The organism is Methylobacterium oryzihabitans (genome assembly GCF_004004555.2).
In the GTDB taxonomy this organism is placed as follows: domain Bacteria; phylum Pseudomonadota; class Alphaproteobacteria; order Rhizobiales; family Beijerinckiaceae; genus Methylobacterium; species Methylobacterium oryzihabitans.
In genome coordinates this window covers 1-55,572 of sequence record NZ_SACP01000019.1, presented here as the reverse complement: position 1 = coordinate 55,572, position 55,572 = coordinate 1, and the positions used below count along the sequence as shown (strand labels likewise).

Annotated in this window: 55 protein-coding genes and 1 pseudogene (1 of these 56 only partly in view); 28 read left to right on the top strand and 28 right to left on the bottom strand. The window is 74.1% G+C overall.

What is annotated here, in order from left to right; genetic code table 11:
* The 9 genes from EOE48_RS18630 to EOE48_RS18590 form a co-directional block, all read right to left on the bottom strand.
* On the bottom strand, positions 1 to 540 hold the beginning of the coding sequence (locus EOE48_RS18630; RefSeq protein ID WP_127731901.1) for a cytochrome c oxidase subunit I. 1,140 nt of this gene lie to the left of the window's left edge; 540 of the gene's 1,680 nt are visible here — the first part of the coding sequence; it begins with the start codon at positions 538 to 540; its stop codon lies beyond the left edge, outside the window.
* Positions 537 to 1,505 (bottom strand): cytochrome c oxidase subunit II, encoded by a 969-nt coding sequence (gene coxB, locus EOE48_RS18625; protein ID WP_127731899.1) that lies wholly within the window; start codon positions 1,503 to 1,505, stop codon positions 537 to 539. Before coxB ends, EOE48_RS18630 begins: the two co-directional genes overlap by 4 nt.
* Positions 1,502 to 1,990 (bottom strand): hypothetical protein, encoded by a 489-nt coding sequence (locus EOE48_RS18620; protein ID WP_127731897.1) that lies wholly within the window; start codon positions 1,988 to 1,990, stop codon positions 1,502 to 1,504. The genes coxB and EOE48_RS18620 overlap by 4 nt, the downstream gene beginning before the upstream one ends.
* Entirely contained in the window at positions 1,987 to 3,036 is a 1,050-nt protein-coding gene (locus EOE48_RS18615) for a hypothetical protein (RefSeq protein WP_127731895.1), read from the bottom strand. Before EOE48_RS18615 ends, EOE48_RS18620 begins: the two co-directional genes overlap by 4 nt.
* Positions 3,036 to 3,566 carry a c-type cytochrome gene (locus EOE48_RS18610; RefSeq protein ID WP_127731893.1) on the bottom strand — a complete coding sequence of 177 codons (531 nt, stop codon included), beginning with the start codon at positions 3,564 to 3,566 and terminating at the stop codon, positions 3,036 to 3,038. The genes EOE48_RS18615 and EOE48_RS18610 overlap by 1 nt, the downstream gene beginning before the upstream one ends.
* Positions 3,563 to 5,542, bottom strand: a complete 1,980-nt coding sequence (locus EOE48_RS18605) for a DUF3341 domain-containing protein (protein WP_127731891.1) — start codon at positions 5,540 to 5,542, stop codon at positions 3,563 to 3,565. Before EOE48_RS18605 ends, EOE48_RS18610 begins: the two co-directional genes overlap by 4 nt.
* A complete protein-coding gene (locus tag EOE48_RS18600) occupies positions 5,539 to 8,442 on the bottom strand; it encodes a TAT-variant-translocated molybdopterin oxidoreductase (RefSeq protein ID WP_127731889.1) in 2,904 nt (967 codons plus the stop codon). Before EOE48_RS18600 ends, EOE48_RS18605 begins: the two co-directional genes overlap by 4 nt.
* Positions 8,421 to 9,080 carry a cytochrome c3 family protein gene (locus EOE48_RS18595; protein ID WP_127731887.1) on the bottom strand — a complete coding sequence of 220 codons (660 nt, stop codon included), beginning with the start codon at positions 9,078 to 9,080 and terminating at the stop codon, positions 8,421 to 8,423. Before EOE48_RS18595 ends, EOE48_RS18600 begins: the two co-directional genes overlap by 22 nt.
* A 512-nt stretch (positions 9,081 to 9,592) precedes the next feature.
* Positions 9,593 to 11,224: a GMC family oxidoreductase gene (locus tag EOE48_RS18590; RefSeq protein WP_127731885.1), complete on the bottom strand. Its 1,632-nt coding sequence runs from the start codon at positions 11,222 to 11,224 to the stop codon at positions 9,593 to 9,595.
* Between the two features lie 375 nt (positions 11,225 to 11,599).
* Here EOE48_RS18590 and EOE48_RS18585 point away from each other — a divergent pair, with 375 nt between their 5' ends.
* The 8 genes from EOE48_RS18585 (at position 11,600) to EOE48_RS18550 (ending at position 20,730) form a co-directional block, all read left to right on the top strand.
* A complete protein-coding gene (locus EOE48_RS18585; protein WP_127731883.1) occupies positions 11,600 to 13,282 on the top strand; it encodes a methyl-accepting chemotaxis protein in 1,683 nt (560 codons plus the stop codon).
* A 74-nt stretch (positions 13,283 to 13,356) separates the two neighbouring features.
* Positions 13,357 to 14,928 (top strand): tannase/feruloyl esterase family alpha/beta hydrolase, encoded by a 1,572-nt coding sequence (locus EOE48_RS18580; protein ID WP_210249586.1) that lies wholly within the window; start codon positions 13,357 to 13,359, stop codon positions 14,926 to 14,928.
* Positions 14,929 to 14,942: 14 nt separating this feature from the next.
* Positions 14,943 to 16,064: a DUF2252 family protein gene (locus tag EOE48_RS18575; RefSeq protein ID WP_127731881.1), complete on the top strand. Its 1,122-nt coding sequence runs from the start codon at positions 14,943 to 14,945 to the stop codon at positions 16,062 to 16,064.
* Between the two features lie 150 nt (positions 16,065 to 16,214).
* On the top strand, positions 16,215 to 17,135 hold the full coding sequence (locus EOE48_RS18570) for a calcium-binding protein (protein ID WP_127731879.1): 921 nt from the start codon (positions 16,215 to 16,217) through the stop codon (positions 17,133 to 17,135).
* Between the two features lie 77 nt (positions 17,136 to 17,212).
* The gene (locus EOE48_RS18565) at positions 17,213 to 18,454 is read left to right on the top strand and encodes a threonine ammonia-lyase (RefSeq protein ID WP_127731877.1); all 1,242 of its coding nucleotides are present in this window, start codon (positions 17,213 to 17,215) and stop codon (positions 18,452 to 18,454) included.
* 139 nt (positions 18,455 to 18,593) lie between these two features.
* Complete coding sequence (locus EOE48_RS18560; protein WP_127731875.1) at positions 18,594 to 19,007, top strand: hypothetical protein; 414 nt, start codon at positions 18,594 to 18,596, stop codon at positions 19,005 to 19,007.
* Between the two features lie 338 nt (positions 19,008 to 19,345).
* Positions 19,346 to 19,861 (top strand): RDD family protein, encoded by a 516-nt coding sequence (locus tag EOE48_RS18555; protein ID WP_127731873.1) that lies wholly within the window; start codon positions 19,346 to 19,348, stop codon positions 19,859 to 19,861.
* A 113-nt stretch (positions 19,862 to 19,974) separates the two neighbouring features.
* On the top strand, positions 19,975 to 20,730 hold the full coding sequence (locus EOE48_RS18550; RefSeq protein WP_127731871.1) for an arginyltransferase: 756 nt from the start codon (positions 19,975 to 19,977) through the stop codon (positions 20,728 to 20,730).
* A gap of 10 nt (positions 20,731 to 20,740) precedes the next feature.
* On the opposite strand, the gene EOE48_RS18545 is transcribed toward EOE48_RS18550, so the two are convergent.
* On the bottom strand, positions 20,741 to 22,195 hold the full coding sequence (locus EOE48_RS18545) for a GGDEF domain-containing protein (protein WP_187371467.1): 1,455 nt from the start codon (positions 22,193 to 22,195) through the stop codon (positions 20,741 to 20,743).
* 342 nt (positions 22,196 to 22,537) lie between these two features.
* On the opposite strand from EOE48_RS18545, the gene EOE48_RS18540 reads away from it, so the two are divergent.
* From EOE48_RS18540 to EOE48_RS18515, 6 genes are all read left to right on the top strand, one after another.
* Complete coding sequence (locus tag EOE48_RS18540) at positions 22,538 to 23,005, top strand: DUF2948 family protein (RefSeq protein WP_127731866.1); 468 nt, start codon at positions 22,538 to 22,540, stop codon at positions 23,003 to 23,005.
* Between the two features lie 65 nt (positions 23,006 to 23,070).
* Positions 23,071 to 24,366, top strand: a complete 1,296-nt coding sequence (gene hisD / locus EOE48_RS18535; protein WP_127731864.1) for a histidinol dehydrogenase — start codon at positions 23,071 to 23,073, stop codon at positions 24,364 to 24,366.
* 103 nt (positions 24,367 to 24,469) lie between these two features.
* Positions 24,470 to 24,958, top strand: coding sequence for a UPF0262 family protein (locus EOE48_RS18530; RefSeq protein ID WP_127731862.1), 489 nt, complete (start codon positions 24,470 to 24,472; stop codon positions 24,956 to 24,958).
* An 8-nt stretch (positions 24,959 to 24,966) separates the two neighbouring features.
* Complete coding sequence (locus EOE48_RS18525) at positions 24,967 to 25,422, top strand: arsenate-mycothiol transferase ArsC (protein WP_127731860.1); 456 nt, start codon at positions 24,967 to 24,969, stop codon at positions 25,420 to 25,422.
* A 152-nt stretch (positions 25,423 to 25,574) separates the two neighbouring features.
* Complete coding sequence (locus EOE48_RS18520) at positions 25,575 to 25,844, top strand: hypothetical protein (RefSeq protein WP_127731858.1); 270 nt, start codon at positions 25,575 to 25,577, stop codon at positions 25,842 to 25,844.
* A gap of 65 nt (positions 25,845 to 25,909) precedes the next feature.
* Positions 25,910 to 26,206, top strand: a complete 297-nt coding sequence (locus EOE48_RS18515; protein ID WP_127731856.1) for a DUF1330 domain-containing protein — start codon at positions 25,910 to 25,912, stop codon at positions 26,204 to 26,206.
* Positions 26,207 to 26,270: 64 nt separating this feature from the next.
* Here the strand turns inward: EOE48_RS18515 and EOE48_RS18510 are convergent, their stop codons facing one another.
* From EOE48_RS18510 to EOE48_RS18500, 3 genes are all read right to left on the bottom strand, one after another.
* Complete coding sequence (locus tag EOE48_RS18510) at positions 26,271 to 26,591, bottom strand: AzlD family protein (protein WP_127731854.1); 321 nt, start codon at positions 26,589 to 26,591, stop codon at positions 26,271 to 26,273.
* Positions 26,588 to 27,313, bottom strand: coding sequence for an AzlC family ABC transporter permease (locus tag EOE48_RS18505; protein WP_127731852.1), 726 nt, complete (start codon positions 27,311 to 27,313; stop codon positions 26,588 to 26,590). Before EOE48_RS18505 ends, EOE48_RS18510 begins: the two co-directional genes overlap by 4 nt.
* A 334-nt stretch (positions 27,314 to 27,647) precedes the next feature.
* Positions 27,648 to 28,523, bottom strand: a complete 876-nt coding sequence (locus EOE48_RS18500; RefSeq protein ID WP_127731850.1) for a C40 family peptidase — start codon at positions 28,521 to 28,523, stop codon at positions 27,648 to 27,650.
* A gap of 262 nt (positions 28,524 to 28,785) precedes the next feature.
* Between EOE48_RS18500 and EOE48_RS18495 the strand changes: the two genes are divergently transcribed.
* Positions 28,786 to 29,127 carry a hypothetical protein gene (locus EOE48_RS18495; RefSeq protein WP_127731848.1) on the top strand — a complete coding sequence of 114 codons (342 nt, stop codon included), beginning with the start codon at positions 28,786 to 28,788 and terminating at the stop codon, positions 29,125 to 29,127.
* An 18-nt stretch (positions 29,128 to 29,145) separates the two neighbouring features.
* On the opposite strand, the gene atzD is transcribed toward EOE48_RS18495, so the two are convergent.
* Positions 29,146 to 30,246: a cyanuric acid amidohydrolase gene (gene atzD, locus EOE48_RS18490; protein ID WP_127731846.1), complete on the bottom strand. Its 1,101-nt coding sequence runs from the start codon at positions 30,244 to 30,246 to the stop codon at positions 29,146 to 29,148.
* 116 nt (positions 30,247 to 30,362) lie between these two features.
* On the opposite strand from atzD, the gene EOE48_RS18485 reads away from it, so the two are divergent.
* The 4 genes from EOE48_RS18485 to EOE48_RS18470 are packed head-to-tail and all read left to right on the top strand — an operon-like array spanning position 30,363 to position 33,719.
* The gene (locus tag EOE48_RS18485; protein WP_127731844.1) at positions 30,363 to 30,563 is read left to right on the top strand and encodes a DUF4089 domain-containing protein; all 201 of its coding nucleotides are present in this window, start codon (positions 30,363 to 30,365) and stop codon (positions 30,561 to 30,563) included.
* On the top strand, positions 30,560 to 31,963 hold the full coding sequence (locus EOE48_RS18480) for an AtzE family amidohydrolase (RefSeq protein WP_127731842.1): 1,404 nt from the start codon (positions 30,560 to 30,562) through the stop codon (positions 31,961 to 31,963). The genes EOE48_RS18485 and EOE48_RS18480 overlap by 4 nt, the downstream gene beginning before the upstream one ends.
* Positions 31,960 to 32,364: an oxalurate catabolism protein HpxZ gene (gene hpxZ / locus EOE48_RS18475; protein WP_127731840.1), complete on the top strand. Its 405-nt coding sequence runs from the start codon at positions 31,960 to 31,962 to the stop codon at positions 32,362 to 32,364. The genes EOE48_RS18480 and hpxZ overlap by 4 nt, the downstream gene beginning before the upstream one ends.
* Positions 32,361 to 33,719: an 8-oxoguanine deaminase gene (locus EOE48_RS18470; RefSeq protein WP_127731838.1), complete on the top strand. Its 1,359-nt coding sequence runs from the start codon at positions 32,361 to 32,363 to the stop codon at positions 33,717 to 33,719. Before hpxZ ends, EOE48_RS18470 begins: the two co-directional genes overlap by 4 nt.
* 3 nt (positions 33,720 to 33,722) lie before the next feature.
* On the opposite strand, the gene EOE48_RS18465 is transcribed toward EOE48_RS18470, so the two are convergent.
* From EOE48_RS18465 to EOE48_RS29265, 11 genes are all read right to left on the bottom strand, one after another.
* Positions 33,723 to 34,214: an NUDIX hydrolase gene (locus EOE48_RS18465; protein WP_127731836.1), complete on the bottom strand. Its 492-nt coding sequence runs from the start codon at positions 34,212 to 34,214 to the stop codon at positions 33,723 to 33,725.
* A 210-nt stretch (positions 34,215 to 34,424) separates the two neighbouring features.
* Positions 34,425 to 34,886, bottom strand: coding sequence for a MarR family winged helix-turn-helix transcriptional regulator (locus EOE48_RS18460; RefSeq protein ID WP_127731834.1), 462 nt, complete (start codon positions 34,884 to 34,886; stop codon positions 34,425 to 34,427).
* Positions 34,887 to 35,060: 174 nt separating this feature from the next.
* Positions 35,061 to 36,440, bottom strand: coding sequence for an L-seryl-tRNA(Sec) selenium transferase (selA, locus tag EOE48_RS18455; protein ID WP_127731832.1), 1,380 nt, complete (start codon positions 36,438 to 36,440; stop codon positions 35,061 to 35,063).
* 61 nt (positions 36,441 to 36,501) lie between these two features.
* Positions 36,502 to 38,628 (bottom strand): S9 family peptidase, encoded by a 2,127-nt coding sequence (locus tag EOE48_RS18450; RefSeq protein WP_127731829.1) that lies wholly within the window; start codon positions 38,626 to 38,628, stop codon positions 36,502 to 36,504.
* A 67-nt stretch (positions 38,629 to 38,695) separates the two neighbouring features.
* A complete protein-coding gene (locus EOE48_RS18445) occupies positions 38,696 to 39,124 on the bottom strand; it encodes a SufE family protein (protein WP_127731827.1) in 429 nt (142 codons plus the stop codon).
* Positions 39,125 to 39,200: 76 nt separating this feature from the next.
* On the bottom strand, positions 39,201 to 40,238 hold the full coding sequence (locus tag EOE48_RS18440) for a sensor histidine kinase (protein WP_127731825.1): 1,038 nt from the start codon (positions 40,236 to 40,238) through the stop codon (positions 39,201 to 39,203).
* Positions 40,239 to 40,337: 99 nt separating this feature from the next.
* Positions 40,338 to 40,727, bottom strand: a complete 390-nt coding sequence (locus tag EOE48_RS18435; protein ID WP_127731823.1) for a DoxX family protein — start codon at positions 40,725 to 40,727, stop codon at positions 40,338 to 40,340.
* A gap of 68 nt (positions 40,728 to 40,795) precedes the next feature.
* Positions 40,796 to 41,662, bottom strand: a complete 867-nt coding sequence (locus tag EOE48_RS18430; RefSeq protein ID WP_127731821.1) for a S1 family peptidase — start codon at positions 41,660 to 41,662, stop codon at positions 40,796 to 40,798.
* Between the two features lie 95 nt (positions 41,663 to 41,757).
* Positions 41,758 to 42,489: a trypsin-like serine protease gene (locus EOE48_RS18425; RefSeq protein WP_127731819.1), complete on the bottom strand. Its 732-nt coding sequence runs from the start codon at positions 42,487 to 42,489 to the stop codon at positions 41,758 to 41,760.
* Positions 42,490 to 42,517: 28 nt separating this feature from the next.
* The gene (locus tag EOE48_RS18420; RefSeq protein ID WP_127731817.1) at positions 42,518 to 42,802 is read right to left on the bottom strand and encodes a hypothetical protein; all 285 of its coding nucleotides are present in this window, start codon (positions 42,800 to 42,802) and stop codon (positions 42,518 to 42,520) included.
* 107 nt (positions 42,803 to 42,909) lie between these two features.
* The gene (locus EOE48_RS29265) at positions 42,910 to 43,077 is read right to left on the bottom strand and encodes a hypothetical protein (RefSeq protein WP_187371465.1); all 168 of its coding nucleotides are present in this window, start codon (positions 43,075 to 43,077) and stop codon (positions 42,910 to 42,912) included.
* 149 nt (positions 43,078 to 43,226) lie between these two features.
* Between EOE48_RS29265 and EOE48_RS18415 the strand changes: the two genes are divergently transcribed.
* The 3 genes from EOE48_RS18415 to EOE48_RS18405 all read left to right on the top strand — a co-directional run bounded on the left by EOE48_RS18415 (position 43,227) and on the right by EOE48_RS18405 (position 45,819).
* Entirely contained in the window at positions 43,227 to 43,613 is a 387-nt protein-coding gene (locus EOE48_RS18415) for a PepSY domain-containing protein (protein ID WP_127731815.1), read from the top strand.
* 41 nt (positions 43,614 to 43,654) lie between these two features.
* On the top strand, positions 43,655 to 44,332 hold the full coding sequence (locus EOE48_RS18410) for a response regulator transcription factor (RefSeq protein ID WP_127731813.1): 678 nt from the start codon (positions 43,655 to 43,657) through the stop codon (positions 44,330 to 44,332).
* A 110-nt stretch (positions 44,333 to 44,442) separates the two neighbouring features.
* A complete protein-coding gene (locus EOE48_RS18405; RefSeq protein ID WP_246154596.1) occupies positions 44,443 to 45,819 on the top strand; it encodes a sensor histidine kinase in 1,377 nt (458 codons plus the stop codon).
* Positions 45,820 to 45,933: 114 nt separating this feature from the next.
* Here the strand turns inward: EOE48_RS18405 and EOE48_RS18400 are convergent, their stop codons facing one another.
* Positions 45,934 to 46,239, bottom strand: coding sequence for a DUF1244 domain-containing protein (locus tag EOE48_RS18400; protein WP_127731809.1), 306 nt, complete (start codon positions 46,237 to 46,239; stop codon positions 45,934 to 45,936).
* A 29-nt stretch (positions 46,240 to 46,268) separates the two neighbouring features.
* A complete protein-coding gene (locus EOE48_RS18395) occupies positions 46,269 to 47,045 on the bottom strand; it encodes an N-formylglutamate amidohydrolase (protein WP_127731807.1) in 777 nt (258 codons plus the stop codon).
* Positions 47,046 to 47,244: 199 nt separating this feature from the next.
* Here EOE48_RS18395 and EOE48_RS18390 point away from each other — a divergent pair, with 199 nt between their 5' ends.
* The 4 genes from EOE48_RS18390 to pyk are packed head-to-tail and all read left to right on the top strand — an operon-like array spanning position 47,245 to position 51,382.
* Positions 47,245 to 48,180: a DMT family transporter gene (locus EOE48_RS18390; RefSeq protein ID WP_127731805.1), complete on the top strand. Its 936-nt coding sequence runs from the start codon at positions 47,245 to 47,247 to the stop codon at positions 48,178 to 48,180.
* A gap of 23 nt (positions 48,181 to 48,203) precedes the next feature.
* Positions 48,204 to 49,499 carry a glycerate kinase type-2 family protein gene (locus EOE48_RS18385; protein ID WP_127731803.1) on the top strand — a complete coding sequence of 432 codons (1,296 nt, stop codon included), beginning with the start codon at positions 48,204 to 48,206 and terminating at the stop codon, positions 49,497 to 49,499.
* Entirely contained in the window at positions 49,471 to 49,920 is a 450-nt protein-coding gene (locus EOE48_RS18380; RefSeq protein ID WP_127731801.1) for a DUF1036 domain-containing protein, read from the top strand. Before EOE48_RS18385 ends, EOE48_RS18380 begins: the two co-directional genes overlap by 29 nt.
* 25 nt (positions 49,921 to 49,945) lie before the next feature.
* Entirely contained in the window at positions 49,946 to 51,382 is a 1,437-nt protein-coding gene (gene pyk, locus EOE48_RS18375; protein WP_127731799.1) for a pyruvate kinase, read from the top strand.
* Positions 51,383 to 51,457: 75 nt separating this feature from the next.
* On the opposite strand, the gene EOE48_RS18370 is transcribed toward pyk, so the two are convergent.
* Positions 51,458 to 53,323: a M3 family oligoendopeptidase gene (locus EOE48_RS18370; protein WP_127731797.1), complete on the bottom strand. Its 1,866-nt coding sequence runs from the start codon at positions 53,321 to 53,323 to the stop codon at positions 51,458 to 51,460.
* A 302-nt stretch (positions 53,324 to 53,625) separates the two neighbouring features.
* On the opposite strand from EOE48_RS18370, the gene EOE48_RS18365 reads away from it, so the two are divergent.
* Together EOE48_RS18365 and EOE48_RS18360 are read left to right on the top strand one after the other, a co-directional pair.
* Positions 53,626 to 55,110: a sigma-54-dependent transcriptional regulator gene (locus EOE48_RS18365; RefSeq protein ID WP_127731795.1), complete on the top strand. Its 1,485-nt coding sequence runs from the start codon at positions 53,626 to 53,628 to the stop codon at positions 55,108 to 55,110.
* A gap of 267 nt (positions 55,111 to 55,377) precedes the next feature.
* Positions 55,378 to 55,572, top strand: a pseudogene (locus EOE48_RS18360) (c-type cytochrome); the annotation flags it as partial.

Genomic DNA, 55,572 nt, shown 5'->3' with positions numbered 1-55,572 from the left:
GACGCCGATCAGCGCCGGCACGACCCAGGTGTTGGAGAACGCGGTCGAGAGCGGGGTGTAGAAGGTCCAGCCGGTATCGACCCCGCCGAGCACGACGCTGACCAGGGTGAAGAACGCCCCGGTCATGAACACGTACCACGAGGCGAGGTTGAGCTTCGGAAAGGCGAGGTCCCGGGCGCCGATCATCAGCGGGATCAGGAAGTTGCCGAAGGTCGCCGGGATGCTCGGGATCAGGAAGAACCACACCATCACGACGCCGTGGATGGTGAACAGCTTGTTGTAGGTGTCGTTGGAGAACACCTGCCCGTCGGGCACGACGAGGGCGAGGCGCACGAGGCCGGCGGTGACCGCGCCGAGGACGAAGAACGCCGTGATGCTGGCAAGGTAGAGCAGCGCGATGCGCTTGTGGTCGGTGGTGAAGAACCACGAGCGCAGGGTGTGCTCGGCGTGGAGGTAGTCGGCCTCGCGGTCGAGGGTGGCGTCGGGGGTCTGCGGGTCGCGGAAGGCGTGGGCGTCGCCGGTGGTCGCGCTGCCGCTCATCGCGGGTCCTCCTGCTCTGCCCGCGGACCCGTCGCCTTGATGTAGGCCACGAGCCGGTCGAGGTCGTCGTTGGCGATCACGCCCTGGAACGCCGGCATCACCTGCCGGCCGCCGCCCGCGAGCCTGTCGCGGTTCGGGTTCAGGATCTTCTGCCGCAGGTAGCTCTCGTCGGCGACGACCGTGCGGCCGTCGGCGAGCGCCACCGGCCGGCCGTAGAGCCCGGCGAGGGACGGCGCGCGCACCCGGGCGCCGGGATCGTGGCAGTTGCCGCAGCCATAGGCCTCGTAGACCGCCCGGCCGGCGCCGGCCTGCCCGCCCTGCTGCGCCCCCGAATCCTGGAGCCACGCGGCGTACTCGGCCTGGGTCATGATGACGAGGCGGCCGTCCATCCGCGAGTGGTCGGTGCCGCAATATTCCGAGCAGTACATCCGGTAGGTGCCGGTGCGGTCGGCCTTGAACCACATCTCGGTGGTCCGGTCGGGCAGCACCGCCATCTGCATCCGCAGGACCGGGAAGTAGAGCGCGTGAATCACGTCCTGGCTGGTCATGCGGATCCGGATCGCCTGACCGACCGGGATGTGGAGGTCGTTGATCTCGGACTGGCCGGTCGGGTGCTGGAACTTCCACATCCACTGCCGGCCGATCGCCTCGACGACCATCGCGTCGGCGGGCGGGCTCTTCGAGATGAAGAACAGCCGCGCGCCCCAGGCGAAGAAGATCAGGGTGAGCAGGAACGGGATCAGCATCCAGCTGATCTCGATCGGCATGCTGCGCACCCCCGACGACGAGCGGTCGGCGCGCACGCCCTCGCGGTAGCGGATGGCGAACCACGTGATCGCGACGAAGACCGGCACGGTGAGCAGCAGGGTCAGGACCGTGAAGGCGAGGATCAGCCAGTCGGTCTCGACGGCGGTGGCCGAGGCGGCGGGCGGCCAGAGCTGAAGGGCGAGGTCGGAGGTCGTCACCGGCCCGCGCCCTCGACCGGGCCGAGGGAGCGCCCCTCGATCAGGGTCATCGCCCGCTCGACCGGGATGCGGGCGCGGCGGCGCTCCGCGTCGGTGTAGGCGTAGCCCGCCAGAGCGGCGCGGTCGCGCGCCTCCTGCCGGGCGAGGTCGGCATAGGGGTCGCCCTGGAGGTTCGGCGGCGGCGGGCGGAGGGTCGCGGTCTGCTGGGGCGTGAAGCGCGGGGTCTCGGCCAGGGTCCAGGCTCCGAACAGGTGCATCAGGAACGCGACGGCGCCGATCGCCGCCGCCACCGAGACGGCGAGCGCCAGCACCATCCAGGCGGTGCGGCCGACATCGACGTCCTCGCTCTCGAACCCGGCCGGGTGGCCGTGCCCCTCCGCGCCGGCGGAGTCCGGCGTCGTCCGGCCGGGGACGGCGCCCGCCGCCCGCAGGGCCAAGGCCGCGACGATCGCCGCGACGAGACCGGGCCCGCGCTCCGCGCTCACGAGGTGCCTCCCCGCAGGCGCCGCTCGACCGGCGCGTAGAGGCCGGCGGCGACCCCGACGACGCCGATCAGGGCGAGGCCGTCGGCGAGCGTGAACCGGAAGCCGCCGCGGAAGGCCGGGGTGACGAGCCAGAACAGCTCGCCGCCGTGCAGGGCGAAGATCATCCCGGCCACCGCCGCGAGGATCGCCGGCCGCCCGGCCGAGCGGCGGGGGGCGAGCGCGAGGGCGGCGATCACCACCACCGCCACGGCGGTCCAGGCGGCGAAGCGGCCGAGCGGGCCGCCGCGGGCGAGGTACCAGCGCGCCTCGTCCGGCAGGTTGGCCGACCACACCACGAGGTACTGCACCGCGTGCAGGAAGCTCCAGATCGCGAGCAGGACCAGCATCGGGTCGGCGAAGGCGGCCGCGGTCCGCCCGTCGCGGCCGGGCCGGCCGGACGAGTCGCGGGCGGCGATCAGCGCGGCGGCCGAGAGCGCGAGGCTGGCCTGGATCGTCATCATCAGGAGGCCGAACGCGGTCGAGCCGAGACCCGGATCGACCGACTGCACCCAGTCCTCCGCCGCCAGGGTGGCGACGAGGGCGTGGAGCCCGAGGCCGAGCATCGCGCGCGAGCGCCGGCGCGGGTCCGGCGGGTCGCCGGGCGGGCGCCGGAAGGTCCCGGCGAGCCACAGCCAGACCGCCAGATAGGCGAGGCTGCGCAGCCAGAAGAAGACCGGGGTGAACCAGGATCCGGCCAACGGCGTCGCCGGCGCCTCGCCCCGGCTCCAGCCGTAGAGCGGCTCGAGGTTGGCCAGGACCGGCAGCAGCAGCAGCCCGGCCACCGGCAGCAGGCCGAGCAGCCGGCGCAGGCTCGCCGCCATCGGGCCGGCGCCGAGCCCGGCGATCTCCAGCCCCATCAGCAGCGGCAGGGCGCCGGCCGGCAGCGCGATCAGCACCAGCCACGCCGCGAGGTAGGACGGCATCACCGGCCAGCCCCAGGCGGCGAACAGGGCGCACAGCCCGAGGGCGCCGAGGCCGGCCGCGAGGGAGATCGGGCGGCGGCGCATCACCGGGCTCCGTCGAGGGCGGCGCGGTCGGCCGCCGGCAGGGACGCCACCGCGGCGTCACGGCTGAGCTGGAGCGCCCGGACATAGGCGGTGATCGCCCAGCGGTCGGCCGGCGGCACCTGGGCGGCGTAGCTCGCCATCGTGCCCTTGCCGGCGGACACGACCTCGTAGAAGTGCCGCGCCGGCGCGGCGCGCAGGCGGGGATCGTGCAGCGAGGGCGGGCGCGGGAAGCCGCGGCCGACGATCAGCCCGTCGCCGTCGCCGCCCGCTCCGTGGCAGGGGGTGCAGAACACGCCGTAGCGCTCCCGGCCGCGCTCCAGCATCGCCGCATCGATGATCGCGGGCTCGGGGACCGGGCGGCCGGGCTCGGCCCGCGGCACGGTGCCGGGCACCGGCGGGCGCATCGTCTGCCCCTGCGGGAAGAAGGCGTTGGCGTCCCAGGTCTTCGCCTTGGGCTGGCTCGCCATGTCGGCGCCGTCGCAGGCGGCGAGGAGCGGCAGGACCAGAAGCGGCAGCAGGCGGGCGCTCATCGCGGCACCCGGCGGATCGAGAGCGGGCGCATCTCCGGCAGGGTCGCGAGCACCCGCTCGACCCGGGCCGGGTCGAAGCGGTCCGGATCGCGGATCTCGACCGCGAGGAAGAAGCGGTCGCTGGAGGCGCGAGGGAAGTCGGGGATGTTGAAGGCCGGGTGGTTGAGCCGCGGCAGGCGGCTGGCGACCAGCAGGGTGGCGAGCACCGCGAGCGTCCCGCCGAGCATCGCGAGCGAGGCGGAGGGCACCAGGAAGGCCGGCCAGCTGAAGCGCGGCCGGCCGCCGACGTCGAACACGTAGTCGATCCCCGAGGCGTAGAGGCACAGGCCCATGAAGCCCGCCCCGGCGGCGACGGCGGCGCCGAGCCCGATCAGCGGGATGTGGCTCGCCGGCAGGTCGAGGGCGCGGGCGGTCTCCGGCATCGGCACCGGCCCGTAGGCGTCGAGCCGGGCGCCGAGGTCGCGGCGGCCGAAGGCCCTCAGAGCCGCCGCGAGGCTGCGGTCGCTGTCGAACTCGGCGCTGATGCCCCAGAGCGGCGCGTCGCGGGTCTCGGCCTCGGTCGCGTCGCGTCCGCGGTTCGGCGGCGGGGCGGACCGGGTCGCGGCCGCCTGCCGGGCCTCGACCAGCGACACCATCGGCAGCAGGCGCAGCGCGACCAGCAGCAGGGCGAGGAACAGGCCGGCGGAGCCGGCGAAGGTCGCGAGGCCCCAGAACCCCATCCGGTAGGCGTGGGCCGAGGAGGGCAGGAAGTCGTGGCCGAGGGTCACGACCAACAGCATGAAGTGGTCGGCGAAGCTCGCCACCGCGACCGCGAGGCCGACGAGCGCGAGGACGCGCCCCGACCGCCGGGCCCGCCGCCACCAGAACACCTGCACCGGCAGCAGCCCGAGGGCCACGATGGTCCAGAACGCCCAGGCATGGTCGCCGGCGATCCGCCGCAGGATCACCGCCCGGTCGAAGGCGTCGCCGTGAAGCGCGGCCGACAGCAGTTCGGCGCCGTAGCAATAGGCGGAGGCGAGGCCGAGCAGCAGCAGCAGTCGCGCCAGCACTGCGAGGTGGCGCACGGTGACGACCGCGTCGAGGCCGAGCGCCCGGCGCAGCAGAACCGCGAGCGCCGCGGTGACGCCGACGCCCGACAGCAGCGCGTTGACCAGGAAGGTGACCGGCAGGAGGGTGTCGTGCCAGCCCGGCAGCAGCGAGCCGGCGAGCATCACCGAGGCCCCGGTCTGGAGCGCCAGGACCAGCCCGACCGCCAGGAGCGCGATCACCCGGCAGGCCTGCGCCCAGCGCGCCCAGTGCACGGCCGAGCCGCGCCAGCCGAGGGCGGCGATGCCGTAGAGCTGGGCCCGCAGCAGGCTGAGGCGGCGCGGGCGCCCGCGGCGCTCGATCTCGGCCAGCACGGCCTCGAAGGCGCGGTCGCGCAGGTAGGCGAGGTCCGGCAGCAGGCCGAGGCCCCACAGGGTGAGGCTCACCCCGAGGAAGCCGATGATGTCGACGGCGTCCCAGACCAGCGGCGAACGGAATTGCGGCCACAGCCCGAGGGTGTTGGGGGTGGGCAGCGTCCAGTAGAACTTCCACGGCCGGCCGAGATGGGCGATCGGGTAGAGCGCGGCGGCGGCCGCCGCCAGCACCGCCACGGTCTCGGCGATGCGGCTCACGCCCGAGCGCCACTCCGTCCCGAGCAGCGTCAGCACGGCGGCGGCGAGCAGCGCCCCCGAGGCGATGCCGATCCACCAGTCGTACGAGACGATGTCGAGGGCCCAGACGACCGGGTTGTTGTTGTCCCAGATCCCGACGCCGCGGATCAGCAGCCACGCCAGCGCGGCGGCGAACAGCCCGACCAGGGCAGCGGCGCCGGCGAGGACGAGCCACCAGCGCCGCGGCGCGCGGCCGTCGAGCGCCGGCCCGGCGGCGTCGCGGCCGAGGGCGCCGAGCCCCGCCGGGGCGGGGCGCGCGAGGCTGGAGAGGCCGCTCATCCGCGCCCGCCTTCCTCCGGCCGCAGCCGCGCGAGGTAGGTGGTGCGCGGCCGGGTGTTCAGCTCGGCGAGCAGGCCGTAGTTGCGCGGGTCGCGCGCCGCCGCGGCGACCCGGGACCCTTCGTCGCGCAGGTCGCCGAAGGTGATGGCGCGGGTCGGGCAGGCGCCCTGGCAGGCGGTCTCGACGGCGCCGTCCGGAATGGGCGCGTGGTCGGCCTTGGTCGAATCGATCCGCGCGGCGGCGATGCGCTGGACGCAGTAGGTGCATTTCTCCATCACGCCGCGGGCCCGCACGGTCACCTCGGGATTGCGCTGCTGCTGCTGCACCGGGGCGGTGTCGCCGGCATAGTCGAGGTAGTTGAAGCGCCGGACCTTGTAGGGGCAATAGCTCGAACAGGCGCGGGTGCCGACGCAGCGGTTGTAGACCATCAGGTTGAGGCCCTCGCGGTCGTGGACCGTCGCCTCGACCGGGCAGCCGACCTCGCACGGCGCCTGCTCGCAATGCATGCACGGCACCGGCATGAAGTGGGTCGCCGGCGCGTCGAGCCCGCCCTCGTAGTAGCGGTCGATGCGCAGCCAGTGCAGCCAGCGGCCGAGCGCCGCCTCCTCGCGCCCGACCACCGGGATGTTGTTCTCCGACTGGCAGGCGGTGACGCAGGCGTTGCAGCCGATGCAGGCGTCGAGGTCGATCACCATGCCCCAGGCGCGCTCGTCGCGGAACCGCCCCTCCGGCGAGGTCGCGGCCGGCGGGTAGAGCGAGGCCGGGGTCGCGGCCTCGGGCTGGCGCGCGCCGGGAGCCTGGACCCGCACGAAGGCGTGCCCCTCCATCGTGCCGTGGTTCTGGGTCGTGGCGAGAGTCGCGTCGCGCCGCCCGGTCCGGGCCAGGGTCGCGGGGCCGGCGGCCCCGAGGAGGGGGGCGGCGTCGTAGCCGAGCCCGTCCGGCAACTGCTCGGGCAGGCGCCGGCCGTAGCCGAGCGAGACCCCGACGGTGCCGTCCGCCTGCCCCGGCAGGATCCAGGCCGGCCCCTCGACCCGGCGCCCGCCCGCCGCCACCGCGACGACGTCGCCCTGCGCGATGCCCTCGCGGGCGGCGAGGGCCGGAGCGATCGTCACCGCGTTGCCCCAGACCAGCTTGGTCAGGGGCTTGGGCAGTTCCTGCAGCCACGCGAGATGGGCGAATCGCCCGTCGCGGATCGTCGGGTCGGGCCGCACCACCAGTTCGAGCCCCTCCCCGGCCGGGCCCGACGCCACCGTCGGCACAGCCGGCTCCGGCACCGGCTCGGGCGCGAAGGCGGTGTCGGCGACGAAGCCGGCGCGAAGGGCCTCGTCGAAGCGGGCGCGAAAGACCGCGTCGTCCTCGCCCTCCCGGCGCCACTGCGCCTCCAGCAGGCCGCGCCCGTCCTTGACCGGGGCGTCGGCGAGGATCGCCAGGATCTCCGGGACCGAGCGGCCGTCGTAGAGCGGCGCCACGGTCGGCTGGATCAGGGTCGCGGTGCCGTCGAGGGAGCGGGCGTCGCCCCAGGCTTCGAGGGGATGGGCGAGGGGCAGGTTCCAGTCGCAGTGGAACGCGGTCTCGTCCTGGTAGAGGCCGGCATGGATCTTGAGGCCGACCCGGGCCAGCCCGGCGGCGAAGTCGAGGGCGCCGGGCGCGTCGTAGACCGGGTTGCAGTCGAGCATGACGAGGATCGCGACCTCGCCCCGCGCCATCGCCTCGGCGAGGGCGGCGAGCGGCTCGGGGTCGAGGACCGGCACCGGCGCGGTGTGGAACACCGCCTCGCTGCGGGTCGCGACGTTGAGGCGATGCACCAGCGCGTGCAGGGCCGGCCCCTGCCCGGCCCCGGTCACCGCGACGGCGCCGTCGCGCAAGGCCGCCAGCGCCGCTTCGCGCCACGCCGCGAGCGGCCCCTCGGTCACCGCGGCCGTGCCGCCGCCGATCTCGGCGAGGAGGTCGCGGGCGAGGCGGTCGAGGTCGGCGGAGGTCGCCGGCACCGCGCGGTCGGCCTTGGCGGCGGTGAGGCCCGGCACCGGGCCGGCATGGAGCAGGGGCAGTCGCCCGCCGGCGGCCCGGCGGGCCTCGATCCAGTCGCGCGACAGCCCGACCTGACCCGGGCCGGGATCGAGGAGGTCGCCGTCGAGGGAGACGATTCCGCGCGCGCTCCGCAAGCGCCAACGGGTCTCCAGCGGCCGGTCGAAGGCGAGGCGGGTGCCCGCGTACAAAGCCGCGCGCCCGGCCGGGTCGTCGACGTGCCAGCGCATCGCCGGGAAATCCCGGCGCATCGCGGCGACCTGCGCGGCGAGGGAGGGCGAGGTCACCGGCCCGGTGAGGAGGTGCAGGCCGCGCCCGCCCTCCCTGGCGCGCAACGCCGCGAAGCGCGCCATCATCGCGGCGCGAAAACCCTGCCAGGAACTCGGCCGGCCGAGATGCTGCGGCGTCTGGAGCCGGAACGGATCGTAGAGGCCGAGCACCGAGGCTTGCCCGAAGGCGTCGGTGCCGCCGCGGCTCCACGGATGCTCGGGATTGCCCTCGATCTTCAGCGGGCGGCCGTCGCGGGTGGTGACCAGGATGCCGTTGGCGAAGCCGTCGACCAGGGCCGCCGAGGCGTAGGCGAGAGGCGCGCCCGGAACGATCCGCTCGGGCTGGCGGACGTAGGGCACCTCCCGGTCGCGCCCGTCCGCCCCGCAGGCGGTCAGCCCGGCCATGGCGAAGGAGGCCGCCATCGCCTTGAGGAAGCCGCGCCGGTCGGGCGCGGCGGCGAGCCGGCTCGCCGCCGGGAACTCGCCGTCGAGGAAGGCGCGGAACTCGGCCGAATCCGCCACCGCGTCGAGGCTGCGCCAGAAGGCGGGCCCGTCGCCGGAATCGAGCCGCGCGCGCAGGACGCTCAGCGGTGGCAGATCGCGCATTCGGTCAGCCTCTCGCCGCCACGGATATGGTACTGGCGCACCAGCTCGGGCCCGATCTCGGCCTGGTTGGCCGGCGGGGTCCAGGTCATGTCGAGGATCCTGTCCTTCGGCCGGACGTACTTCTCCGGGTTGCGGTGGCAATCGAGGCAGAAGCTCATCTCGAAGGCGTTGGCCCGGTAGGTGAGCTGCATGTCGGTGACGGCGCCGTGACAGGTCGAGCAGCCGATCCCGTTCCCGACATGGACGGCGTGGTTGTAGTAGACGTAGCCCGGCAGCTTGTTCAGGCGCTGCCAGCGCAGGGGCTCGTCCCTGGCGAGGCTCGCCCGCACCGGCTCCAGCATCGCGGAGCCGGACCAGATCTGCGAATGGCAGGTCATGCAGGTGTGGGTCGGCGGCAGGCCGGCGGTAGCCTGGGTCTCGACGGTGGTGTGGCAGTAGCGGCAATCGATGCCGAGTTCGCCCGAATGGTGCTTGTGGCTGAACGGCACCGGCTGTTCGAGCGCGACGCCGACCCCGGTGACGTAGGACGAGCGCACCAGCCCGGCCCCGACCACCGGCAGGGCCGCGAGGCAGAACACGCCGGTGGCGATGGCGAGGCGGAACAGGGCGTCGGCCCCGGGCGCGAAGAGCTGGCGCACGGGATCAGGCCGGGTGGGATCGCATGGATTCTCCGCTCCGCCGGGCTGTCGCGTCCGTCACGCCGCCGACCCCCAATCGAGAATGGTGCGAGGGTATCTGGCGCGGTGGCGGCCGGGGGCCAGGGGCGGGTGGGGGATCGTCTCCGCGGCGCCGGTTGCGTTCTGCAGTGTCGCTTGCGTATTGACGGTGTCCCCGGGTGCGCAGACGATCTGGCCATGGCGCAGCCTACATCCTGTCCTCCGGCGCAGTTCGGCTCCGTCGTCGTGAAGTCGCCTGCCGGCGATGCCGGGAGCGGTGTCGCCCATGACGATGGGAATCAGCTCAGCGGGTCCGCCGACGAAGTCGACGGGTCGCAGCAACCGTATCGGCTCGTGCTCGACCCTGAACTCTATGCCTCATTCGTCGGAATGCTCGACACCCCCCCGGCACCAGGACCGAGACTGCGCGCCCTGGCGCAGCGAGTTCCGACCTGGAAGACCTGACGCACGGGCCTCGTCGAGGACAGGCGCGCCTACCGACCATCCTCCAGGATCATCGCCGCGCCCTTCTCCGCCAGCATCACGGTCGGCGAGTTGGTGTTGCCCGAGGTGATCCGCGGCATCGCCGAGGCGTCGACGACCCGCAGACCCCGCACGCCGCGCACCCGCAGGCGGGCGTCCAGCACCGCGCCGGTCTCGTGGTCCGGGCCCATCCGGGCGGTGCCGACCGGATGGAAGATCGTGGTGCCGAGGTCGCCCGCCGCCTTGAGCAGGTCGGCGTCGCTGGCGAGGTGCGGCCCCGGCGAGTGCTCCTCCGGCCGGTAGCGGGCGAGCGGGGCCTGGGCGACGATGCGGCGGGTGAGCTTCAGGGCGTCGACCGCGACCCGGCGGTCCTCCTCGGTCGCGAGGTAGTTCGGCCGGATCGCCGGCGGCGCCAGCGGATCGGGACTCGCCGCGTGGATGCTGCCGCGGCTCGACGGGCGCAGGTTGCACACGCTCGCCGTGAAGGCGCCGAACCGGTGCAGCCCCTCGCCCCACTTGTCGAGGGAGAGCGGCTGGAAGTGGTATTGCAGGTTGGCCGTCGCGTAGTCGGGCGACGACCGGGTGAACAGCCCGACTTGGCTCGGCGCCATGGTCAGGGGCCCGGTGCGGAACAGCGCGTACTCCACCCCCATCCAGCCGCGCTTGATGAGGTTGGCGTAGGTGAGGTTCAGCGTCGGCACCCCCGTCACCTTGTAGACCGGGCGGATCTGGAGGTGGTCCTGCAGGTTCTCGCCGACGCCGGGCGCGTGGTGCGCCACCGCGATCCCGAGGGCGCGCAGGCGCTCGCCGTCGCCGATGCCCGACAGTTCGAGGATCTTCGGGGACGCCACCGCCCCGGACGACAGCACCACCTCCGCGTCCGCCCGGGCGACGTAGCGACGCGCGCCGCGGGAGAACACCACCCCGGCGGCGCGCCCGTCCTCGATCAGGACCCGCTCGACGTGGATCCCGGTCTCCAGCCGCAGGTTCGGGCGGTCGAGGGCGGGCCTGAGGAAGCCGCGGGCCGCGCTCCAGCGCCGGCCCCGGCGCTGGTTGACCTGGAAGTACGACGAGCCCTCGTTGTCGCCGGTGTTGAAGTCCGGGATCTTGCGGATGCCGAGCGCCTCGGCGGCGTCGCGGATGGCGTCGAGGATCGCCCAGCGGATCCGCGGCGGCTCGACCCGCCACTCGCCGCCGGAGCGGTGGAAGGCGTTCGGCGGCGCGATGTGGTCCTCGTGCTTGAGGAAGTAGGGCAGCACGTCGTCCCAGCCCCAGCCGTCGAGGCCGAGCTGGCGCCAGCCGTCGTAGTCGGCCGCCTGCCCTCGCATGTAGATCATCGCGTTGATCGCCGAGGAGCCGCCGACCACCCGGCCGCGGGGATAGGCGAGGGAGCGCCCGTTCAGCCCGGCCTCGGCCTCGGTGGTGAACAGCCAGTCGGCGCGCTTGTTGCCGATGGCGAACAGGTAGCCGGCCGGGATGTGGAACCAGATCCAGTTGTCGCGCCCGCCCGCCTCCAGCACCAGCACCTTGCGGCGCGGATCGGCCGAGAGGCGGTTGGCCAGCACGCAGCCGGCGGAGCCCGCCCCCACCACGATGTAGTCGTAGCTCCCGAACGCTTCCGCTGCCTCGGCCTCGACCGCCATGGATCCTCCCTGCCGCGTCGCGGCTCCTTCGTTGTGTGCCGGTGTAGCGCATGCGGTGGCCACCGATGCAACCCTCCCGGGCGCCGGCTCAGGGGCCCCCTGCCGGAGGGACCCGGGCGAGGCCCTTCTTCACGACCGTCGGCACCGCGCGCGACGAGCGTTTCGCCCTCATGACGCTGGTGCGATGCGAGCGTGATCCGGTCATCGCGCGCCGGACGCCCGTCGAGAGGACCTGAAATTGCTTTCAACCGGCGCCTCAATCGAGAATTGCCTCTCCCGGCACGCACATTCATTTTAAAGAAGCGATCCGATCGAACCATTCATTTAGGGAAGGAAGCGTATTCAGTCCCCGGGGCAGCGATAGGACGACCAGAAATGAAGATCAGGATCGGCGGCAAGCTCGCGGCGACTTCTCTGCTGACGGCTTCGCTCGTGGCAGGCATCGTCTGGAACCAATGGTCGGCCAACCGGCGCATCCTGGAGGCGACGGGAGCCGTCGGACGCGAGCAGACCATCCTCGACGGCATCACCTTCGCGCAGATCGCGCTCGGGCAGATGCAGTCCAACGTCAAGACCGTCACCTACACGCAGAATGCCCAGGAGGCGGCCGCGGCCGTCGAGGCGATCCGGAAGGCCGCCGCCGAGGCCGGCGCGGCGCTCAAGCAGCCGATCGCGATCGCCCTCAAGCCCGACGTTCTCGTCCAGACGCGCGACGCCCTCGACCGGTATGCCAGGACCGCCGAGACGTTCTCCCGGACCGGCCGCGCCGACCTGCGCGGCGAGCGGGTCGACGTCGCCCAGGCCGCGGCCCTGCGCCAGGACCTCGGTGCCATCGCCACCGCCGCCGACCAGGTCATCGGCGAATCGGTCAAGAACGCGAAGTTCTTCACCGGCCAGGCGGTCGAGGCCGTGCGCGGCGAGATCGCATCGGCCTCGGCGTTCGGTCTCGCCAGCGGCGCGGCGACGCTGCTCGTCCTCCTGGGCACGGCCCTGTTCCTGATGCTCAACATCGCCAGGCCGGTGCGGCGGATCGGCCAGGTCCTGTACGCCCTCGCCGAGGGACGGACCGAGATCGAGATTCCCTATGCCGACCGCGGCGACGAGATCGGCGACAACGCCCGGGCCGCACAGACCTTCAGGACCAACCTGCTGCAGATGCGAGACCTCGAGGCCAGCACCGCCGAGACCCGGGCCGCGGCCGAGGTCCAGCGCAGGGAAGCGATGCGCGATCTGGCAGACCGCTTCGAGGCCGCCATCGGCGGAATCGTGGGTCAGGTCTCGTCGGCCGCCACCGAGCTGCAGGCGACGTCGGAGACCATGACCGCGACGGCGACCGAGGCGGCGAGCCAGTCGACCACGGTGTCGGCGGCGGCGGATCAGGCCGCCTCGAACGTCGGCACCGTCGCGGCGGCCGCCGAGCAGCTCGGGACCTCGGTGCAGGAGATCGGCCGGCAGGTCGACGGATCGGCCGGCCTCGCCAAGGCCGCCGTCGGCGAGGCGGCGCAGACCGCCGCCCTGGTGCAGCACCTGAGCACCGCCGCCGGCCGGATCGGCGACGTGGTCGGCATGATCAACACGCTGGCCAGCCAGACCAACCTGCTCGCGCTGAACGCGACGATCGAGGCGGCCCGCGCCGGCGAGGCGGGCCGCGGCTTCGCCGTCGTCGCCGCCGAGGTCAAGGAGCTCGCGACCCAGACCGCCAAGGCCACCGACGAGATCGGGTCGCAGATCGGCCAGATCCAGGGGGCCACCCACGAGGCCGTGAAGGCGATCAGCGGGATCACCGGCCGCATCAACGAGATCAGCGAGGTGTCGGCCTCGATCGCGGCGGCGGTGGAGCAGCAGGGCGCGGCGACGCGGGAGATCGTGCGCAACGTCGCCCAGGCGGCGACCGGCGCCAACGAGGTGACGAGCAACATCGCCGGCGTGGCCCGCGCCTCCGAGGAGACCGGCGCCGCCGCCAGCCAGGTGCTCTCGTCCGCCTCGGAACTGTCGCGGCAGTCGGAGCGCCTCAGCGCCGAGGTCACCCGCTTCCTCACCACGGTGCGGGCGGCCTGAGCTCCCCCGTGGACACCCCGCCGAGCCTGCGGCTATGCTTCCCCCCGGCCCACGGGCCGGGGGAGACCGACCGCATGAGAACGCCGTTCCTCGCGAGCGTGGTCGTGCCGCTCCTCCTGGCCGCTCCGGCTGCCGTCGCCGCAACGCCCTGCGCCGAGCTGACCCGGATCCGGATCGAGGCGACGAACCTCCTCTCCGCCGCGGAGGTGCCGGCCTCCGGCGACCTGCCGGCCCATTGCCGGGTGCTCGGCACCGTCCGCCCGGCGATCAGCTTCGAGCTGCGCCTGCCGCTGGAAGACTGGAACGGCAAGCTCTACGCCACCGGCTGCGGCGGCTTCTGCGGCACCCTCGACTCGGACCGGCCCGGCTTCACCAACGCGATGAATTACGGCCTGCGCCGCCGCTACGCCGCGGTGACGATGGATTCCGGCCATTGGGGCACGAGTTCGGTCGACGGGCGCTGGGCGGCGAGCGACCTCGTCGCCCGGATGGATTGGGGCCAGCGCGCCGTCACCGAGACCGCGCGGGTCGCGAAGGTGCTGGTGAAGGGCTTCTACGGCCGGCCCGAGGGCAAGGCGTACTTCGCCGGCTGCTCCACCGGCGGCCGGATGGCCGCGATGGAGGCGCTGAAGTATCCGGGCGACTTCGACGGCATCGTCGCGGGGGCGCCGGCCCTCGACTATACCGGCCTCGTCGCCACCGCCTTCGCCTGGACCGCCAAGGCGAATCTCGCGCCCGACGGGCAGCCGATCCTGTCGAGCGCGAAGGTCAAGCGCGTCGCCGAGGCGGTCGCCGCCGCCTGCGCCCGGCCGGAGGACAAGCCGTTCGGCCTCGTCGCCGACCCGGCCCGGTGCGGGTTCAAGCCCGCCTCCCTGCGCTGCACCGGGCCCGACGGACCGGACTGCCTGACCGAGGCGCAGGCCGGCGTCCTCGACAAGTGGTATGCCGGGCCGAGCGACAGGACGGGCCGGCCGCTCTATCCCGGTGGCATACCGCTCGGCTCCGAGGTGCACTGGCCGCGCTGGCTCACCGGCCTCGGCAACGCGCCGCCGGTGCTGCCGCTCTTCGCCCGCGACTTCCTGCGCTACATGGCGTTCTGGCCCGCCGCCGGCCCGGCCTACCGGGTCGCCGACTACGACCTCGATGCCGACCCGCCGCGGCTCGCGCCCCAGGCCGAGACCTACAACGCCGCGACCTACGACCCGGCCGCCGGGACCGTGCGGCTCGCCGGCGACCTCGGGGCGTTCCGCCGGGCCGGCGGCAAGCTCGTCCTGTATCATGGGCTCGCCGACCCCCTCGTCACGCCCGGCATGACGGTGGCGTTCCACGACGCCCTCGCCCGGCAGGCCGGCGGACAGGCCGCGCTCGCCGGGACCGCGCGGCTGTTCCTGGTGCCGGGGATGGACCATTGCGGCATCGGCACCGACGGCCCGGGCATCGCCGACACCGGCATCGACCCGCTGACCGCGCTGGAGCGCTGGGTCGAGGCCGGCGAGGCGCCCGAGCGGCTGGTCGCCACCAAGACCGGCGGACCGAACGGCCCGGTGCTGTGGTCGCGGCCGGTCTGCGCCCACCCGCAGGTCGCCCGCTACGACGGCAGCGGCGACCCGGCGAAGGCCGAGAGCTTCGCCTGCGCGGCGCCGTGAGATCCGGGACAGCCATGCCGCACCACGACGAGCCGTCGTTCAGGAAGGACACCCGCGCCTACCTGCGCTTCGCCAAGGGCTACTGTCCGCTCGCCAAGGCGGACCTGAAGCTCAAGGCGCACAAGATGGCGCTGGCGCCGTTCCCGTTCCTGCGCGGCAGCTTCTACCGCTGGCCGCACCAGTTCGCCGTGGTGGCCGACGAGGTGCGGAGGGCACCGCGGCTGCTCTGTGTCGGCGACATCCACCTGGAGAACTTCGGGACCTGGCGCGACGCCGACGGGCGGCTGGCCTGGGGCGTCAACGACTTCGACGAGGCGACGACGCTGCCCTTCACCAGCGACCTCGTCCGCCTCGCGGTCAGCGCCGCCCTGGAGGTCCACCGGGCGCCGGGCTTCCGTCTCGGCGCCGCCGAATGCGCCGACACCCTGCTCGAAGGCTACGTCGCCCACCTCAAGTTCGGGCCCGACCCGTTCATCCTGGAGGATCGCCACGGCTGGCTGCGCGACCTCGCCACCGCGGACGGCGCCGAGGCGCGGGCGTTCTGGCGCAAGCTGCTCGCCCAGGAGGCGGTCGCCGAGACCGAGCTGCCGGAGGAGCCCCGCACCCTGCTGCGCGGCGCCCTGCCGGAGGGAACCCGCGGCGTGCGGTTCTTCCGCCGGGTCGCCGGGCTCGGCAGCCTCGGGCGCCCGCGCTTCGTCGCGGTCGGCGAATGGTGCGGCGGGCTCACCGCCCGGGAGGTCAAGGCGGCGGTGCCGTCCGCGGTGCACATGCATGAGGACGGCCGGCGCGACCCCACCGCCGAGGGCCGCCGCCTCGTCGCCGCCGCCTGTCGCGCCCCCGACCCGGCCCTGGTGCTGCGCGGCGACTGGGTGCTGCGCCGGCTGTCGCCGGAGGCGCGCAAGGTCGAGATCGAGGAGATCGAGCACGCTCCCGACCAGCGCCACCTGCTCCACGCCATGGGCCGGGAACTCGCCAACGTGCATCTCGGCTCGGCCGGCGGCGCCGGCCCGCTGCGCGGCTTCCTCGATACCCTGCCCGACCACTGGCTGCGCCACGCCGCCGCCCTCGCGGCCGAGCGCGTGCGGGAGGATCACGACGCCCTGCGCCGGCACCTGGCGAAGAAGGCGCAGGCGTAGCCGCCGGCCGCGCCGCGCCCGCGAAAACGACGGGGTCCGGACAATTTTAGCGTCCGGCGTATCCTCCGGGACAGGCCGAAGCTCCTAGCCTCCGGACGCTCGCCCTGCGAGCACGGCCGGTGGCGGCCACGAGGCGAGGCGCAGCGCACGATGTCGGACATCCTCTTCACCCTGCAGGATCCGGACGACGACGAGGCGGCCGACCGGCTCGCCAAATTCTCGCGCCTGCAGACCCGGATGCAGGCCAGCGGCGCCGTCGCCGGCGACGCCGACCGGATGACCGTGCTCGTCGCCCAGTTGCTGCGGGCCGACATCGCCATCGCGCCTCGGGATTCCGACCAGCCGGTGCCGCTCGATCCCCGGGCGCTGCTGACCGGGCAGCTCACGATCGAGTCCGGCTCCGCCCCCGCCTACCGCCTCACCGGTGCCGTCACCGAGGGCACCGCCACCGGCACGGAGGCCGGCGACACGCTGCTCGGGGCGCCCGGCGACGACCGCCTCGTGGCCGGCGCCGGGGACGACCGGGCGTTCGGCCGCGACGGCAACGACGAGATCCTCGGCGGCGACGGCGCCGACCTGCTGTTCGGCGAGGCCGGGGACGACACCCTTTCGGGCGGTGCGGGCAACGACTTCCTGTCCGGCGGCGACGGTCACGACCGCCTCGCAGGCGACGGCGGCGACGACATCCTCGACGGCCGCGAGGGCAACGACACCCTCTCGGGCGGCGAGGGCGGCGACGACCTCTCGGGCGGGGCCGGCGACGACATCCTGGACGGCGGCGCCGGGACCGACCTGCTGTTCGGCAATGCCGGCGACGACATCATCACCGGGGGCGGCGGCGCGGACATCTTCGGATTCGGGGCCGGCGACGGCGCCGACTGGATCCTCGACTTCGAGGCCGACGACGTGATCGCGTTCAACAACGGCGCCTTCGCGGATTTCGCCGGCGTGATGGCGGCGAGCCGGCAGGACGGTGCCGACGTGGTGATCGCCTACGGCGACGGCGACACGCTGCATCTCCTCAACGTCACGCTGTCGTCCCTCACCGCGGCGCAGTTCAGCTTCACCTGAGCGGCCGGAGCGCCGGCCACGGGGCCTTGCCGGGGCCGGCCCGGCCCGCGACGATGCGGGGCACCCGGAGGCCTCCCTTGAGCGAACCCCACGCCATCACCCCCGACGACGTGGCCCGCGCCGCCGGGCGCATCCGCGGCCACGTCCTGCGCACGCCGCTGGTGCCGGCGCCGCGGCTGTCGGAACTCACCGGCGCCCGGGTGCTGGTGAAGCACGAGAACATGCAGGCCACCGGCGCCTTCAAGGAGCGCGGGGCCGTCAACCGCCTGAGCCAGCTCGCGCCCGACGAGCGCCGCCGCGGCGTGGTGGCGATGTCGGCGGGCAACCACGCCCAGGGCGTCGCCTACCACGCCGGCCGGATGGGCATTCCGGCCACCATCGTGATGCCGGCGACGACGCCGCTGGTGAAGGTCGAGAACACCCGCGCCCACGGCGCCACCGTGCTGCTCGAGGGCGATACCCTGGTCGAGGCCGCCGCCCTCGTCGCCGCGCTGGTCGAGCGCGACGGCCTCGTCCTCGTCCATCCCTACGACGACCCTGCCGTGATGGCCGGCCAGGGCACGATCGCCCTGGAGATGCTGGCCGACGCCCCCGACCTCGACGCCGTGGTGGTGCCGATCGGCGGCGGCGGCCTGATGGCCGGCATCGCCACCGCGGCCTCGGTCCGGCCGGACCTCGACCTCTACGGCGTCCAGGCGGCGCTCTACCCGTCCTTCCTCAACGCCCTCGACGGCGGCGACCGGCCGATCGGCGGACCGACCCTGGCCGAGGGCATCGCGGTCAAGACGGTCGGACGGCTGACGCTGCCGATCATCCGCGACCGGGTGCGCGAGATCGTCCTGGTCGACGAGCCTCAGATCGAGCGGGCGGTGCACGACTACGCGACGCTCCAGCGCAGCCTCGCCGAGGGGGCGGGCGCCGCCGGCCTCGCGGCGCTCCTCGCCCGGCCGGACCTGTTCGCCGGGCGCACGGTCGGGCTGGTCCTGTGCGGCGGCAACATCGACGCGCGGCTCCTCGCCTCGGTGATGGTGCGCGAACTGGAGCGGGCCGACCGCATCGTCTCGTTCCGGATGACCGCGAGCGACCGCCCGGGGGTGCTCGGCCGCGTCGCCGGCCGGCTCGGCGAACTCGGCGCCAACATCCTCGAAGTGTCGCACGGGCGGCTCCACCTCGACGTGCCGGCCAAGAGCGTGTCGATCGACGTCACCATCGAGACCCGCGGCCCCGGCCACACCGCCGAGATCCTGGACACGCTCGCCGCGGAGGGCCTGCATCCGCGGCGGATCGGACCGCTCGGGGCGGGGGCGACGCAAGGGTGAGCGGAGCGCCCAAGGCCTTTACTTACTTTAGGTCAAGGATTGACCTTGCAGCCGGAGCCGTGCTGGGTTGGCGGGATCTACGACCGGGCATCCCGCAGGCAGGTCGAAGCCGGGTTCGGGGGGTGGGACCGCCACGCGAATGCCGCCGACCTGGATAGCCGCCCCCGATGAGACTTACAGGTTCGGCACGATCCCACCGATCTCACACCGTTTCGATCCGCTTCTATGCTGTCCCGGCGGCGAGATCCGTCTGGAGGTAGGCAACATCGCATGGGGGTTCGCCCACCTGTCCACGGAGGAAAGGCGAGCCCGCACGGGCGGCCAGGACATCGTCCGCTACGTCTACGGCATCACCAGCAGCTACCACGAGATCTGGGTCCAGTCGGGTCGGGGATCGCTGCTGCTGAAGCAGTTGCAGGGGGGCCAGCGTGCCGCGGTCGTCTCATTGACGCTCCGTGACGGCTACTACTCGGTCCTCACGGCGTTCCCGACGCCCCGAGCCCTGAATCACCGCCGCCGCCGTGAGGTCCGCATCTGGTCACGTGAGGCGTGAGATGGTGGCAGCCGACCGGGGTGGGCGGGAACGGACCCCGCCGCCGACCTGCGCTGCCGGCCATCTTTCCTCCACCGGATGATCCCGCAAGGGGAGCGCAGCATCCGATGTTGAGCGATCGTGCAGCACCCGACGGTGGCTGCCACCATGTCAAGAATACCATGCACGTGAAGTCCTGCAAACGGCGACGAGCGAAGTCTCGCGACGCGTCCGTGACCCGGCCGGGGCAGCCGTGCGGAGGGCCGGGGCGCGTCCCGTCCTCGAACCGTTCCGCTCGCCCTTGGAACCCCCGGCCCCAGGGGCCACCTACGGTCCGGATACCGATGGCGGAGCGAGCGATGGCCGAATCCTGGCAGGGCAATTCCCGGTGGCAGAACCCGTCCTGGCAGGGGGCGGCCCCTCCGCCGATGGCCGGAGGGTGGCCGCCGCCGGTGCTGGTGCGCCACGGCGGGCTGAACCGGCGCTTCCTCGCCTATCTCCTCGACATCGTGTTCATCTTCGGGTTCTCGTGCCTGCTCGGGCTCGCGATCTCGCTGCTCGGCGTCATCACCTTCGGCCTCGGCTGGGCGCTCTACGCGATCCTGCCGGCGAGCGGCATCCTGTACAGCGCCGTCACGCTGGGCGGGTCGCGCCAGAGCACGATCGGCATGCGGATGCTCGGGATGCGGGGCGTCCGGGCGGAGGACGGCGGCCCGGTCGACTGGATCACCGCCGGGGTGCACGCCCTGCTGTTCTACGTCGCGGTCTCGACCTTCCTGCTGTGGCTGCTCGACATCGGCATCGGCGCCGTGCGGGCCGACCGGCGCATGGGCCACGACCTGCTGGTCGGGCTGGCGATCGTCCACGACGCGTGAGCGGCGGTTGAGGACTCGCCGCGCCGGCTCGCGTCCCCGTTGAGCCGGCAGGCGGGGGTGCTATCTTCGTCTTCCCGCGGTGCGTGCAGCCGCGTTTGCGAGCGACCCCGGACGTGACCAGCCACCCGCGCGACGCACCCCAGTTCTACCTCACGGCGCCCTCCGCCTGCCCCTACCTGCCGGGCGAGCAGGAGCGGAAGGTGTTCACCCACCTCGTCGGACGCCGGGCCCGCGACCTCAACGAGATCCTGACCCAGGGCGGCTTCCGCCGCTCGCAGACCATCGCCTATCGGCCGGCCTGCGAGACCTGCCGCGCCTGCATCTCGATCCGCGTCGTCGTCGACGACTTCGGGCCCGGCTCGGGCCAGCGGCGGGTGGTGCGGCGCAACCGCGACCTCGTCGGGCAGGTGCAGCCGAACCGCCCCTCGGCCGAGCAGTACTCGCTGTTCCGCCGCTACCTCGACGCCCGCCACGGCGACGGCGGCATGGTCGACATGACGGTGCTCGACTACGCGATGATGGTCGAGGACAGCCACGTCGAGACCCATCTCGTCACCTATCGCCGGCGCGGGCCCGACACCGCGATCAACGGCCGCGGCGTCGGCACGCCGGTCGCGGTCTGCCTCACCGACGTGCTCTCGGACGGGCTGTCGATGGTCTACTCGTTCTACGAGCCGGCGGAGGCGGAGCGGTCGCTCGGCACCTACATGATCCTCGACCACATCGAGCGCGCCCGCTCGCTGGGCCTGCCCTACCTCTATCTCGGCTACTGGGTCGAGGGCTCGCGCAAGATGGACTACAAGGCGAAGTTCATGCCCCAGGAGCGCCTGATGTCCCAGGGCTGGGTCCGGGTCGAGCCGGCGGCCTGACCCGCCTGGCTCAGCCGGCCCGCCGCGCGAACCCGGCGAGCGAGGGCGCGAGGGCGACCCGGTCGCGGCCCTCGCGCTTGGCCCGGTAGAGCGCCGCGTCGGCCGCCGCCACCAGGAGGGCGGGCGCGCTGGCGGGCCCGGGCAGAGCCGCGGCCACGCCGACGCTGACCGAGACCCGGCCCGAGGCCGGCCCGTGGGCGTGGGGCCGGTCGAGCCGTGCCACCGCCTCGCGCGCCGCCTCCGCGACGCGCCGCGCCTCCTCGGCCGTGGCGCCGGGCAGCAGCAGGGCGAACTCCTCGCCGCCGTACCGGGCCGCGAGGTCGCCCCCACGCCGCACCGCGCCCGCCAGGGCGCCCGCGACCGCGGCGAGGCAGGCGTCGCCCTCGGGATGGCCGTAGGCGTCGTTGAACGCCTTGAAGTGGTCGATGTCGACGAGCAGCAGCGAGACCGGGGCGCCCGAGCGGGCGGCGCGGCGCCATTCCCGTTCCAGCGCGGCGTCGAGGCTGCGGCGGTTGGCGAGGCCGGTGAGGCCGTCGGTCGTCGCCATCGCCTGCAACCGCGCCTCGACCGCCTCCTGGCGCCGGATCAGGCGGACGAGCCAGGCACCGAGCCCGCCGACGAGCAGGGAGCCGAGCCCCGCCGCGCCGAGGCGGGCCAGGGTGTCGCGGCGCCACGGCGCCAGCGCTTCCTCCCGCGCCGCCGCCACGACGACCACCAGCGGCGCGTGCGCGGCCCCCGCGTAGCCGCCCAGCCGCTCGACGCCGTCGAGAGTCGAGACGAAGGCGTAGGTGCCGGTCGGTGCCTCGGGCAGGTGCCGGTGCAGGATGGCGCCGAGGCCGGAATCGCCGCCGATCCGGCTCTCGTCGACGGGCTGCCGCGACAGCAGGGTGGCGTCCTCGCCGAGAAGGGTGATCGACCCCTTCGCACCGATCTGGAACGGGGCGTAGGTGTCCGAGAAGTAGCTCGCGGCCAGCGTCACCAGCGCGACCCCGGCGAAGCTGCCGTCCGGGGCGTCGATCCGGCGGGAGACCGGGATGATCCAGTGGCCGCGCGACCGGCTGCGCACCGGCTGGCCGACCGCGACCGCGGGGCTCGGATCGGCCTTGTGGCGCCGGAAGTAGTCGCGGTCGCCGTTGTTGGCGTTGGCCGGCGAGGCCGGTGCCGAGCTGGCCATCCAGCGGCCCTCGGCGTCGAACAGGAACAGGCCGCCGAGGCGCGGCATGGTCGCGACCGCGGAGACCATCAGCCGGGTCAGGCGCTCGCGGTCGCCCATGCCGTCGGCCTCGACGCGCTCGACGAGGTCGCCGAGGGCGAGCCCGGCGATCCCGACGGTGTCGTCGGCGTGCTGGGCGAGGGAGCGCGCGAGCGTCAGCGTCGTCTCCTCGATCCGCCGGATCTCGGTGTCGCGCTCGCTCCAGGCCCGCCAGACCTCGAGTCCGAAGAAGCTGCAGCAGAGCGCACACACGAAGATGGCCGCCCAGAGTGCGAGCGAACGCCGCAACCGTCTGTCCCCCACCACTCCGCGATCCGACGCCGTTCCGTCGATCGCCGCGCCTCCGGAACCGGAATGTCGCGGCCAGAGATGAATTTCTCGCCAAGACCACGCCGAGAAGGCCACCGATCGTCTGTCCGGCCGGAGCCGGCGGCACGACGGGCTGTCCGTCGCCGGTTGTCGCCAGAGGGGGGCGTCGCTACCTAACCCCTTGCGCGACCGGCCGGGCCGGCGCGCAGGCGCCCGGGCGCGCACGGATTTCCCACCGCCGGCGCGGCCTGCGCCCCGGCGGGCCAATGCTGAGGGGTATCGACGGTGAAGGACGCGGAGACCGACCTCCTGAAGCTCGCGGCCCTCGATGCGGACGACCTCGCGGTCATCTCGGCGCACCTGCAGGACGCGCTGCTGCGGGCCGGCGACCTCGCCTACCTGCCGAAGGAACGCCGCTTCGCCCTGGTGGCGCGCCGCTTCGACTGGGCGGCGCCCGACGGCGTGCCGCCGCGGCGCCGGCTGACCGGGCTGCATTTCGAGCGCGTGCTCGGCGTGCGCGCCCGGGGCGTGCCGCGCGACGCGCACGACACCGTGCTGTCGCTGCTCGCCGTCACCTTCGAGCCCGGCGAGGCGCCGTCGGGCAGCGCGACCCTCGTCTTCGCCGGCGGCGCCGCGATCCGCCTCGACCTCGAATGCATCGAGGCGGCGATGCGCGACCTCGGCCCGGTCTGGCAGGCCGAGAGCCGGCCGAGCCACGCCGCCGGGGACGCGCTCCCCCTCGACGCCGCCTGAAATCTCTGCCAGTGGCGGCCCGGCCGACCGCCAGGACCGCGCCGAGACCCTTCCAGGACCCCCCGATGCTGCGCCTCGATTCCCGCGATCCCGATTTCGGGCCGAGTTTTGCCCGCCTGCTCGCGGTCAAGCGCGAGGTGGCCGAGGACGTCGACGAGGCGGTCCGGGCGATCATCGCCGAGGTGGTGGCGCGCGGCGACGACGCTCTGGTCGACTACAGCCGCCGCTTCGACGGCCACGGCCCGGACTTCTCCGCCGCCTCCCTGCGGGTGAGCGAGGCGGAGATCGAGGCGGCTTTGCGCGAGGCTCCCCCCGAGGCCCTCGACGCCCTGCGGCTCGCCCGCGCGCGCATCGAGAGCTTCCACCGCGCCCAGGTGCCCGGCGACCGCCGCGAGACCGACGCGCTGGGCGTCACGCTGGGATGGCGCTGGACCGCCCTCGAATCGGTCGGCCTCTACGTGCCCGGCGGCACCGCGAGCTACCCGTCCTCGGTGCTGATGAACGCGGTGCCGGCCAAGGTCGCGGGCGTGCCGCGGATCGCCATGGTGGTGCCCACCCCCGGCGGCGTCACCAACCCGCTGGTGCTCGCCGCCGCCCGCCTCGCCGGGGTCGACGAGATCTTCCGGGTCGGCGGGGCGCAGGCGGTGGCGGCGCTCGCCTACGGCACCGCCACGGTCGCGCCGGTGGCCAAGATCGTCGGGCCGGGCAACGCCTACGTGGCGGCGGCCAAGCGCCGGGTGTTCGGGCAGGTCGGCATCGACATGATCGCCGGCCCGTCCGAGGTGCTGATCCTCGCCGACGGACACGCCAACCCGGACTGGGTCGCCGCCGACCTGCTCGCCCAGGCCGAGCACGACGCCGCCGCCCAGGCGATCCTCGTCACCGACAGCGACGCGCTGGCCGACGCGGTGGCGCGGGCGGTCGAGGGCCAGCTCGCGACCCTGCCGCGGGCCGACATCGCCCGGGCGAGCTGGCGCGACTACGGCGCGATCGTGCGGGTCGAGCGCCTCGCCGACGCGATCCCGCTGGTCGACCGGCTGGCGCCGGAGCACCTCGAGATCGAGGCCGCCGACGCCGAGGCCCTGGCGGCGCGGGTGCGCAATGCCGGCGCGATCTTCCTCGGCGCGCACACGCCCGAGGCGATCGGCGACTACGTCGGCGGCCCCAACCACGTCCTGCCGACCGCGCGCTCGGCCCGGTTCTCCTCGGGCCTCGGCGTCCTCGACTTCATGAAGCGCACGACGCTCCTGTCCTGCACTCCCGAGGCCCTGCGGGCCCTCGGCCCGGCGGCGGTCGCCCTCGGGCGGGCCGAGGGGCTCGACGGCCACGCCCGCTCGGTCGCGATCCGGCTGAATCTCTGACCTGACCCACCGTCCAGCTTGCGCTGCGGCCCGGTCTCGCTTCTCTTGGGGCGGATCTTGGGGAAGACCGGGCGCCGGCGGCCCCGCGGGAGAGTGTGACCTGATGACGAGCGACGCGCCCGATCCGCGCCAGCGGCTCGCCGCCGTGACCCTCGACGAGGAGTCGATCGGCCGCGGCAACCCGGACCAGGAGCACGAGCGCGCCATCGCGATCTACGACATCCTGGAATCCAACCGCTTCGCGGTCGCCAACCACGACGGCGGCCCCTACGCGCTCCGCCTCGGCCTCGTCGAGAACAAGCTCGCGTTCCAGATCGCCACCGAGTCCGGCGAGCCGGTGATGACGCATCTCCTGTCGCTGACGCCGTTCCGCGGCGTGATCCGCGACTACGACATGATCTGCGACAGCTACTTCAAGGCGATCCGCACCGCCTCCCCGACCCAGATCGAGGCGATCGACATGGGCCGGCGCGGCGTCCACAACGAGGCGTCGGACCTGTTGCGCCAGCGGCTCGAGGGCAAGGTCGAGATCGACCACAATACCGCCCGGCGCCTGTTCACGCTGATCTTCGCCCTGCACTGGAAAGGCTGAGGCCGGCCATGGCGGGGCCCGGCGGCGAGGCGGGGCGGCGCGTGCAGTCGGTGCTGTTCGTCTGCAACTTCAACGCCGTGCGCTCCGCCGCGGCGGAGGCGCTGGCGCGGCACTATTTCGGCCGCTCGGTCTACGTGCAGTCGGCCGGCGTCCGCGGCGGCGAGCCGGCCGACCCGTTCATGGTCGCGGCCCTCGACGAGATCGGCATCGACGGCAGCCGCCACCGCCCCCGCACCCTGGAGGAGCTGGAGGAGTGGGAGGGGCTGAACTTCGACCTGATCGTCTCGCTGTCGCCCGAGGCCCACCACGCCGCCCTCGAACTGACCCGCACCGCGGCGGCGGAGGTCGAGTACTGGCCGACCCCGGACCCGACGATCGTCCAGGGCTCGCGCGAGCAGCGCCTCGATGCCTATCGCGACGTGCGCGACGGGCTGAGCTTCCGCATCCGCCAGCGGCTGCGCTGACGCGCCGCCTCCGCGGCTGACGCAGCACCCCGCAGCAACGCGATGACGTTCCGGCTGGACGGCAACGGCGGAATCGGAAATTCTCTACTGCCCCGCTTCGCCGAATCACGATCCTGTCCGCGGAAGCGGTGGCCAAAGCAGGAGGGGACGTCATGGTTGCTCGCACTCTGCTCACCCTCGCGGCGGTCCTGACCGCCACGGTCCTGGCCGCCACGACCGCGGCCGTCGCGCAGGAGAAGGCCTGCGGCCAGTTCTGTCAGCACTGCGTGGACGAGCTCGGCATCCCGCGCGACGCGGCGGGCGCGCCCCAGTTCAAGAAGTCGCCGGTCAGCAAGGCGTCGTTCCGGGAATGCATCGCGCGCTCGGCCCCCAACGGCGGCGTTCATCACGGCGGCAACGGGAAGCGGGCGGGAGCGCGGTAGGCCGCGGAGCCGGCGAACCCAAGATCCACGAGTGCAGGATCCACGAGTTGCAGAAGGGGCGAGCGATGGCCAAAGCCTACTGGGTCGCGACGTATCGATCGGTCAGCGATCCCGACGCGCTGGCGGCCTATGCCGCGTTGAGCGGACCGGCGATCGTCGCGGCCGGCGGACGCATTCTCGTGCGCGGCTTGCCGGTGCACGTCTACGAGGAAGGGCTGACGCAGCGCACCGTCGTCATCGAGTTCGACAGCGTGGAACAGGCGAAGGCGGCGCATGACAGCGAGGCCTACCAGGAAGCGCTCGCCGCCCTGGCCGGCGGCGCCCAGCGCGACATCCGGATCGTCGAGGCCGTCCCGACCTGACCGCCGTTGTCGGAGCGTGCCGCGGGTGGCGACCGATCCGCGTCGCGCGGGAACCGACCCGTGCCTACAACCCCAGCGCCCGCCCCGCCATCACCGCGGCGAGCCCGGCCACGATCGCCGCCAGCTCGAACCGGGTCAGCGCCATCACGGCGGCGGCCGCGACGAGGCCGGCGAGGCCCGGGATGCCGGCCGAGAGACCGGTCGGCAGGGCGGTCGCGATCACGATCGAGCCCGGCAGGGCGCGCAGGCCGCGCTCGACCCGGGGCGTGAGCCGCACCCGGCTCATCAGCACCACGCCGGAGGCCCGGCACAGATAGGTGACGAGGGCGAGCATCAGGATCGCCAGCGGCGTGCCGAACGGGCCGGCGAGGAGCGCGTCGATCACCGCGGCGCCCCGTCGTCGAGGAGGAGGCCGGTGACGAGGCCGGCCACCGCGCCCGCGGCGATGAAGCCGTAGCCCGGCACCAGCCGCTGCACGATCAGGGCGGTCACCCCGGAGACGAGCCAGGGCAGGGCCGGCCGGGCGCCGCGCCACAGCGGCGCCAGCATCGCGGCGAAGAACACCGGCAGGATCATGTCGAGGCCGTAGGTCCGCGGCTGCGTCACCAGCGCCCCGGCGAAGTGGCCGGCGACCGTCGACAGGACCCAGAGCGGCCACAGGCCGAAGCCCGCCCCGAACAGCACCCCGAGGTCGCGCCCGCCCTCGGCGCGGTGGCGCACGCCGATGAGCCAGCTCGCATCGACCAGCACGAACAGGGTGAGCGCCGTGCGCCACACCGGTGCCCCGCGCATCCACGGCTGGATCGTCGCGCCCATCAGGATCATCCGGGCGTTGATGAGCGCGGTGACGGTCATCGCCGAGAGTAGCAGGCCGAGGTTCCAGGGCCGGCCCCAGACCTCGAGCGTCACCATCTGGGCGGCGCCGGCATAGACCAGCGCGCTGGTCGCGGCGGCCTCGCCGGCGGTGAGGCCGCGCTGGGCCGCCGCCGCCCCGAAGGCGGCGCCGAACACCGCGATGCTCGGCCACAGCGGCAGGCTGGCGCGCAGCCCGATCATCAGGCCGGCGCGCGTGAACGGCGCGGCGGCCGGCGGCGTTGTCTGGGGCATGGCTCCGGGAGGGCGTGACCGGACGGCGCCGTTCCTGTGCCCGGTGGCGGGGGGAGCGTCAATGCGCGCCCGAGCGGGGCGCGTTGCACCCGGCGCAACGCCCGGTGCTCAGTCCAGGACGATCGCTTGAGCGATTGTCCTGCGGTCGCCTTCAGGGCGCCGCTTGATGGCGGGCGCGGTGCGCTCTGCGCCCGAAGAGCGCCCCGCGGAGTGGGTTCGAGGGGACGAATGTCCGCTCGAACGCGTAAGCGGAGCGCAAGCCAAGTGAGCGAACGCCGGCGCCTGAGGCCAAGCGGGAACCAGGGCGATCGCTCCGAAGCGATGGCCCTGCCGCTCAGTCGAGCCGCCGGATCGCCGTGATCGCCCCGAAGCTCGTCGCCCGGATCCGGGCGGCGGCCTCCGCCAGGGGCTCGATCGCCACCGCCATGTGGTGGCCGTTGGCGTGGATGAGGCGGGTGGCGTCGAGCATCAGCCCGACATGGCCGCGCCAGAACACGAGGTCGCCGCGGGCGAGTCCCGACAGGTCGTCGCGCACCGGCACCGGCCGGCCGAGCGCCCGCTCCTGCATGTCGGCGTCGCGCGGCGCGGCGCGGCCGGCGGCGAGGAGCGCCGTCTGCACCAGCCCGGAGCAGTCGAGGCCGAGGGGGCTGCGCCCGCCCCACAGGTAGGGCACGCCGACGAACCGCTCGGCGGTGCCGGCGTGATCGGGAGCCGTCTCGGCGAGGCCGGCGAGGTGGCGGGCGAACACGTATCCGCCGTCGTCGAGGCGGGCGTAGTCGCCCTCCTGCCCCTCGACGCGGACCAGCGCCCCGAGGCCGAGAGCGGCGAGCGGCGGCCGCTTCAGGTCGGGCGCCGGGTAGACGAAGCTGCGCAGGGCGGCGAGGCGGTGCGTCGGCACCGGGTCGGGCTCGCCGAGCGCCTCCGCCGGCAGGTAGCCGACATAGCCGTCCTGGACCAATTGCGCATAGGCCCAGCCGTTCCGGACCTCGTAGACCGAGACGGCCTCCCCTTGCAGGGCCTCGGTGTCGAGGGCGGCATCCGGGCCCGGCGCCCGGCGCAGCGGCGCGACGGGGACGCGGATCCGCCGGGGCGTGGCGGCGACGTAGCGGTCGGCCGCGACCACGCCGCGGAGGCGCTCGTCGGCGAGGTCGGGACGCGCCGGCGTCAGGCGCGGGTCGCGGGCGGCGGGAGAGGCGGAGAGGTCGGTCACGGGCGCGACTCTTGCAGGCCTGCCCCGGCCCGGACAAGGCCGGTCGCAACTGGCTCGACGGGCCGGCGTCTGCGACAATCTGACCCGAGGCGGCGCGGGGGCGGCCCCGTCGGGCCATGGCGGGCGGATTCGCGAGATTTGTCCGAGGCGTAGCCGTACGACGCAGCCGCCGCGATGCAACCATCCCCGCGATTTGCGGGTTTGGCATCCGCGTGCTGCACTGCAACAATTGCTGCAGTTGCGATAAGGGGGGACGATGATGATGAACCGTTCCACGAAGAAGTCCGCCGACAAGCAGCGGGCGCTGCCGCCGATCCGGGTGCGCAAGGAGCCGCCGACCGTCGCCGAGGCGGTGACGGCGGCCCAGGACCTGTCCGACGACATCGAGCAGCAGGTCGAGATCGCCGCCGGCCTGATCGGCCTGCCGCCCGAGGAGGTGCGCCCGCACGTGCTCCAGGCCGCGCGGCCGAAGACGCTCCGCGCGCCGGAGCGGATCATCAGCTCGGGCAGCGGCCTGCGCGGTCCGCGCACCGTCGTGGTCGAGCGCAAGGTGGTGCGCCCGACCATCGAGCGCCGCACCCGCCCGATCTTCCCGTCCCGCTGACGCCGGCCGCGGCGGCGGTCAGACCCGCCGCGCGGTCACCGCGCGCGCGATCACCGCGACCGGGCCGCCGCCGTCCGGCCCCTGGTGCTCGGCGCCGCCGGACACGAACAGGTCGGTGAGGCCCGTCAGTCCGCCCAGCGCCCCGGCGACGAAGCCGCGGGCGTGGCGCGTCGCGCTGATGTCGGAATCGGTCAGCATCGTGTGCCGGTGCCCGCGGATCAGCCCGTCGGAGGACGCCTCCGCCTTGGCGAGGACCGCCGCCAGCCGCCCACGGTCGGCTTCGCGGACCCGCCCGCCCGCGAAGCCGAGGCGCTCCAGGCACTCCGCCACCGGATCGACGTCGATCCCGTCGGCCATCACCGCATGGTCGATGACCAGCGGCCCGGTCCAGTCCGGCGACATCCCCATCACGACGATCTCGTGGTCGAGCAGCTCGACCCCGGCCGAGGCGCCGCAGCGCCGGGAATACAGCGAGAGGTCGCGCCCGGCCGGGGCCGCGCCGAGAGCCTCGTCCGGCACCTCGCCGAGGGCGAGGGCGGCTCCGAGGGCGGAGGCGCCCCGCGACAGGCCCATCGACTTCAGGGTGTCGGCGGTCAGCGGCTCGGCGCCGCGGGCGCGGGCGTCGAGGATCCGCTCCGAGGTCAGGAGCGGGCATTTCACCTGCACGTAGTGCACGTTTTCCGGGCACAGTGCCGCCTCCGTCATCGCCGCGCGCACGCCGGCGGCGACGAGGTCGACCTGCTCGCGCCGCCCGAGATGCTCCGGCGGCAGGACCGGCGTGCGCGCCTGCCCGATGGCGAGCGCCGGCCCGGTGCCCTCCCCGGGCGCGGCGCTGAAGACCAGCCAGTGCGGCGACAGCCCGCCCTCGGTCCCGCCCGACATCACCATGGCGATGCGGTCGGCGCCGCCGGGCGGCAGCAGCGGGGCGAAGAACGCCCGCAGGGCGTGGACGCCGAGCGCCCGGGTGAAGTCGTTGACGCAGCCGTTGCCCTCGGTCTTGGCGAACACCGCCACCACCGCGGACGGGTCGAGCCGCCCCTCCGCCACCGCAGCGGCGAGCGCCGACACGTCGTCGGGGGCGGACATCGGCAGGCGCAGCAGGTCGGCGCGGCGGGACATGGGCAAAACTCCGTGGGAACGCGGCGGCCCCGGGGCAGCAACCGATATGCCACCGGTCCGCGGTCCGGTCCTTGCCTCGGGCAGCGCCGAACCGTGCCGCGTGTCCGAGGGCCCCGATGTCTCCATCCCCCGATCCCGCCGCCCTCGGCGCCTACGTCGACGCCGCCGCGCCGCTCCTCGGCCTCGCGATCGCCCCGGACTGGCACGAGGGGGTGGTCGCCCACCTGTCGGCGATCCTCGCCGCGGGCGCGCGCTTCGACGGCTTCGCCCTGCCCGACGAGGCCGAGGCGGCCCCGGTCTTCGAGGCCGCGCCGTGACCGCGGCCGAGATCGCCGATGCCGTCGCCTCCGGGCGGCTCACCGCCCGCGCCGCCGTCGCCGACGCCCTCGCCCGCATCGCGGCCCTCGACGGGCGGGTCAACGCCTTCACGGACGTGACCGGCGAGCGCGCCCTCTCGGCCGCCGACGCCCTCGACGCCCGCCTCGCCCGCGGCGAGCCCGTCGGTCCGCTCGCCGGGGTGCCGTTCGCGGTCAAGAACCTGTTCGACGTCGCCGGCCTGCCGACCCGGGCCGGCAGCCGCATCAACCGCGAGCGCCCGCCGGCCGGGCGCGACGGCGCCCTGGTGCGCCGGCTGGAGGCGGCGGGCGCGATCCTCGTCGGCGCCCTCAACATGGGCGAGTACGCCTACGACTTCACCGGCGAGAACGTCCACGACGGCCCGAGCCGCAACCCGCACGACCTCGCCCACATGAGCGGCGGCTCGTCCGGCGGCTCCGGGGCGGCGCTGGCCGCCGGCCTGGTGCCGCTGACGCTCGGCTCCGACACCAACGGCTCGATCCGGGTGCCCTCGGCCTTCTGCGGCTGCTTCGGCCTCAAACCGACCTACGGCCGCCTGAGCCGGGCCGGCAGCTTCCCGTTCGTCGGCAGCCTCGACCATCTCGGGCCGATGGCCCGCAGCACCCGCGACCTCGCCCTGGCCTACGACGCGATGCAGGGCCCCGACCCCGACGACCCGGTGGCGACCCGCCGGCCGGCCGAGCCGGTCCTGCCCGGGCTGGAGGCCGGCACCGGGGACCTGCGCATCGCGGTCGCCGGCGGCTACTTCGCCCGCGGCGGCGACCCGGAGGTGTTCGAGGCCGTGCGCCGGGCCGCCGAGGCCCTCGGGGCCGCGGCGGTGGTCGAGATCCCGGAAGCCGCGCGGGCGCGGGCCGCAGCCTACGTCATCTCGGCGGCGGAGGGCGCCGCGCTCCACCTCGACCGCCTGCGGACGCGGGCCGCGGATTTCGACCCGGCGGTGCGCGACCGGCTGCTCGCGGGGGCGATGATCCCGGCGCCGCTGGTCGAGCGGGCGCAGAAGTTCCGGCGCTGGTATGCCGGCGCGGTCGCCGCCCTGTTCGAGACCGTCGACGTGGTCCTCGCCCCCGCCACCCCGTGCCGGGCACCCCGCGGCGGCGAGACCACCCTGGTCCTCGACGGGGTGGCGATGCCGCTGCGGCCGAATATCGGCGTGTTCACCCAGCCGCTCTCGTTCATCGGGCTGCCGGTGGCGGCGGTGCCGGTCTGGCCCGAGGCCGGGCTGCCGGTCGGCGTCCAGGTGGTGGCGGCGCCCTGGCGGGAGGACCGGGCGCTGCGGGTCGCCCGGGCGCTGGAGGCGGCGGGGCTTGCGCGGGCCCCGGTGGCGGTGGGAATGGAGAGCCCGCCGCAGGAGGCCGCATGACCACCGAGACCGACGATCCCGCCGTGAAGGCCGAGGTGGAGGCCGCGTTCGCGGCCTACGAGGCGGCGCTGGTCGGCAACGACGTCGCGACCCTCGAAGCCCTGTTCTGGGACGATCCCCGCACCATCCGGTATGGCGGCGGCGAGAACCTGTACGGCATGGAGGCGATCCGGGCCTTCCGCCGCGCGCGCTCCCCGGCCGGACTCGCCCGCACCTTGTCGCGCACCGTCATCACCACCCACGGGCGCGATTGCGCCACCGCCATGACCCTGTTCCACCGCGAAGGCAATCCCGGCGCGGTCGGCCGGCAGAGCCAGACCTGGCGGCGCTTCCCCGACGGCTGGAAGGTCGTCGCCGCCCATGTCAGCGTGATCCCGGACCCGGAGGGCGCCGGCGCATGACCCCGGCGGCCGGAACCCGGCTGTGGCTGCGCGATCCCCTGGCGATCCTCGCCGAGGGGGCCGCGGGCGGGATCGTGGTCGCGGGGTCGCGCATCGTCGAGCGCGTCGCCGGCGGGGCGCGGCCGGCCGGCCCGGTCGACGCGGTGTTCGATGCGTCCCGCCACGTCGTGATCCCGGGCCTCGTCAACACCCACCACCACTTCTACCAGACCCTGACCCGGGCCCACCCGGCGGCGCTCGGCAAGCCGCTGTTCCCGTGGCTGAAGGCGCTCTACCCGGTCTGGGCGGCACTGAACCCGGAGGCGTTCCGGCTTGCCTGCCGGCTGGCCTACACCGAACTCCTGCTCTCCGGCTGCACCACCGCGGCCGACCACCACTACGTGTTTCCGCGCGGGCTGGAGCGGGCCATCGACATCCAGGTCGAGGAGGCGCGGGCGCTCGGCATCCGCGCCTGCGTCACCCGCGGCTCGATGAGCCTGTCGGAGCGCGACGGCGGCCTGCCGCCGGAGGCGCTGACCCAGGACGACGATACCATCCTGGCCGATTGCGAGCGGGTGCTCGGCCTGTTCCACGATCCCGCCCCCGGCGCGATGGTGCAGGTGGCGCTGAGCCCGTGCTCGCCCTTCGCGGTGACGCGGCGGCTGATGCGCGACAGCGCGACGCTGGCCGAGCGGCACGGCTGCCGCCTGCACACCCATCTCGGCGAGACCCGGGACGAGGACGCCTACTGCCTGGAGGTCTTCGGGATGCGGCCGGTCGACTACCTCGACGAGGTCGGCTGGCTCTCCGGCCGGACCTGGCTCGCCCACGGCATCCATTTCGACGACGGCGAGGTCGCCCGGCTCGGGCGGGCCGGGGTCGGGATCTGCCACTGCCCGACCTCGAACATGGTGCTGGCCTCGGGCCGCTGCCGCACCTGCGAACTGGAGGCCGCCGGCAGCCCGGTCGGGCTCGGGGTCGACGGCTCGGCCTCGAACGACGCCTCGAACCTCATCGAGAGCGTGCGCCACGCCCTGATGCTCGGCCGGCTCACCTACGGGGCGGAGGCGGTGAGCCACCGCGACGCCCTGCGCTGGGCGACCGAGGGCTCGGCCCGCTGCCTCGGCCGCGACGACATCGGCCGGATCGACGAGGGCCGCGAGGCCGACCTCGCCCTGTTCACCCTCGACGACCTGCGCTTCTCCGGCGCCCACGACCCGCTCGCCGCCCTGGTGCTGTGCGGCGCGAGCCGCGCCGACCGGGTGATGGTGGCGGGGCGCTGGCGGGTGGTGGACGGCGCGCCGGTCGGAATCGATACCGGCGCCCTGCGCGAGGCGCACCACCGCACCGCCCTGGCCCTGTTCGGCGCGGCCTGATCGCTACTTCTTGCGCGAGCCCTTGCGGCGGGCGCCGGCGGCCCGGATGAGGGCGGCAAGCCCGGCCTCGGTCACCGCCTCGGCGGCCTCCGGCACGCCGAACCAGCGGCTCTCGCGCTCGTGCCGCTCGGGCCAGGTCGCGAGCTGCTTGCGGACCTCGAGCTGGTAGACCTGGACCTGGCACAGCACGGTGTCGCGGCTCTTCAGGCGCTTGTCGTAGAAGTAGCTGCCGATCGCCCGCTTATCGACCCGGCCGATCAGGCCGGCCTCCTCGTAGGCTTCCCGGGCGGCGGCGTCGGGGTGCTTCAGCCCCTTCATCGGCCAGCCCTTCGGGATCACCCAGCGCCGGGTCTCGCGGGAGGTGATGAGCAGCACCTGAAGGCCGCCGCCCTCGGGGTCGGGCCGGGTCGGCAGCACGCCGACCTGAAGCCGGGCCACCGTCTCGGTGCCGGTCCACGTCGCCGCGAGGCCGGTCAGGGTCCGCAGGCTCTTCATGCGCCGCCAACGCCCGTCGGCAGGCCCGGTTCGTCGCCGCTGTCGAGGAAAGGTTCGGTCACGTCGCGAATCGCACATCCGGTGCCGCCTGCGCGGTCGGGACCCGACCGGAGCGCAGCGGCCCCTCCCCTTAGGACGAGGCGCCCGGGCGCTTCAAGGCGAAATTGTTAACCGGCTAACCTCCGGCGGCTGCGGATCCCGCCGGGCGGGTCACCCCTCGCCGCTCAGGGCGCCGATCAGCTCGTCGAGATGGCCGCGCAGCACCGCGATCTCGCGTTCCGACATCCTGATCTGGCGCACCACCTCGCGGCGCACGCCCACCGCCTCCTGGCGCAGGGCCGCCCCTTGCTCGGTCAGGCTGATCTCGACCTCGCGCTCGTCCTCCTGGCGCCGGGTCCGGCGCACGAAGCCGGCGGCCTCCAGGCGCTTGAGCACCGGCGTCAGCGTGCCGGAATCGAGCCGCAGCCGGCGGCCGATCTCCGACACCGTGAGGCCGTCGCTCTCCCACAGCACGATCAGGACGAGGTATTGCGGATAGGTGAGTCCGAGGCGTTCCAGCAGCGGCCGGTAGCACTTCGTCATCCGGTGGGAGGCGGCATAGAGGGCGTAGCAGAGCTGATTATCGAGGCGGAGCAGATCGACGCCTGGAGAAACGGGCTCAAGAGAGTTCATGCACACACCATCACCAATCGCCGCCGGAACTGGCCGGACCGACGCGCACCCGGACGTATCGAGTACCGTTATCATAAAATCTCCGTGATCTGAACCGCGTCCTGAGCATGTGTCCGGCACGGAACGACTTGGATCCCGAAGCGGCACAGGGGCAACGCGCCGCCCGCGGCCGCCTCACAGCGCCAGCCGGGACCACTGGCCGAGAAAGCCGTCCTCGTCGTCGAGGGTACGCAGGTCGAGCCGCACCGCACCGTCGCCGACCCGCCCGATCACCGGGACCGGCAGGGCGCGCAGGGCGGCGGCCGCCCGCGCGGGCCAGGAGCCCGGCCGCCCGGAGGGCGGGCGCAGCACCAGGGCGGCGCTCGGCACGGTCTCGACCGGCAGGGCCCCGGAGCCGATCTGGCTGCGGCACGCCTCGACCGCGACCGTGCCGCGGCCGCCGAGGGCCGCGGCGACCGGCGGGCCCAGGCGCTCGGCCTGGGCGCGGATCTCGTCGGCCGGCCGGGTGAGCAGCCGCAGGGTCGGCAGCCGGGTCGTGAGGTGTTCGGGCTGGAGGTAGAGCCGCAGCACCGCCTCGAGGGCCGCCAGCGTCATCTTGTCGACCCGCAGCGCCCGCTTGAGCGGGTTGCGGCGGACCCGGGCGACGAGGTCACGGCGCCCGGCGACGATCCCGCACTGCACCCCGCCGAGGAGCTTGTCGCCGGAAAACAGCACGAGGTCGGCGTGGCGCAGGGTCTCGGCGACGGTCGCCTCCCGCGGCAGGCCGTAGCCCGACAGGTCGATCAGGCTGCCGCTGCCGAGATCGACGACGAAGGGCAGGCCGCGCGCCCGGCACAGGGCGCCGAGCGCCGCGTCGTCGGCGGCCGCGGTGAAGCCGCGGATCTCGTAGTTGCTCGGGTGGACCCGCATGACGAGGCCGGTGCGCGGGCCGATCGCCTCCTCGTAGTCGCGCAGATGGGTGCGGTTGGTGGTGCCGACCTCGCGCAGGCGGCTGCCTGCCCGGGCCATCACGTCCGGGACCCGGAACGAGCCGCCGATCTCGACCAGTTCGCCGCGCGACACCGGCACCTCGCGGCGCAACGCGAGGGCGTTGAGCACCAGCAGCACCGCGGCGGCGTTGTTGTTGACGACCGTCGCCGCCTCGGCGCCGGTGAGGCGGGCGATCAGCGCCTCGGCGTGGCCGTCGCGCTCGCCCCGGCGCCCGGTGGCGAGGTCGAATTCGAGGTTGCTCGCCCGGGTCATGACGGCCGCGACGGCCTCGGCCGCCTCCGGCGGCAGCAGGGCGCGGCCGAGATTGGTGTGCAGCACCGTTCCGGTGAGGTTGAACACCGGCCGCAGCGACGGCGACAGCCAGCGCCCGACCTGCCGCAGGGCGGCGGCCGCCAGCGCGTCCGGCTCGCCCCCCTCCCCTCGCTCCCGCGCCTCGGCGACCACCGCCCGCACCGCCTCGGTGACGAGGCTGCGGCCGTGGTCGCGGATCGCGACCGCGAGGTCGGGATGGCCGAGCAGGCGCTCGACCGCGGGCAAGCGGGGGGTGGGCGGGGCGTCGGTCATCGGGATCCGGACCATGGGGGCGGGAGCCGCCGACGATTCGGTCCGCCGGCAACCAGGTCGCTCAGGCCAGCCCCACCGCCGCCAGCGCGAAGGCGTAGATCAGCCCGACCTCCTCCAGCCGGTCGAAGCGGCCGGCGGCGCCGCCGTGGCCGGCCTCCATGTTGATGCGCAGCAGGACCGGGCCGCCGCCGGTCATCGTGGCGCGCAGGCGCGCGACCCACTTCGCCGGCTCCCAGTAGGTCACCCGCGGGTCGGTGAGACCGCCGAGCGCGAGGATCGCCGGGTAGGAGACCGGCCGCACGTTGTCGTAGGGCGAGTACGACAGGATGGTCTCGAAGGCGGCCGGGTCGGCGCCGGGATTGCCCCATTCGGGCCATTCCGGCGGGGTCAGCGGCAACTCGCCGTCGAGCATCGTGTTGAGCACGTCGACGAACGGCACGTCGGCGACGATGCCGGCGAAGAGTTCCGGCGCGAGGTTGGCCACCGCTCCCATCAGCATGCCGCCGGCGCTGCCGCCATGGGCGACGATGCGGCCGGGCCGGGTGTAGCCGGCCTCGGCCAGCGCCCGCCCGCAGGCGACGAAGTCCGAGAAGGTGTTGGGCTTCTTCTCGCGCTTGCCGTCGAGGTACCAGCGCCAGCCCTTCTCGGTGCCGCCGCGGATATGGGCGATGGCGTAGACGAAGCCGCGGTCGACCAGCGAGAGCGGGTTGGTGCGGAACGCCGCCGACATCAGCGAGCCGTAGGAGCCGTAGCCGTAGAGCAGCAGCGGCGCCGAACCGTCCAACGGCAGGTCGCGGCGGTGCAGCAGCGAGATCGGCACGCTCTCGCCGTCCGGCGCGGTGGCGAACAGGCGCCGGGTGACGTAGTTCGCCGGATCGTGGCCGCTCGGCACGTCCTGGCGCTTGCGCAGGGTGCGCTCCCGCGTGGCGAGGTCGTAGTCGTAGGTCTCGGCCGGCGTCGTCATCGACGAGTAGCTGAACCGGATCGTGTCGGTGTCGAACTCGTAGCCCGGCGACAGGCCGAGCGAGTACGCCTCCTCGGCGAAGGCGACGGTGTGCTCGGCGCCGGTTTCGGCCTCGCGCACGATCAGCCGCGGGCGGGCGTTCTCCAGTTCGAGCCGCACGAGGTGGCGCGCCAGCACGTGCTGGAACCGGATCATCACGCCGGTCCGGTGCGGGATCAGGTCGCGCCACCGCGCCCGGCCGGGATCGGCGAGCGGCGCCACCGCGATCTTGAAGTCCTCGGCGCCGTCGGCGTTGGTGAGGATCATCAGCTCGTCGCCGCGATGCTCGACCGAGTAGATCAGCTTCGGCTCGCGCGCCGACACCGTCCGCAGCCGGTCGCCGGGACGGGCGCGGTCGACGAGGTGGACCTCGGCGGTCTCGTGGTCGCTCGCCGTGATGGTGAGGAAGGCGCCGGACTGGGTCTGGTCGATATGGACGAAGAAGCCGGAATCCGGCTCGGTGTAGACCGTCTCGTCCTCGCTCTGCGGCGTGCCGAGGCGGTGCAGCATCACCTTGGCCGGGCGGTGGTTCTCGTCCACGGCGACGTACCAGAACGCCGTGCCGTCGGCGCTCCACACCGCCTCGCCGGAGGTCGCCACCACGGTCTCGTCGCGATCGGTGCCTGTGGCGAGGTCGCGGACCCGGATGGTGTAGAGTTCCGAGCCCTTGGTGTCGGCGCTCCAGGCGAGCAGGGCGTGGTCGTCCGAGTGCGCCGCGCCCGCGAGGCTGAAGAAGGCGAGCCCCTCCCCTTCCCGGTCGCCGTCGATGAGGATCGTCTCGCCCGCGCCGCCGAGATCCGCCACCGCGATGCCGGCGATCCCGGCGCTGTCGCGCCGGCACACCAGGGGATGCTGCCCGCCCTCGCGGTAGCGGGTGTAGTAGGCGAACGGCCCGTCGGTCTCCGGCACCGCGCCGTCGTCCTCGCGGATGCGCCCGCGCATCTCGGCGACGAGCGTCTCGCGCAGCGATCCCGTACCGGCCAGCGCCGCCTCGGCGTAGGCGTTCTCCTGCTCCAGGTAGGTGCGGATCTCCGCCGGCAGCGCCGCCGGGTCCTTCAGCACCTCCTTCCAGTTCGCCGCCTTCAACCAGGCGTAGTCGTCCGCGATGGTGCGGCCGTGCACCGTGAACGGCGCCGGGCGGGCGGGGGCGACGGGGGCGGAGGCGGAGGGGCGGAGCAGGGTCATGCGGGCAACCGGGCGAGCGTCGATCCCGTGCCATGTGCCGCGCGCCCGGGCCCGCGGCAAGGGGAGGTCAGGCCGCCACCGCCACCCGCTCGGCATCGGCCCGGATCCGCTCCATCATCGCCCGGGCGCCGTTGGAGCGCTGGGCGGTGAGGTGCTCGGACAGGCCGAGGCGGCGGAACAGGGCGAGGGCGTCGGCCTCCCGGGCGTCGCGGGCGGTGCGGCCGTCGAAGAACGCGATCAGCACCGCCACCACGCCCTTGGTGATGTGGGCGTCGCTGTCGCCGAGGAAGTTCAGCCGCGGCTCGGGGCCGGAGCGGTCGACCCGCGTCTCCAGCCAGACCTGGCTGGCGCAGCCGCGGACGCGGTTGGCCTCGCTGTGAGCCTCCTCGGGCATCGGCGGCAGCTTGCGGCCCAGTTCCATGAGGTACTGGTGGCGGTCGTCCCACTCGTCCAGGAACTCGAAGTTCGACACGATCTCGTCGATGGGCGGCAGCATGGATGACCCTGGCGGCGCGAAGAATCGGTGGGATGGCCAGGATATAGGTGGCGGCGCCGCCGCCGGCCAGCCGGGCTCAGGGCGCCCGCAGGGTGGTGTCGGCCGGCAGGGTCAGTTCCAGCGGCGCCTCGGCGGTGGCCTGACCGGTGGCGGTGATCTCGGCCTGGGCGGCGTAGGCGGCGATCAGCCGGGGGCCGAGGCGCGGCACCGAGGCCGGGGCCGCCTGCCCGGTGCCGCCGCTGGAGACGATCAGCACCCGCACCGGGTCCGCGTCAGCCGGGATGGTCACCGTGATCGCGCAGGCGACGCTCTCGGCGGTGGCGTCGAGGCATTCCGCGACGATCTCGGCCATGATCATGCCCAGCGCGTTGGCCGTGCGCGGCGGCAGCAGGGCGCTGCGCCCGACCACGACCTTGATGTTGATCCGGCCGGTGCGGCGCAGTTGCGCGAGGCCGTGGCCGAGGCGGTCGAGATACTCGGCGAGGTCGATGCTGGCGATGTGCGGCGCCTCGTGCAGGTGCTGCTGCACCAGCGCGATCGCCCGCACCCGCTGGCCCAGGGCCTCGAAGGCCGGGCGGCACGCCTCGTGGGCGGCACGGCCGTAGAGACCGATCAGGCTCACCATCACCTGCAGGTTGTTGCGGACCCGGTGATAGACCTCGGCGAGCAGGGTCTCCTTCTCGGCCAGCGCCAGGGCGGCGTGCTCCTCGGCGGCCTTGCGCTCCGAGATGTCGAAGCAGGCGCCGAAATAGCCCTTCACCTCCCCGGCCTCGACCAGCGGCTGGGCGTGGCAATGGACCCAGCGGTAGCAGCCGTCGTGGCGCCGCAGGCGGAACTCGACCGTGAACGGGTCGCGGCTCGTCCCGGCCGCCGCCATCGCGGCGGCGTGGCCCGGGCGGTCGTCGGGATGCAGGCCGTCGAGCCAGCCGGAATCGGCCTCCTCGGCGGCCGCGCGCCCGCGGAAGCGGCTCCAGGCGGGATTGACGTAGAGGCAGCGCGCGGCGGTGTCGGCGTGCCAGATCAGCAGGCCGGCGCCCTCGGCGAAGCGGCGGAACGCCTCGCCGCTCAGCCCGGGAGTGCCGCTGTCGTCCGGCGCTGCTGCATCCGCGGCCATGCTGCCGACCCTTCGTTGCCCTTCGAGACCCAGGAGGCCGTTCAACGTTCCCGCCCTACCGCCGTTCCGCCCCGGCGTCCACCTCGGGGTCCACCTGCGTCAGCGCTGGTTGATCGCGAGGCGGCCGGGCCCGGCGGCGCAGATCATCAGGAGGCCGCCGATGATCGACAGGTTCTTCATCGCGTGGATCTGGTTCTGGCGCAGGGCGTCGCCGGTCATGTGCCAGAAGTCGTGGAACAGCACGATGGTGGCGGCGGTGAACACCGCCAGCAGCAGGGCGGCCGCCCGGGCGTAGAAGCCGAGGGCGATGAGCAGGCCGAGGCCGAGTTCGGCCGCGATGGCGAGGTACGCGAGGACCTGCGGGTAGGGCAGGCCCTTGCCGGCGACCGCCGCGCCCACGCCGCCCGGGTTCATCACCTTGCCGGCGCCGGAGACGACGAACAGCACCACGACGAGGATGCGGGCGACGGTGATCAGGATCGGGCTCATCGACGGCTCCAGGGCGTGAGACCCCTCGATAGGAGCCGCCCGCGCGAACCGTCAAGCTCGTGGCGCGATCAGCGGATGCCGGTCCAGTCGGCCGGGTTGGCGCGGGCGCGGCCGCGGGCAGCCCCCTCGCCGGGGATGTAGCGCGACAGGTCGGCGGCGCGGGCGGCGATCCAGCTCGCGTGCTGCGCCGTCGGGGTGACGGCGGTGAAGCCGCCGCAGGCGGTGCGGACCCGGCCCTGCTGGGCGGCGCCGCTCGACCAGCTCACCACCCCGATGAGCTGGTAGCCGCCCGGCCCCCCGCGCAGGATCGGCCCGCCGGAATCGCCGAGGCAGGCCCCCGCCCCGGCGGTCTCGGCCCGGCCGCGCCGGTCGGCGACCACCGTCACGGTGTTGGCGACCTGCAGCTCGCCGAGGGAGACGAGGCGCGCCTCGCGCAGCACCCGGGCGGTGCTGCGGCGGTTCTCCGCGACCACGCCGTAGCCGGCGATCTCGACCGGGTCGCCGGGCGAGATCTCGCCGCCGCGCAGGTCGAGGGGGGTGAAGTCCCCGCCCAGCGGCTCGCTGAGCTTGAGGAGAGCGAGGTCGATGCCGGGCTGGGTCTCGGGCGTGGTGCCGGGCACGAAGTCGGGATGCATCGCCGCCGCGACGGCGCGCAGGCGGCGCGGCCGGAAGCCGCGGTCGGTCGCGACCACCCAGTAGCCGGCCTGATGCATGACGCAATGGGCGGCGGTGAGGACGAGGTCCGGGCTGATGAGCGAGCCGGAGCACATCTCGCCGGTGGTGCTCTCGATCCGCACGACGGAGCCGCGCAGCCCGTCAGGGTCGCGGGAGACGGCGCCCTGGACCACCGCCCCGGCCCCGGCGGACCAGCCGGCGAGGGGAACGGCCGCCAGGACGGCGAGGGCGGAGCGGCGGAGGGAGAGCAGGGAGCGCATGTCTCGAACCTAGAAGCGTGCGGCCACGCTCGACAAGTGAAGTCTCGCACCGGGCGGAGAGTTCCGCACCGCGCGGTCCCGGTTTGGTGTGCAGTTCACTCCCAGCGCGCCGCCGCGCCCCAGCCTGCCAACGTGCGGTCGATCCAGGCCCGCTGCGGGCCGACGAGCACGCCCTGGGTGGTGCCGCCGCAGCCGCCGCGGCCGCTGGCCCAGGTCGTCACCGCGACGACGCGGCCGTCGCGGGCGATCGGGCCGCCGGAATCGCCGGTGCAGGCCCCCTCGGCGGGCCGCGCGCCCTTGAGCCAGAGCAGGATCCGGCTCGGTCCGTAGGGCTCGACCACCAGCAGGGGCAGGGTGCGGAACGTGCCGCTGCTGCGGGCGTCGCCGGGCGCCGCGACGCCGTAGCCCCCCAGCCGGGTCTCGGTCCCGGCACCGGGCGCGGAATCCGCGAGGGTCGCGGCGGAGAAGCGCGGCGGCAGCGGCGTCGCGGTGCGCAGGAGCGCGAGGTCGATCGAGCGCCGCCGGGCGGCCACGGCGCCGGCATCGTAGCCGGGATGGACCGCGGCGGCGGCGAGCGGCACCAGCACCGGGCCGCCGGCCTCGTCGCGAAAATGCACCCGGTGCTCGGCGCCCGGCGCGGCGCAATGGCCAGCCGTCAGCACCGCGTCGGGCCCGACCACGACGCCCGAGCACACCCCGCCGCGGGAGGACAGCACCATCACGCTCGACCGGGCCAGGGGGTCGTCCGGCGCCGGCCCGCCGCCCGAGACCGCGAGCGCCGGCAGGCCGGAGGCGAGCAGGCCCATGGCCGCCCAGAGACACCGCATCGGTTCGGACCCTCCCCGCGCGGCCGGATCACGGCGCGCGGGCGAGAAAATCCTCGATCAGGCCCGCCGGGGCAAGGCAGCCGGTGCAGACCGACGCGATGGCACGGTTGGCCCGCGCGGTGACCCGGGCCTCGAACGCCGCGCGGGCGGCGAGTGCGGCGTCGGGATCGATCGTCCCGTCGAACGCCGCGGTGCCGAGGGGGCGGACGCGGATCGTCAGCGGCGCCTGCGCCTCCTGCGCGCCGGCGGGCGGGACGGCGAGCAGGGTACCGAGCACCGCGGCGGCGAGCGGGCGGAACGGGACGGACGGCACGGGCGCGGGCTCCCTGCTGCGGCCCCCGCTCCGGCCGGCCGAATCGCGGGGCGCGTGGCGGATCCAGGCTCGGCCCGCAGGGTTAACCGGGCGTTACGCCGCTCCGGTCAGTCGCGGGGCCAGCGGACGGCGCGGACCTCCCCGGTCCGGGCCGGCAGCGGGGCCGGACGCGGCGGAAAATACGGGTTGTAGGCGACCACGGGCGGCCGCGTCGGCTCGCCGGCCGCGGCATGGGGCTGGGTCGGGCGGGGGGCGGCCTTGGCGTCGTGGCTCACGGATGACCTCGTCTGGAACGGCGCTCGGACCGGGCGCGTGCGGCTCCGGATGCAGCCTGCCCTGGCAACCTTTCCGGAACCTTGGCGCTTGATCCCGCGGCGGCCCGCATTCAGGCCGCATTCAGTGCCCTCCCCCGATGGTTCCCGGCATGCGTCAGACCGTTCTCGCCCCGCTTCTCGGCCTCGCCGGCGCCCTCGGCGCCGCGGGCTGGTACGCGTCGGCGCAGGACGCGTCCGAGACCGCGACGCTCAAGGACCCGCCGGTGCAGACGGCGCAGGGGGCCGCGCCCCAGGCGGCGCAGAACTGCCTGTCGCCGGGCGACCTGCGCGAGGCGGTGGCCGACAAGCGGGTGGTCGCGCCGGTCGCGGCGATCCGGGCGGCGCAGGCGGCGGTGCCGCGGGCCGAGATCGTGCGGGCGAGCCTGTGCCAGAAGGACGAAGCGCTGGTCTACATGATGACCGCCTTGCGCCGGGACGGACAGTTCGTGCACGTCGTGGTCGATGCCCGGTCGGGCAAGGTCGCTGGTCTGTGGTAGGGTTTCGGGCCGTGGCCCGGATCGCAAGGAGACATCTCGCCGTGCGTCTGCTCGTCGTCGAGGATGACCGGGATCTCAACCGGCAGGTGGTCGTCGCCCTGGAACAGGCCGGCTACGCCGTCGACAAGGCGTTCGACGGCGAGGAGGGCGCGTTCCTCGGCGAGACCGAGCCCTACGACTGCATCATCCTCGACATGGGCTTGCCGAAGGCCGACGGCGTCTCGGTGCTGTCGGGCTGGCGCCGGGCGCAGGTGAAGACCCCGGTCATCATCCTCACCGCCCGCGACCGCTGGAGCGACAAGGTCAACGGCTTCGACGCCGGGGCCGACGACTACGTCACCAAGCCGTTCCACATGGAGGAGCTGCTCGCCCGGGTGCGGGCGCTGCTGCGCCGGGCGGCCGGGCACGCGTCGAGCCAGATCAGCGCCGGGCCGGTGGTGCTCGACACCCGCTCGGGCCGGGTCTTCGTCGACGGCAGCCCGGTCAAGCTGACCTCGCACGAGTACCGGCTGCTGTCCTACCTCATGCACCATGCCGGCCGCGTCGTCTCGCGGGCCGAGCTGACCGAGCACCTCTACGACCAGGACTTCGACCGCGATTCCAACACCATCGAGGTGTTCGTCGGCCGCCTGCGCAAGAAGCTCGCCGTCGACCTGATCCAGACCGTGCGCGGCCTCGGCTACCTCGTCGATCCGAACGGGCCCGGGCCGCAGGCGTGAGCGCGGCGTCGGGCCCGGACGCCGCGCCGGCCGGGGCGGAACCGGCCGGGACCGTCCTCGGCTCGGAACCGGCCCGGCGCGGCCGGTGGCGGCCGTGGCGGCGGCGCTCGATCGCGGTCCGCCTCGCGGTCTCGGCGCTGCTGTCGAGCGCCCTGATCCTGCTCGTCGCCGGGCTGATCCTCTCGACGCTCTACCGCGAGACCACGGAACGGGCCTTCGACAGCCGCCTGATCGTCTATGCCAACGACCTCGCCACCAGCCTCGTCTCGCCGGGCGATTCCGACCCGCGCGCCTTCGGCTCGCTCGGCGACCCGCGCTTCGACCTGCCGCTCTCTGGCTGGTACTGGCAGGTCGGCCGGCCGAACGCCCGGCCGCGCGACCTGCGCACCTCGCGCTCCCTCGTCGGGGTGCCGCTGCCGCCGCCCGACGACGCCGTCGGCGAATCCGGCGCCGGGCAGATCCGCAAGGGCTACGGCCGGGCCCAGGACGAGCGGCCGCTGCGGATCATCGAGCGCAGCGTCGACGTCGGCGAGGAGGGCCGCTACCTCGTGCGGGTCGCCGGCCCCTCCGACGAGATCGAGGCGGACATGCGCCGCTTCACCTTCGCGCTCACCACCACCTTCTCGCTGCTCGGCCTGTCGCTCGGCCTCACCACCCTGCTGCAGATCCGCTTCGGCCTCGCGCCGCTCCTGAAGCTGCGCACCGCGCTCGGGGCGATCCGCCGCGGCGAGGCCGACCGCATCTCCGGCGAGTACCCGCGCGACATCGCCCCGCTCGCCGGCGAGGTGAACCTGCTGCTCGAGACCAACCGCGAGATCCTGGAACGCGCCCGCACCCAGGTCGGCAACCTCGCCCACGCCCTCAAGACCCCCTTGAGCATCATCGTCAACGAGGCTTCGGCCGGCGACGCCCACAGCGAGTTGGCGGTGAAGGTGCGCGAGCAGGCGGCGGTGATGCGCGATCAGGTCAACTACCACCTCGACCGCGCCCGGGCGGCGGCGCTCGCCGGGGCGCTCGGCACCTTCACCGACGTCGAGCCGGTGGTCGCCGCCTTGGTCCGCACCTTCGGCAAGATCTTTCGCGACAAGGACCTCGCCTACGACACCCACGTCACCCCGGGCCTGCGCTTCCGCGGCGAGCGCCAGGATTTCGAGGAGATGATCGGCAACCTCGTCGACAACGCCTCGAAATGGGCCGCCTCGCGGGTCTCGATCCGGGCCGAGGTGATCGGCAAGGGCGACTATCCCCACCTCATCGTCACGGTCGAGGACGACGGCCCCGGCCTGCCGCCGGAGGCCCGCGTCGCGGTGCTCAAGCGCGGTCAGCGCCTCGACGAGACCAAGCCCGGCTCGGGGCTCGGCCTCTCCATCGTCTCCGACCTCGCCGCCCTCTACCGCGGCCGCCTGCGGCTCGACGCCGGCTCCCTCGGCGGGCTCAAGGCCGTCATCGAGGTGCCGGGGGATGCGAGCCCGGGCGGGCCGGGGTAGGGTCGGCGGGTTCGTCCGGGCCGGGCCTTCCCGAGACCGATGACGACGCGTCGGCGGCTCGGACCTTCGGTGGCGGGCATGCGGCCGCGGCCGCTCAGGGTCGCCCGGGCTCCCTCAATGTCCCGCGGCCTTCGCGGCGAACGCCGCCTGCTGCTCCGGGCTCGCCTCGTTCTGGTGGCGCGCCTTCCACTCGTCGTAGGGCATGCCGTAGACCTCCTCCCGGCTCTGGTCCTTGGTCAGCGGCAGGCCGCGGGCGTCGGCGGCGTCCTTGAGCCAGTTCGACAGGCAGTTGCGGCAGAACCCGGCGAGGTTCATCAGGTCGATGTTCTGCACGTCGGTGCGCCCCTGGAGGTGGGACACCAGCCGGCGGAACACCGCGGCTTCGAGTTCGGTGCGGGTGGCCTCGTCGATCCCGTCCATCGGCTGCGTCTCCTCGCTGCGTCGTCCGCTCAGGTCGGCGGCGGCACCGGCCGCGTCAAGGGCGCCGGCGGCGCGATCAGGGGCGCGAGCAGGCCGGCGAAGCGCGCGGCCCAGTCCTCGGCCCCGGCCTCGTCGCCGATCAGGTCCTGGCGGATCTCGACCAGGGCGTTCGGCAGGCCCCGGGCGATGGCGTGGCGGTCGATCGTGTCGCCGGGCAGCCCGCCGCCATAGGGCTGGTTGTCGCCGACCGTGAACCCGGCCGGATCCTCGCTCAGGCCGCGGATCAGCGGTCCGGCGAGGCGGTCGTCGCGGTCCCACAGGATCCCGACCTCCCAGGGCCGCGCCACGCCGCGCCAGGCCGGGGTGAAGCTGTGGATCGTGACGATCGCCGGCGGCGCCCCCGCCGCCTCGGCGGCCTCGATCGCCGCGACGATCGCCGCGTCGTAGGGATCGTAGAACCGGGCGATCCGCGCCGCCACCGCGTCGGGCGTGATGCGGGCGTTGCCCGGGACCACCGCACCGTCCGAGAGCCGCATCACCAGGGTCGGGTCGTCGCGGCCGCGGTTGGGGTCGATGATGAGCCGCGAGAAGGTGGTGAGCAGGGCCGGCGCCCCGAGCCGGCGGGCGAGCGAGCGCGTCACCGCCGCCGCCCCGATGTCGTAGGCGATGTGGCGCTCGAAATGCGGCGCCGCGAGGCCGAGATCGGCGAGGTCGGCCGGCACCGCGTTCGAGGCGTGGTCGCACAGCAGCAGCACGCCGCAGGCCGGATCGCCGGGAATCGACTCGACGGGGTGGGGAGGGTGCATCGCGGCCGGTCCGGACAGGGGAGCGCCCCGCATACCCCAAATGACCGAGGAGCGGCCAGCCGGGCCCCGACTCTCCGGTGGGGTGACGGGGCCGGCGAGTTGCCATAGTGCTGGCGGCAACCGCCAGTGCTGACGGCCACCGCCAGTGCTGACCGCGACCCGTCGCTGCCGACGCCCCGATTCCGGCCGGACCCGTTCCATGACCCGCGCCCTCCCCGACGCCGCCGGCCTCGACGCCGCTCCCCGCGACAGCGCCGAGGGCATCGGGCCGGCCCTGGCCGCCCTGATCGCCGGTGCGGTCGCGATGGGGATCTCGCCGATCTTCGTGCGCGTCGTCAGCCCGGAGATCGGCCCGTTCGCGAGCGCGTTCTGGCGCGTCGCCCTGGCGCTGCCCGCGCTCCTCGCCTGGATGCGCTGGGAGGAGGCGCGCCGGCCGGCCCTGCGCGGCCACTGGCTCGCGCCGTCGGCCCTGCTCGCGGGCCTCGCCTTCGCGGGCGACCTGTTCTTCTGGCACCGGGCGATCCTCGGCACCACGGTCGCCAACGCGACCTTCTTCGCCACCACCGCCCCGGTCTTCGTCGTGCTGTTCGCGTGGCTCGGCCTCGGCCGGCGCCCGGGCGGGCGGATGCTCGCCGGGCTCGCCCTGTGCCTCGCCGGCGGCGCCGCCCTGGTCGGGCAGTCGGTGCAAGTCGATCCCGGCCGCCTCGCCGGCGACCGCGACGGGCTGGTCACGGCGGTGTTCTTCGCCCTCTACTTCCTGTTCGTCGAGCGCGCCCGCGCCCGCGGGCTCGGCGCCGCCCGGGTGACCTTCGTCGCCACCGGCGTCACCGCCCTGGTGCTGCTCGCGGTGGCGCTCGTCGCCGGCGGGCCGCTGCTGCCGCGGACCGGAACCGGCGTCGCCGCCCTGCTGGCGCTGGCGCTGCTCAGCCATGTCGGCGGCCAGGGCCTGCTCTCGGTGGCGCTGGGCCGCCTGCCGGCCGGGTTCTCGTCGCTGGTGATCTTCCTCGAAGCGGTGGCGGCGGCCGCCCTCGGCTGGCTGATCCTCGGCGAGGCGATCACCCCGGCCCAGGGGCTCGGCGGCGGCCTGATCCTGTTCGGCATCGTGGTCGCCCGGCCCCGCCGCTCCCGCTCCTGAACGACGCGACGAGGAAACGCTCCGTGACCGACGCCTCCGATGCCCGCCGCGACCTGCTGCTGCGCCTCCTCGACGCCGCGGTGACCGCCGCCCATCCCCGCGGCTGCCTCGTGCCGGCGCTGCCGCCGCCGCCGGCCGGCCGGCTGGTGATCCTCGGCGCCGGCAAGGCCGGGGCGAGCATGGCGGCGGTGGCCGAGCGGCACTACCGCGAGACCCACGGCCTCGGGCCCGACCGGCTGGTCGGCCTCGCGGTCGCCCGCCACGGCTACGGCGAGCCGGCCGGGTCGATCGCGGTGATCGAGGCCGGCCATCCGGTGCCGGATCAGGCCGGGATCGACGCCACGAGGCGCAGCCTGGATCTCGCCGCCTCGGCCGGTGCGGACGACGCGGTGCTGGTGCTGCTGTCGGGTGGCGGCTCGGCCAACTGGATCGCCCCGGCCGGCGACCTGACGCTCGCGGAGAAGCAGGGCATCACCCGGGCGCTGCTGCGCTCGGGCGCGCCGATCGACGAGATCAACTGCGTGCGCAAGCACCTGTCGCGGATCAAGGGCGGGCGCCTCGCCCGCGCCGCCCGCGAGGCCGGCTCGCTCCTGACCCTCGCCATCTCCGACGTGCCGCGCGACGACCCGGCGGTGATCGCCTCGGGCCCGACCGTGCCCGACCCGACGACCCTCGCCGACGCGAGGGCGATCTGCGAGCGCCGCGGCATCGCCCTGCCGCCGGCGGCGGCGGCCCTGCTGGCGGAGGGCGGCAACGAGAGCCCCAAGCCCGGCGACCCGCTCTTCGCCCGTGCCGAGTTCCGGATCATCGCCCGGCCGATCGACGCGCTGACCGCGGCGGCGACGGCGGCGCGCGCCGCCGGCTACGAGCCCGAGCTGCTCGGCGCCGACCTCGAGGGCGAGGCCCGCGAGGTCGCGGCCGAGCACGCCGCCATCGCCCGCGCCCGGGCGGCGGAGGGCCGCCGGGTCGCGCTGATCTCCGGCGGCGAGCTCACCGTGACGATCCGCGGCGAGGGCCAGGGCGGGCCGAACCAGGAATACATGCTGGCGCTCGCGGTCGCCCTCGACGGGGCGCCGAGCATCGCCGCCCTGTCGGCCGACACCGACGGCACCGACGGCGGCCGCGGCGAGGCCACCGACCCGGCCGGCGCGATCGTCGACGAGACGACGCTCGCCCGCGCGGCCGCCGCCGGGCTGGACCCGCGGGCGAGCCTGGACGACAACGACTCGACCCCGTTCTTCGACCGGATCGGCGACCTCGTACGCCCCGGGCCCACCCGCACCAACGTCAATGATTGCCGCATCATCCTGGTTGGCTGAGACCCTGACCCGCGCCGCCCTCCCGGCCCTCGCGCTCGCCCTCGCGGGCGCGACCCCGGCCCTGGCGGACCTGCGCCTGTGCAACATGACGGCGAGCCGCATCGGCGTCGCCCTCGGCTACCGCGACGCCGGCGGCTGGGTGACGGAGGGGTGGTGGAACCTCGCCTCCAAGGGCTGCGAGACCCTGCTCAAGGGATCCCTCGCCGGCCGGTACTACTACGTCTTCGCGGTCGACTACGACCGCGGCGGCGAGTGGAGCGGGCGCTCGCTGATGTGCACCCGCGACCGCGAATTCACCATCCGGGGCGTCGACGACTGCCTCGCGCGCGGCTACGACCGCAACGGCTTCTTCGAGGTCGATACCGGCGAGCAGAAGAGCTGGACGATCCAGCTCACCGATCCCGGCCGCCCCGCCCCCTGACCGCCCCCTCCCTTTCGGAATACTCATGACCCGCGCCCGCCGCACCAAGATCGTCGCGACCCTCGGCCCGGCATCGAGCGACCCCGAGATGATCGCCCGGCTGTTCGAGGCCGGCGCCGACGTGTTCCGCATCAACATGAGCCACCTGCCGCGGGAGCGGCTGGCCGAGACCGTGGCGACGATCCGGGCGGTCGAGCAGCGCCTGCGCCGGCCGATCGCGGTGCTGGTCGACCTCCAGGGCCCGAAGCTGCGGGTCGGCCGCTTCGCCGACGACGCGGCGATACTGGAGAACGGCCAGAGCTTCGTCCTCGACGGCGACGCGGCGCCCGGCGACGCCACCCGGGTCCACCTGCCCCATCCCGAGATCCTGTCGGCGCTGGAGCCCGGCCACACCGTCATCATCGACGACGGCAAGCTGCGCCTCACCGTGACCGAGGTCGGGCCCGAGCGGGCCGTCACCCGGGTCGTCGTCGGCGGGCGGATCTCGAACCGCAAGGGCGTGTCGCTGCCCGACACCACGATTCCCGTGGCGGCGCTGACCGAGAAGGATCGCGGCGACCTCGATGCCGGTCTCGCCGCCGGCGCCGACTGGATCGCGCTGTCGTTCGTGCAGCGCCCGGAGGACGTCGCCGAGGTCAAGGCGATCGCCGGCGGGCGCGCGATGGTGATGGCCAAGATCGAGAAGCCGCAGGCGCTCGGCTGCCTCGACGCGATCATGGAGGTCGCCGACGGCCTGATGGTCGCCCGCGGCGATCTCGGGGTCGAGATGCCGCTGGAGCAGGTGCCCGGCGTGCAGAAGCGCATCACCCGCGCCGCCCGCCGCCTCGGCAAGCCGGTGGTGGTGGCGACCCAGATGCTCGAATCGATGATCACCGCCCCGGTCCCGACCCGGGCCGAGGTCTCGGACGTCGCGACCGCGGTCTACGAGGGCGCCGACGCGGTGATGCTGTCGGCCGAGAGCGCGTCGGGCGCCTTCCCGGTCGAGGCGGTCGCGACGATGAACCGCATCGCCGAGCAGGTCGAGCGCGACGCGATCTACTGGTCGATCATCACCGCCCAGCGCACGCCGCCCGAGCCGACGAGTTCCGACGCCATCGCGGCGGCCGCCCACCAGATCGTCGAGACCCTCGGCCTCGGCGCGATCATGGCCTGGACCGCCTCCGGCTCGACGGCGCTGCGGCTCGCCCGCTCGCGCCCCAACGCCTCGGTGATCGCGCTGACCCCCAAGCGCGAGACCGCCCGGCGCCTCGCGCTCGCCTGGGGCACCCACCCGATCGTGACCAACGACGCCAGCGACATCGACGACATGTCGTTCCGCGCCTGCAAGTTCGCGGTGCGCGAGGGCTTCGCGGTGGTCGGCGACCGGGTGATCGTGGTGGCGGGCCTGCCCTTCGGCACGCCCGGCGCCACCAACCTCGTGCGCATCGCCGAGGTGACGCGGGAGCACGCCGCCAAGGCGTGAGGGGGCTAGGCCGGAGCAGCGCAGCAGCCCTCCCCCGCAGAGGGGGGAGGGTTCGGAGCAAGCGCAGGGAGTCCCCTACGCCTCCATCGCCTCCAGCTCCGCGATCATCCCCTCGATCATCGACAGGCCGATCTGCCAGAAGGCCGGATCGCGGGCGTCGAGGCCGAACGGGGCCAGCAGCTCGTTGTACGGCTTGGCGCCGCCGGCCGAGAGCAGGGCAAAGTAGCGCTCCACGAAGCCCTCCTCCGCGCGGGAATACACGCCGTAGAGCGAGTTCACGAGGCAGTCGCCGAACGCGTAGGCGTAGACGTAGAACGGCGAATGGATGAAGTGCGGGACGTAGGACCAGAACGGCTGGTAGCCGGCATCGAGCCGGATCGCCGGGCCGAGGCTCTCGGCCTGGACCGACATCCACAGCGCGCAGATCTGGTCGGCGGTCAGCTCGCCCTCGCGGCGGGCGAGGTGGACCTTGCGCTCGAAGGCGTAGAACGCGATCTGGCGCACCACCGTGTTGATCATGTCCTCGACCTTGGCGGCGAGCATCGCCCGGCGCTGGGTCGGGTCGGCGAGGGTGTCGAGGACGCGCCGGAAGGTCAGCATCTCGCCGAACACGCTCGCGGTCTCGGCCAGCGTCAGCGGCGTCGGCGCCATCAGGGCACCGTTGCCGGCGGCGAGCACCTGATGCACGCCGTGGCCGAGCTCGTGGGCGAGCGTCATCACGTCCCGCGGCTTGCCCTGGTAGTTCACCAGCACGTAGGGGTGGGCCGAGGGCACGGTCGGGTGCGCGAAGGCGCCCGGCGCCTTGCCGGGGCGCACCGGCGCGTCGATCCAGTTGCCGTCGAAGAACCGCCGCGCGATCTCGGCCATCCGGGGCGAGAACGCCGCGTAGGCCGACAGCACGGTCTCGCGGGCCTCGGCCCAGGGGATCGTGCGCTGCTCGACCCGCGGCAGCGGCGCGTTGCGGTCCCAGTAGTCGAGGCTGTCGCGGTCGAACCACTTCGCCTTCAGGCGATAGTAGCGGTGCGACAGCCGCGGATAGGCGCCCTGAACGGCGGCGACCAGCGCCTCGACCACCTCCGGCTCGACCCGGTTGGCGAGGTGGCGCGAATCGGCGACGTCACGGAATCCGCGCCAGCGGTCGGCGATCTCCTTGTCCTTGGCGAGCGTGTTGGTGATGAGCGTGAAGGTGCGCAGGTTCGCCCGAAAAACCCGGCTGAGGCTCTCGGCCGCCTCCCGGCGGACCGCCCCGTCGGAGTCCTGGAGCTTGTTGAGGGTCGGTTCGAGCGGCAGTTCCTCGCCGCGCAAGGGAAAGCGCAGGGAGGCCAGGGTCTCGTCGAACAGCCGGTTCCAGGCCGCCCGGCCGGTGACCGACTTCTCGAGAAACAGCTTCTCCGCCTCGTCGCTGAGCTGGTGCGGCTTCTCGCGGCGCACGTCCTCCAGCCACGGCCGGTAGCGGGCGAGCGGCGGCAGGGCGGTGGCGGCGTCGATGCGCCCGTCCTCGACCCGGTTCAGCTCCAGGGTGAAGAACAGCAGGTCGCCGGCGGCGGCGGTGAGGCGCTCCTGGGTGTCGCCGTAGAACTTCGCCCGCGCCGGATCGGTGGTGTCGCCGGAATAGACGAGCCCGGCGAAGGACATCAGCCGGCCGAGCAGGTCCTCGACCGCCTCGTAGGCGGCGACCGCGGTGCCGAGGCGCTCGTGCGCGTCGCCGGCCGCCGCGAGGTCGGCGATGCGGCCGCGATACCGTGCGGCGAAGCCCCGGCACTCGGCCTCCGCCCGGGCGAGGTCGGCGGAGAAGGCCGGGTCGTCGAGGCCGGCATAGAGGTCCGACAGGTCCCACTCCGGCAGCGGGCCGAGGTCGACGGCCCGGACCGCGGCCAGGGCGGCGCTCAGGGGGAGTTCCGACGGCGCGGCGGCTCGGCGCGGCAGGGCTCGGCTCGACATGGACGGAGAAATCCTCTGGCTCGGAACGCGGATGGGCTGGGCCGCCCGACATATCGGCGCCCCCCTGCCCCAATCAACCGTCGGCGGCGCCCCGGCCCCGGTGCGACGCCGCCGCGCAGGGCGCGTCCCCGCGTGACGCGCAGGGCCTCGGGCCGGCGGCGGGAAAACTTGCGATTGACGTTAAGCACGACTTTACGCTTCTGACGCAGCATCCGGCTCGAAACGAAACAGCGCCGCGAAGCCCGCCGGTCCTCCGGCCTAGCACCGGCGCCGCGCGCCTCGCGCTCCGCGAAGGGAACGAGATGCCGACCACGGTCCTCATCGTCGACGACGATCCCGTGCAGCGCCGACTCGCGGAGGCGATGGTGCGGCGCCTCGGCTTCGAGGCGGTGGTGGCCGAGGGCGGCGCCGAAGCGCTGAGCCTGCTGCGGGCGCCGGACAGCCCGGTCGAGGTGGTGCTGCTCGACCTCGTGATGCCCGGCGGCCTCGACGGGCTCGCGGTGCTGGCCGAGATGCGCCAGGCCTCCCTCGACGTGCCGGTGATCGTCCAGACCGCCAACGGCTCGATCGACGCGGTCGTCAACGCGATGCGGGCCGGCGCCGTCGACTTCGTGGTCAAGCCGGCCGGCGCCGAGCGGCTCCAGGTCTCGATCCGCAACGCGCTCCAGGTCGACCAGCTCCAGGACGAGATCCGGCGCATGCGCCGGCGCGCCTCGGGCGCGCTCACCTTCAAGGATCTCGCCTCGAAGAGCCCCGACATGGGCCGGGTGATCCGGCTCGCCGAGCGGGCGGCGAAATCGAACATCCCGGTGCTGATCGAGGGCGAGTCCGGCGTCGGCAAGGAGGTGCTGGCCCGCGCGATCCAGGGCTCGGGCGAGCGCCGCGGCAAGCCGTTCGTGACGGTGAATTGCGGGGCGATTCCCGACAACCTCGTCGAATCGACCCTGTTCGGCCACGAGAAGGGCGCCTTCACCGGCGCCACCGAGCGGCATCTCGGCAAGTTCGTCGAGGCGTCGGGCGGCACGCTGTTCCTCGACGAGATCGGCGAACTGCCCCTCGACGCCCAGGTCAAGCTGCTGCGGGCGCTGCAGGAGGGCGAGGTCGACCCGGTCGGCGGGCGCAAGAGCGTGCGGGTCGACATCCGGCTGGTCTCGGCCACCAACCGCTCGCTGCTCGACCTCGTCAAGCAGGGCCGGTTCCGCGAGGACCTGTACTACCGCCTCAACGTCTTCCCGATGACCCTGCCGCCCCTGCGGGCCCGGCGCGAGGACATCCCGGATCTCGTGCGCTCGTTCTGCGCCCGCTTCTCGGCCGAGGAGGGCAAGCGGGTGCGCGGCATCGCCCCCGACGCGATGGCGCTGCTCGCCCGCTACGACTGGCCCGGCAACGTGCGCCAGCTCGAGAACGCGCTGTTCCGCGCCGTGGTGCTGGCCGACGGCGACGAGCTGACCATCGCCGAGTTCCCGCAGATCGCCGCGCATGTCGAGGGCTTCGAGGTCCGCATCCCGCCGGCCCCGAGCCTGCCCGACCCGGCGACCACCGCCCCCTTACGCGAGGTGGTGCGGGTCGAGGTCCGCGATCCCCACGCCCTCTCCCTCGTCGAGGAGGAGACCGGCGAGATGAAGACCATGGAGGGGCTGGAGAGCGAGATCATCCGCCACGCGCTCCAGTTCTACCGCGGCCGGATGTCGGAGGTGTCGCGCCGCCTCGGCATCGGCCGCTCGACCCTCTACCGCAAGCTGAAGGACCTCGGCCTCGACGACGAGAAGGCCGAGGACGCCGCCTGAGCGGTCTGGCGCCCGGCAGAGTCTCTCGTGGCCGGAGCCATGATTTCGCCGGGAGGATCGTGTCTGGCGCCCGGTGAGCCGGGCCGATCCTCCACCGGACGGCGGATGCCGGTCGGGCGGGCGTCGGTATCATCGATCGGCCCGGGCCGCCCGAGACGGCGCGCTCGTCGCACGCAAGGCCGTGCGTCGCCGCACGCTCGGGCTCGGCCGTTGTGAGTTATGGTTGTGTCGGCGCCGGAGTCCCGGTGCCGCTTTCGGGAGACGAGCATGGCGCCCACGCGCAGGGCCGCCGCGGCGATCGCGGCGCTGCTGGCCGGACAACCCGGCCTTTCGGGCGCCTTCGCGCAGGAGGCGCCGGTGCCGGCGGCCGTCGCGACGCCGACGTCCCCGGCGGGTCCGCCGCCCGCGTCGCAGGCCGGCCTCGCGCCGCAACTCGGCGCTGCGGTGCCGCAGCCCGGCGCT

Coding starts and splice junctions, on each gene's coding strand:
- selA (WP_127731832.1), bottom strand. CDS start 36,440: ATGACCGACGCCCCGCCCACCCCCCGCTTGCCCGCGGTCGAGCGCCTG.
- EOE48_RS18590 (WP_127731885.1), bottom strand. CDS start 11,224: ATGGCGGTCGAGGCCGAGGCAGCGGAAGCGTTCGGGAGCTACGACTAC.
- EOE48_RS18495 (WP_127731848.1), top strand. CDS start 28,786: ATGAACCGTTCCACGAAGAAGTCCGCCGACAAGCAGCGGGCGCTGCCG.
- EOE48_RS18390 (WP_127731805.1), top strand. CDS start 47,245: ATGACCCGCGCCCTCCCCGACGCCGCCGGCCTCGACGCCGCTCCCCGC.
- EOE48_RS18605 (WP_127731891.1), bottom strand. CDS start 5,542: ATGAGCGGCCTCTCCAGCCTCGCGCGCCCCGCCCCGGCGGGGCTCGGC.
- EOE48_RS18380 (WP_127731801.1), top strand. CDS start 49,471: ATGATTGCCGCATCATCCTGGTTGGCTGAGACCCTGACCCGCGCCGCC.
- EOE48_RS18370 (WP_127731797.1), bottom strand. CDS start 53,323: ATGTCGAGCCGAGCCCTGCCGCGCCGAGCCGCCGCGCCGTCGGAACTC.
- EOE48_RS18515 (WP_127731856.1), top strand. CDS start 25,910: ATGGCCAAAGCCTACTGGGTCGCGACGTATCGATCGGTCAGCGATCCC.
- EOE48_RS18525 (WP_127731860.1), top strand. CDS start 24,967: ATGGCGGGGCCCGGCGGCGAGGCGGGGCGGCGCGTGCAGTCGGTGCTG.
- EOE48_RS18570 (WP_127731879.1), top strand. CDS start 16,215: ATGTCGGACATCCTCTTCACCCTGCAGGATCCGGACGACGACGAGGCG.
- EOE48_RS18505 (WP_127731852.1), bottom strand. CDS start 27,313: ATGCCCCAGACAACGCCGCCGGCCGCCGCGCCGTTCACGCGCGCCGGC.
- EOE48_RS18555 (WP_127731873.1), top strand. CDS start 19,346: ATGGCCGAATCCTGGCAGGGCAATTCCCGGTGGCAGAACCCGTCCTGG.
- EOE48_RS18520 (WP_127731858.1), top strand. CDS start 25,575: ATGGTTGCTCGCACTCTGCTCACCCTCGCGGCGGTCCTGACCGCCACG.
- EOE48_RS18440 (WP_127731825.1), bottom strand. CDS start 40,238: ATGGCCGCGGATGCAGCAGCGCCGGACGACAGCGGCACTCCCGGGCTG.
- EOE48_RS18485 (WP_127731844.1), top strand. CDS start 30,363: ATGTCTCCATCCCCCGATCCCGCCGCCCTCGGCGCCTACGTCGACGCC.
- hisD (WP_127731864.1), top strand. CDS start 23,071: ATGCTGCGCCTCGATTCCCGCGATCCCGATTTCGGGCCGAGTTTTGCC.
- EOE48_RS18425 (WP_127731819.1), bottom strand. CDS start 42,489: ATGCGGTGTCTCTGGGCGGCCATGGGCCTGCTCGCCTCCGGCCTGCCG.
- EOE48_RS18615 (WP_127731895.1), bottom strand. CDS start 3,036: ATGCGCCGCCGCCCGATCTCCCTCGCGGCCGGCCTCGGCGCCCTCGGG.
- EOE48_RS18470 (WP_127731838.1), top strand. CDS start 32,361: ATGACCCCGGCGGCCGGAACCCGGCTGTGGCTGCGCGATCCCCTGGCG.
- hpxZ (WP_127731840.1), top strand. CDS start 31,960: ATGACCACCGAGACCGACGATCCCGCCGTGAAGGCCGAGGTGGAGGCC.
- EOE48_RS18610 (WP_127731893.1), bottom strand. CDS start 3,566: ATGAGCGCCCGCCTGCTGCCGCTTCTGGTCCTGCCGCTCCTCGCCGCC.
- EOE48_RS18580 (WP_210249586.1), top strand. CDS start 13,357: ATGAGAACGCCGTTCCTCGCGAGCGTGGTCGTGCCGCTCCTCCTGGCC.
- EOE48_RS18530 (WP_127731862.1), top strand. CDS start 24,470: ATGACGAGCGACGCGCCCGATCCGCGCCAGCGGCTCGCCGCCGTGACC.
- EOE48_RS18430 (WP_127731821.1), bottom strand. CDS start 41,662: ATGCGCTCCCTGCTCTCCCTCCGCCGCTCCGCCCTCGCCGTCCTGGCG.
- EOE48_RS18465 (WP_127731836.1), bottom strand. CDS start 34,214: ATGAAGAGCCTGCGGACCCTGACCGGCCTCGCGGCGACGTGGACCGGC.
- EOE48_RS18365 (WP_127731795.1), top strand. CDS start 53,626: ATGCCGACCACGGTCCTCATCGTCGACGACGATCCCGTGCAGCGCCGA.
- EOE48_RS18600 (WP_127731889.1), bottom strand. CDS start 8,442: ATGCGCGATCTGCCACCGCTGAGCGTCCTGCGCGCGCGGCTCGATTCC.
- EOE48_RS18450 (WP_127731829.1), bottom strand. CDS start 38,628: ATGACCCTGCTCCGCCCCTCCGCCTCCGCCCCCGTCGCCCCCGCCCGC.
- pyk (WP_127731799.1), top strand. CDS start 49,946: ATGACCCGCGCCCGCCGCACCAAGATCGTCGCGACCCTCGGCCCGGCA.
- EOE48_RS18560 (WP_127731875.1), top strand. CDS start 18,594: ATGCCGCCGACCTGGATAGCCGCCCCCGATGAGACTTACAGGTTCGGC.
- EOE48_RS18435 (WP_127731823.1), bottom strand. CDS start 40,727: ATGAGCCCGATCCTGATCACCGTCGCCCGCATCCTCGTCGTGGTGCTG.
- EOE48_RS18395 (WP_127731807.1), bottom strand. CDS start 47,045: ATGCACCCTCCCCACCCCGTCGAGTCGATTCCCGGCGATCCGGCCTGC.
- EOE48_RS18415 (WP_127731815.1), top strand. CDS start 43,227: ATGCGTCAGACCGTTCTCGCCCCGCTTCTCGGCCTCGCCGGCGCCCTC.
- EOE48_RS18460 (WP_127731834.1), bottom strand. CDS start 34,886: ATGAACTCTCTTGAGCCCGTTTCTCCAGGCGTCGATCTGCTCCGCCTC.
- EOE48_RS18400 (WP_127731809.1), bottom strand. CDS start 46,239: ATGGACGGGATCGACGAGGCCACCCGCACCGAACTCGAAGCCGCGGTG.
- EOE48_RS18585 (WP_127731883.1), top strand. CDS start 11,600: ATGAAGATCAGGATCGGCGGCAAGCTCGCGGCGACTTCTCTGCTGACG.
- atzD (WP_127731846.1), bottom strand. CDS start 30,246: ATGTCCCGCCGCGCCGACCTGCTGCGCCTGCCGATGTCCGCCCCCGAC.
- EOE48_RS18445 (WP_127731827.1), bottom strand. CDS start 39,124: ATGCTGCCGCCCATCGACGAGATCGTGTCGAACTTCGAGTTCCTGGAC.
- EOE48_RS18575 (WP_127731881.1), top strand. CDS start 14,943: ATGCCGCACCACGACGAGCCGTCGTTCAGGAAGGACACCCGCGCCTAC.